Source organism: Streptomyces sp. NPDC017936, from assembly GCF_044328485.1.
Lineage (GTDB): Bacteria > Actinomycetota > Actinomycetes > Streptomycetales > Streptomycetaceae > Streptomyces.
In genome coordinates, this window is sequence record NZ_JBIRHK010000022.1 from 59146 (window position 1) to 115826 (window position 56681).

Sequence of the window (56681 nt, forward strand, 5' to 3'; positions counted from 1 at the left end):
GTGGCCCCCCCCCCCCCCGCCGCGGCGGGGGGGGGGGGGGGGGGGGGGGGGGGGGCGGGGGGGGGGGGGGGCCCCCCGCCGCGGGGGGGGGCCCGCCCCCCGGGGGGGGGCCGGGCCCGGGGCCGCACGCCTCCGTGTCCTTACGCCTTGCGCAGGCGGAAGGTCAGCGTCAGGCCCTCGTCCGTGAACGGGGCGCCGTAGGCGTCGTCGGCCTCGCCCCGGGCGAAGTCCGCGGCGAGGACCTCGTCGGCGATCAGGGCCGAGTGCGCGGTCAGGGCTTCGACGGTCGCCGGGTCGGTCGCGGTCCAGCGGAGCGCGATGCGGTCGGCGACGTCGAGGCCGCTGTTCTTGCGGGCCTCCTGGATCAGACGGATCGCGTCACGGGCCAGGCCGGCGCGGCGCAGCTCCTCGGTGATCTCCAGATCGAGGGCGACCGTCGCGCCCGCGTCGGACGCCACCGACCAGCCCTCGCGCGGGGTCTCCGTGATGATCACCTCGTCCGGGGCGAGGCTGATCGTCTCGCCGTCGACCTCCACCGACGCCGTGCCCTCGCGCAGGGCGAGGGAGAGCGCGGCCGCGTCGGCGTTCGCCACGGCCTTGGCCACGTCCTGGACCCGCTTGCCGAACCGCTTGCCCAGCGCGCGGAAGTTGGCCTTGGCGGTCGTGTCGACCAGCGAGCCGCCGACCTCGGAGAGGGAGGCGAGCGACTCGACGTTCAGCTCCTCGGTGATCTGCGTGTGCAGTTCGGGGGAGAGCGCGTCGAAGCCGGTGACCGCGACGAGCGCGCGCCGCAGCGGCTGCCGGGTCTTCACACCCGACTCGGCGCGCGTGGCGCGGCCCAGCTCGACCAGGCGGCGCACCAGCACCATCTGCTTCGACAGCTCCGGGTCGATCGCCGAGAGGTCAGCCTCCGGCCAGGACGCCAGGTGCACGGACTCCGGGGCGCCCGGGGTGACGGGCACGACCAGGTCCTGCCAGACCCGCTCGGTGATGAACGGGGTCAGCGGCGCCATCAGCTTGGTGACGGTCTCGACGACCTCGTGCAGGGTGCGCAGAGCCGCCTTGTCGCCCTGCCAGAAGCGGCGGCGCGAGCGGCGGACGTACCAGTTGGACAGGTCGTCGACGAACGCCGAGAGCAGCTTGCCGGCGCGCTGGGTGTCGTAGGCCTCCAGGGACCGGGTCACCTGGTCGGTGAGCGCGTGCAGTTCGGACAGCAGCCAGCGGTCCAGCAGCGGGCGGTCGGCCGGGGCCGGATCCGCCTCGGAGGGCGCCCAGCCCGACGTGCGGGCGTACAGGGCCTGGAAGGCGACCGTGTTCCAGTACGTGAGGAGCGTCTTGCGGACGACCTCCTGGATGGTGCCGTGGCCGACGCGGCGGGCCGCCCAGGGCGAGCCGCCGGCCGCCATGAACCAGCGGACCGCGTCCGCGCCGTGCTGGTCCATGAGCGGGATCGGCTGGAGGATGTTGCCCAGGTGCTTGGACATCTTGCGGCCGTCCTCGGCGAGGATGTGGCCGAGGCAGACGACGTTCTCGTACGAGGACCTGTCGAAGACCAGCGTGCCGACCGCCATCAGCGTGTAGAACCAGCCGCGCGTCTGGTCGATGGCCTCGCTGATGAACTGCGCCGGGTAGCGGCTCTCGAACAGTTCCTTGTTCTTGTACGGGTAGCCCCACTGCGCGAACGGCATCGAACCCGAGTCGTACCAGGCGTCGATGACCTCCGGGACGCGGGTGGACGTCTTCCCGCAGCCCTCGTGCGGGCAGGCGAAGGTGACCGCGTCGATGTACGGGCGGTGCGGGTCCAGCTCCGACTGGTCGGCGCCGGTCAGCTCGGTCAGCTCCGCGCGGGAGCCGACGACGGTGAGGTGGTCGTCCGCGCAGCGCCAGATCGGCAGCGGGGTGCCCCAGTAGCGGCTGCGGGAGAGCGCCCAGTCGATGTTGTTGTTCAGCCAGTCGCCGAAGCGGCCGTGCTTGACCGTGTCCGGGAACCAGTTGGTCTTCTCGTTCTCCGCCAGGAGGCGGTCCTTGACCGCCGTGGTGCGGATGTACCAGGACGGCTGCGCGTAGTACAGCAGCGCGGTGTGGCAGCGCCAGCAGTGCGGGTAGCTGTGCTCGTACGGGAGGTGCTTGAAGAGGAGCCCGCGCTCCTGCAGGTCCTCGGTGAGCTTTTCGTCGGCCTTCTTGAAGAAGACGCCGCCCACCATCGGGACGGACTCCTCGAAGGTGCCGTCCGGGCGGACCGGGTTCACCACGGGCAGGCCGTAGGAGCGGCAGACCTTGAGGTCGTCCTCACCGAAGGCGGGGGACTGGTGGACCAGACCCGTGCCGTCCTCGGTCGTGACGTACTCCGCGTTGACGACGAAATGCGCCGCCTCGGGGAACTCGACGAGCTCGAACGGACGCCGGTAGGTCCAGCGCTCCATCTCGGCGCCGGTGAAGGTCTGGCCGGTGGTCTCCCAGCCCTCGCCGAGCGCCTTGGCGACGAGCGGCTCGGCGACGACGAGCTTCTCCTCGCCGTCGGTCGCGACGACGTAGGTGACCTCGGGGTGCGCGGCGACGGCGGTGTTGGAGACCAGGGTCCAGGGGGTCGTCGTCCACACCAGGAGCGCGGCCTGGCCGGCGAGCGGACCGGAGGTGAGCGGGAAACGGACGTACACGGACGGGTCGACGACCGTCTCGTAGCCCTGGGCCAGCTCGTGGTCGGACAGGCCGGTGCCGCAGCGGGGGCACCAGGGGGCGACGCGGTGGTCCTGGACCAGCAGGCCCTTGTCGAAGATCTCCTTGAGCGACCACCAGACCGACTCGATGTACTCGGGGTCCATCGTGACGTAGGCGTCGTCGAGGTCGACCCAGTAGCCCATGCGGGTCGTCAGGTCGGTGAAGGCGTCGGTGTGGCGGAGCACGGACTCCCGGCACCTGGCGTTGAACTCGGCGATGCCGTACGCCTCGATGTCCTTCTTGCCGCTGAAGCCGAGCTCCTTCTCCACCGCCAGCTCCACCGGGAGGCCGTGGCAGTCCCAGCCGGCCTTGCGGGCCACGTGGTAGCCGCGCATGGTGCGGAAGCGGGGGAAGACGTCCTTGAAGACGCGCGCCTCGATGTGGTGGGCGCCGGGCATGCCGTTGGCGGTGGGCGGGCCCTCGTAGAACACCCACTCGGGGCGGCCCTCGGACTGCTGCAGGCTCTTGGCAAAGATCTTCTGCTCGCGCCAGAAGTCGAGCACGGCGTGCTCGAGGGCGGGCAGGTCGACCTGGGCGGGCACCTGGCGGTACTGCGTCATCGATCTTCCTCCGGCGGACGTGCTGCCTTCCGTCGGAGGGACGAGAGCCTTCTTTCCTGTCCACGCCGTGTGCGGCGCGCTCCCGCGGTACCACCCTCCTTGGCCCCCCGGCGCGCCGTACGCTCCGGTGAGCCCCCTCATTGGGGTCGCGATGCCGGTTCTACTCGCCCCTCACGGGCTTTCTTCCGGCGGCTCCGGGGTGATCTTCACGTCGCGCTCGCCCCCGGGCTCCCACCGTCCCCGGGTCGCTCTGGGCTGCGTACGCCGCTACTCGTCCCCATCCACGCTTTTCGCTCCGCCCAGTGTACGGCGCCGCGAGGACGGCGGCCGACCGGTTCACCGAGGCCGGGACGAAGGGCGGGGCGGACCCGGGATGACCCGAACGGGGGGTGCGCCTGTTCGGGTCCCGGGGCGGCGGACCGGGCGGATTACCCGGCGGGGAGCTGGGCACAACGCATGCAGGCTCGCCGGGTGACGCGCGCGAGGCGGGCGGATCGGGCGGTGTGCCCCGTTGCCGCGGGACTCAAGTCGATTTATCGTCCCAGCACGATTTGCGCGCAAGATCACACTGTGTGAAGGGGCCGCGGTCATGGTGGCGAAGAAGACCGCCGTACAGCAGCCGGCGTCGGACGGGCCCGCAGGCGCCTCCGGCGGTGCGGCCGAGGGTGCCGGCGGGAGGAAGCGCACGCGGGCCGGGGCCGCCGGCCGGGCGGCGGGCGCCGTGAACGCGGTGCGGGCGGCGGGGACGGCTGCCGCCGGTGGTGCGAAGAGGGCGGCCGGGGGGAAGAAGCCGGCGGTGGGGGCCGTGGGGGAACGGACGGGGGGATCGGGGGTTGGCGGGGCTCCGACGGGGAAGAAGGGGGGCGCCGAGGAGGCGGTGGGGAAGAAGGCGGTCGTCAAGGAGGCGGCGCACGCGAGGACGGCGGCCGGCGGGGGCAGGGGGGCGGCGCACGGAAGGGCGGCCGACGAGGAGAGGACCGTCGGGGAGCCCGCCGCCACGAGGACGAGAGCCGCCGCCGGGAGGACGGCTGCCGAGGAGAGGGCCGCTGCGGGGAAGAAGGCGTCCGCGAGGGCGGCGCCCGCCGGGAGGGCGCCCGGGAAGAAGGCCGTCGCGGAGCGGACGGCCGAGGGGAAGACGACTGCGAAGAAGGCCGGGGAGAAGGCGGCCGTGGTGAAGGAGGCCACGGTGAGGAAGGCCGCGGCCGGGAAGGCGGCGCGCGGGAAGGCGCCGGCCGGCGGGGCGGCGGCCGGGAAGGCGATCGGGGGGGCCGGGCGGACGGCCACGAAGCGGGCCGGTCCGAAGGGCGCCGGCAAGGCGGCTCCGGAGAACGCCGCGAAGGCCGCCCCGGAGAGTTCGAGGAGGACGGCCGCCGGGAAGAGGACGGCGGGCGGGAAGGCCGCGGTCGCCGGGACGGCCCGGACGGCGGAACACGCCGACGGCCGGGAGACGGCGGGCACGGTGGACGGGACGGACGCGGTGCGGGAAGGGACGGCCGGAAAGGCGGCCGCCGGTCCGGAGGGGGCCGGCGGCAAGGGCGGTGCGGCCGGCGGTGCGGCCGGCGAGGCGGCGGGCGGGAAGGCCGCCGCGAAGAAGGGCACCGCGAGGAAGAGCAGGGCCAAGACGGTGGGCGCGGCCTCGGCCGCGGAGCAGACGGGAGCCACGACGGTGGTTGCGAAGAAGACTCCTGGCACGGCCACGGCGGCGAAGACGGCCGTGCCCAAGGCACGGTTCGCCGCGGCGGAGCCCGGCGAGCTGGCGGTGCGCCCCGGGGAGGAGCCCTGGACCCCGGAGGAGGTCGCGGAGGCACGCGCCGAACTGCAGTCCGAGCAGGATCGGCTGCGCGCCGAGCTGGCCGCGTCCGAGGCGGCCCTGGCGGGGCTGATGCGGGACTCCGGGGACGGCGCGGGCGACGACCAGGCGGACACCGGGACCAAGAACATCACCCGCGAGCATGAACTGGCGCTGGCGGCCAACGCGCGCGAGATGCTGATCCAGACGGAACACGCCCTCGAGCGGCTCGACGCCGGTACGTACGGCCTGTGCGACAACTGCGGCGACCCCATCGGCAAGGCCCGCATGCAGGCCTTCCCCCGGGCCACGCTGTGCGTCGAGTGCAAGCAGAAGCAGGAGCGCCGGTACTGATCACCCGGCCGCCGCGGACCGTGCCGTACCCTCATCCTCAGTCAGGTACCTAGGTTGAGGGACTCACGTGGCAGAGGCGGAGCGCATCATCGGTACGCCGGACACCCCTGAGGCGCGGGGAGCCGAGCCGGAGCCGTCCGGGAAGAACGCCGGGCGGACGGCGCCGGGCGATGCGCCCGGCCAGGGCGATCCGGCGGTCGAGGGGGACGGGGACGGGTCCGGGCGGCCGCGCGGCAAGCGCCGTATCGCCGTGCTGTTCGCGGTCGCCGCGTTCGCGTACGCCCTCGACCTGATCAGCAAGATGATCGTGGTCGCGAAGCTGGAGCACCAGGAGCCGATCGAGATCGTCGGGGACTGGCTCAGGTTCGAGGCGATCCGCAACGCGGGCGCGGCCTTCGGCTTCGGCGAGGCCTTCACCGTGATCTTCACGGTGATCGCGGCGGCGGTGATCGTGGTGATCGCCCGGCTCGCCCGCAAGCTCTACAGCCTGCCCTGGGCGATCGCGCTGGGGCTGCTGCTGGGCGGTGCGCTCGGGAACCTCACCGACCGGATCTTCCGTTCGCCGGGCGTCTTCGAGGGCGCGGTCGTGGACTTCATCGCGCCGAAGCACTTCGCGGTCTTCAACCTCGCCGACTCGGCCATCGTGTGCGGCGGCATCCTGATCGTGCTGCTGTCGTTCCGGGGGCTCGACCCGGACGGCACCGTCCACAGGGACTGAGCCCGGGCCGGGGCCGTCCACAGGCTCCGTACGGGGTCGTCCCACCCGTCCGGCATACTCGACGGGTGAGCACGCTTCCCGAGATCCGTACCCTGCCCGTGCCCGACGGCCTGGAAGGCGAGCGCGTCGACGCCGCCATCTCCCGCATGTTCGGCTTCTCCCGCACCAAGGCGGCCGAACTCGCCGCGGGGGGGAAGGTCACCGTCGACGGGTCGGTGGTCGGGAAGTCCGAGCGGGTGCGCGGCGGGGCCTGGCTCGAGGTCGAGATGCCGCAGGCGCCCGCGCCGGTGCAGGTCGTGGCCGAGCCGGTCGAGGGCATGGAGATCGTGCACGACGACGACGACGTGGTCGTGATCGTCAAGCCGGTCGGGGTGGCCGCCCATCCGTCGCCCGGCTGGAGCGGGCCGACCGTCATCGGCGGTCTCGCCGCCGCCGGCTACCGCGTCTCCACCTCCGGCGCCGCCGAGCGCCAGGGCATCGTGCACCGCCTCGACGTGGGCACCTCCGGCCTGATGGTGGTCGCCAAGTCGGAGCGCGCGTACACCTCGCTCAAGCGCCAGTTCAAGGAGCGCACGGTCGACAAGCGGTACCACACGCTCGTCCAGGGGCACCCCGACCCGACCAGCGGCACCATCGACGCGCCCATCGGCCGGCACCCGAACCACGACTACAAGTGGGCGGTCACCGCCGACGGCAAGCCGTCCGTCACCCACTACGACCTGATCGAGGCGTTCCGCGCGGCCTCGCTGCTGGACGTCAAGCTGGAGACCGGCCGTACGCACCAGATCCGCGTGCACATGTCCGCCCACCGCCACCCGTGCGTCGGCGACCTGACGTACGGCGCCGACCCGACGCTGGCCAAGCGGCTGCGCCTGACCCGCCAGTGGCTGCACGCGGTGCGCCTCGGCTTCGAGCACCCCGGGGACGGCCGGTGGGCCGAGTTCTCCAGCGACTACCCGGACGACCTGCAGCGGGCCCTGGACCAGGTCCGTGAGGAGACCTACGGATGAGCACTCCCGCGTACGTGGTGCGCGTCGCCGAGGACCCCGCCGACCGCGAGGCCTGCTTCGCCCTGCGCAAGGAGGTCTTCGTCGGCGAGCAGGGGGTCCCCGAGGACATCGAGTACGACGCCTACGACGCCGTCGCGGTGCACGTGCTGGCGGTCCGGGAGGACGGCGTGCCCCTCGGGACCGGACGGCTGCTGTACGGCGAGGCGGCCGCGGCGAAGACCGACGGCGACCCGTCGGTCGGCTCGCTGGGCCGGCTGGCCGTCGCCGGGGAGGCCCGCGGTCTGGGGGTCGGGGCCGCGCTGGTGCGGGCCATCGAGGAGGCGGCCCGCGCGCGGGGTCTCACGGCCGTGGACCTGCACGCGCAGACCCACGCGCTCGGGTTCTACGAGCGGCTGGGCTACGAGGCGTACGGCCCCGAGTTCCCGGACGCCGGGATCCCGCACCGGGCGATGCGGCGGGTGGTGTAGCCGGCGGGTCCCGAGGGCCGGCGGCACCGCCGGGGGCGACGGCCCTCGGAGGGCCGCGACGGCCGCGAGGCAGGCAGCCGTGGTGGCGGGGCGGGCGGCGCGGCCGGCCCCCTCGTGGCGGCGCACGGCTGGTGACGGGGGTGTCGTGGCAGGCTGGAAAGCAGCCGTGTGACGTCGGATCCCCGGAGCACTGACCGTGAATCAGCTGGCCCTGCTGTTCGTCCTGTTGCTCGGGGCCGTGGTGAGCGTCCCGCTCGGAGACCGGTGGGGCGTGCCCGCGCCCGTGCTGATGACGCTGCTCGGGGTCGTGCTCGCGGTCCTCGACTTCGTGCCCAACGTGAACGTCCCGCCCGGCCTGATCCTGCCGCTGCTGCTGCCGCCCCTGCTGTACGCGGCCGTCCGGAGGACCTCCTGGCGGCAGTTCGCGGCGAACAAACGGCCGATCTTCCTGCTCGCCGTGGCGCTGGTCTTCGTCACGATGCTCTGCGTGGGCGCCGTCGCCCACGCCGTGGTGCCGGGGCTGCCGATCGCCGCCGCCCTCGCGCTCGGCGCGCTCGTCGCGCCGCCCGATCCCGTCGCCGCCACCGCCGTGGCCGGACAGCTCGGACTGCCCCGCCGCCTGGTGTCCATCCTGGAGGGCGAGGGCCTGTTCAACGACGTCACGGCGATCGTGCTGTACCACGTGGCGATCGCCGCGGTCGTGAGCGGCACCTTCTCGCCGTGGCGGGCGGGGCTGGACCTGGTGCTGTCGGCGGTGGTCGCGGTGGTGGTCGGGCTCGTGCTGGGATGGGGCGCCAACAAGCTCATGGACCTGCTCGGGGACGCGACCCTGCAGATCGGGCTGACGCTGCTGGTGCCGTACGCCTCGTACGTGATGGCGGAGGAGTTCCACGGGTCCGGGGTGCTCGCCGTGCTCACCACCGCGCTGTTCCTCGCCGAGTACGCCACCGATCCCGACGACGTGATGACGCGGCTCGCCGGGCACACCTTCTGGGACATCGTCGACACGCTGGTCACCGGGGTCGCGTTCGGGCTGATCGGGCTGGAGCTGCACAACGCCATCCGGACCGCGTCCGGGCGGTGGGGGGAGATGCTCTGGTGGGCGGCCGCGGTCGCCGGGGTGGTGGTCCTGGTGCGACTGGCCTGGCTGCTGCCGGCGACCTGGCTCACCAAGCGGCTGCACGCCAGGCGGGACCACGACGAGGACATCCCGATGACCTGGCGGGAGACCGTCGTCATGTGGTGGTCGGGGATGCGGGGAGTGGCCTCGGTGGCGCTGGCGCTCGCGATCCCGCTGGAGACCGAGGCGGGGACGCCCTTCCCGGACCGCGACGAGATCGTGTTCATCGCGTTCGGGGTGATCATGGCGACGCTGCTGGTGCAGGGGCTGACCCTGCCGTGGCTGGTGAGGCGGCTCGGCGTGCAGTCCGACACGGACCGGGAGAAGGCGTTCGAGCGGGACCTGGCCGTGCGGGCGGCGAAGGCGGCCAAGCGCAGGCTGCGGGAGATCGAGGCCGAGGAGGAGCTGTCGGAGGAGCTGTCCGAGCAGATGGTGCGGCGGGCCTTCGACATCGGCCTGCGGATCAGTCCGGACATCGGGGAGGACGAGCGGCGGGAGGCGCACGAGCAGCGGGTGCGGAGGCTGAAGCGGGTGCGGCGGATCCAGGGGGAGATGCTGAGCGCGGCGCGGCACGAGGTGATGGCGGCGCGCAGCGAGCCGGGCGCCGACCCGGAGATCGTGGACCGGGTGCTGCGGCACCTCGACGTGCGGAGCATGCGGTGACCGTCGCGCGGTGAACCCCGGCCCGCGGCCCCGGGGAGCGGCCGGCCGGTCCGACGGCGGTGATCCCCTGGAGCACGTCGCCCGCCGGGGGACCGCGAACGGCCGGACCGGCGTCCTCGTCGCGGCCCTGCTCACCGAGGCGCCGGAGGAGCGGCTCGCGCGGCCGGGCGGGGACGGGAGCCGGGGGAGGGACGGCGAACGGGCGTGCCGGGACGCCCGCGGAGGCCGCCACCGGGTGAGGGGCGGCCTCCGCGGGCGCCGGGCACATCACCCCGAGCGTCTCGCGGGCCGGCGCGGGCGCCGGGCGCGGGCGCCGACGGTCAGCGGTCCGCCCGCGGCGACTCGTGGACGCGGCGCTGGCGCGGGGGCATGCCGCCGCGGGAGGCCAGGCCGTCGCGGGACGGCACGCCGTTCGGCCGGCCCGGCGGCAGCATCGCGTCCGCGGTGTTGACCCGGGGCAGCGCGTACGGGTGCTCCTCGGACAGCCAGCGGATCATCCGCTCGCGGACCGTGACCCGGACCGTCCAGACGTCGTCGGCGTCCTTGGCGGTCACCAGCGCCCTAACCTGCAGGGTGCTCGGGGTGGTGTCCGTGACGTCGAGACCGTAGGCGCGGCCGTCCCAGGCCGGGCACTCGCGCAGGACGTCCCGCAGCTTGTCGCGCATCGCGTCCAGCGGCGCCGAGTGGTCGACGTGCCAGTAGACGGTGCCGGTCATCTGCGGCGTGCCGCGCGACCAGTTCTCGAACGGCTTGGACGTGAAGTACGAGACCGGCATCGTGATCCGGCGCTCGTCCCAGGTCCGCACGGTCAGGAAGGTCAGCGTGATGTCCTCGACCGTGCCCCACTCGCCGTCCACCACCACCGTGTCGCCGATGCGCACCATGTCGCCGAAGGCGATCTGGAACCCGGCGAACATGTTGCTCAGCGTCGACTGGGCGGCGACACCGGCGACGATGCCGATGATGCCCGCGGAGGCCAGCAGCGAGGCGCCGGCCGCGCGGAACGCCGGGAACGTCAGCAGCATCGCCGCCACCGCGACCACTCCGACGACCGCGGAGACCACCCGCATGATCAGCGACACCTGGGTGCGCACCCGCCGTACCCGGGCCGCGTCGCGGTGGACGCGCGCGTAGCGGCTGTACGAGGTCTCGACGACCGCCGCGGCGATCCTGATCGCCAGCCAGGCGGCCGCTCCGATCAGCACCAGCGTGAGCGTCCGGCCGAGCGCGACCTTGTGCTCCTGCAACAGGTCCGCCTGGTCGTACGACCCTCTCAGCAGCCCCGCGCACAGCACGAGCTGGTACGGGATGCGGCCGCGGCGCAGCAGCCCCCACAGGGGCGTCTCGGGGTGGCGGTGGTCGGCCTTGCACAGCAGACGGTCGGTGGCCCAGCCGATGAGCAATGTCAACACGACCGAACCGCCGACCACGATCAGTGGGCGGAGCAGGTTCTCCATGCCTTCGAACGTAACCGGCCCGGCAGGGTCCTGAACATGTGGTTTGTGTGAAGACGAGCACGTGCGGCGGTGCGGGACACGCCTCGTGGGGCGTTGCCGGTGCCGGCTGGCACCATGGCCTCATGAACATCATGCTCTTCCATTCGGCCTTCGGACTGCGCCCCGCGGTGCGCGCGGCCGCGGACCGGCTGCGCGCGGCCGGGCACGAGGTATGGACACCGGACCTCTTCGAGGGCCGCACGTTCGACACGGTCGAGGAGGGCATGGCGCACAAGGAGCTGACCGGCAAGGACGAGCTGCTGAGGAGAGCCGTCCTGGCCGCCGCCCCCTACTCGGAGAGAGGCCTGGTCTACGCGGGGTTCTCGCTGGGCGCGTCCATCGCGCAGACCCTCGCCCTCGGCGACGACAAGGCCCGCGGCCTGCTGCTCCTGCACGGCACCTCGGACCTCGCGCCGAACGTCTCGGCGGACGGGCTGCCGGTGCAGCTGCACGTGGCCGAGCCGGACCCGTTCGAGACGGACGACTGGCTGAGCGCCTGGTACCTGCAGATGGGCAGGGCGGGCGCCGACGTCGAGATCTACCGGTACGCCGGCGCCGGCCACCTCTACACCGACCCCGGCCTGCCCGACTACGACGAGGAGGCGGCCGAGGCCACCTGGCGGGTGGCGCTCGGCTTCCTCGAGACCCTCTGAGCCCTCCCGGTCCCCTGGTCCCTCAGGGGGCCCGGTGGACCCCCGGGGCGTCCGGAGCGTTCCGGACGCGTCCGGTCACACCGGGTCGTACGTCCGCTCCACCTTCTGCGTGCCGCTGCGGGTGCGGTAGGAACGCGACCAGGCCGAGGTCGCGTCGGCCCTCGTGCGGTCGGAGACGACGTAGTAGTCCATCTGCGCCCGGTCGGCGGTGATGTCCAGGACGCCGTAGCCGTGCCGGTCGGTGTCGACCCAGTGGACGTGCCGGTTGGCGGCCTTGATGACCGGCGCGGCGAGCGCGGAGACCGTGCCCTGCGGGACCTTCACGAGGTCGTCGAGGTTGTCGGAGGTGACCGAGGTGACCACGAACTCCGTGGCGGCCGAGGCCGACAGCGGGTAGGTGCCGGCGTCCACCGGCACGTCGTTGGCCCACGCCATGTGGATGTCACCGGTCAGGAACACGGTGTTGCGGACGGCGTTCGCGCGCAGGTGGGCCAGCAGCTCCCGGCGGTCGTCCGTGTAGCCGTCCCACTGGTCGGTGTTGAGGGCGAGGCCCTCCTGCGGCAGGCCGAGCAGCTTGGCGAGCGGCTTGAGCAGGTCCGCGGAGAGCGAGCCGATGGCGAACGGCGAGATCATCACCGGGTTGCCGACCAGCCGCCAGGTGGTGTCGGACGCCGTCAGCCCCGCCTTGAGCCAGTCGAACTGGGCGCGGCCGGTGAGCGTGCGGTCCGGGTCGTCCACGTCGCCGTTCCCGACGGAGACCTGCTGGGAGCGGAAGGAGCGCAGGTCCAGCAGGGAGAGGTCGGCGAGCTTGCCGAAGCGCAGGCGGCGGTAGGTGGTGCCGGCGAGTGCCGGGCGGACCGGCATCCACTCGAAGTAGGCCTGCTTGGCGGCCGCCTGCCGGGCCGTCCAGGCGCCCTCGGCGCCCTCGGTGTGGTTCTCGGCGCCGCCCGACCAGGTGTCGTTGGCGATCTCGTGGTCGTCCCAGATCGCGATGACCGGCGCCTGGGCGTGCAGGGCCTGGAGGTCGGCGTCCGTCTTGTACGTGCCGTGCCGGACGCGGTAGTCGGCGAGCGTGAGGATCTCGTGCGTGGGGGCGTGCTGCCGTACGACGGTCCCGCGCGTGCCGTACTCGCCGGTGCCGTACTCGTAGATGTAGTCCCCGAGGTGCAGCCAGGCGTCCAGGTCGCCGCGGCCGGCGAGATGGCGGTACGAGGAGAAGTAGCCGGCCTCCCAGTTGGCGCAGGAGACCACGCCGAAGCGCAGGTTGGCCACGGACGCGTCCGCCGCCGGCGCGGTGCGGGTGCGCGCCACCGGGGAGTCGGTGCCGCCGGCCGAGAAGCGGAACCAGTAGTCGGTGCCCGGCTCCAGGCCGCGCACGTCGGCCTTGACCGTGTGGTCGGAGGCGGCGGTGGCGGTGACGGACCCCTTGGCCACGATGGAGGTCAGCGCCTTGTCCCGGGCGACGACCCACTCGACCTCGGTGTCCGGGCCGAGCCCGGAACCGGGTATCGCCGCGGCGGTGGGCGTCACCCGGGTCCACAGCAGGACGCCGTCGGGCAGCGGGTCCCCGGAGGCGACACCGTGCAGGAAGGCCGGGACCTCCTCGACGGCCCCGGCGGGCAGTGCGGCGGCGAGCGGGGCGGCCAGCACGGCGGTGGCGGCGGCTGCCTTGACGACCGTACGGCGGCGCGGCGCAAGCGAGTTGGCGCGAGCGGACGACGCGTCGGTGCTCTGTGTTGATCTGTATCGACTGGTCACGGGCGATCAGATTACTGATCAGTACGGCGAAGGGCGGGCGAACCGGCAAAAGTTCGCCCGCCCTTCGGCTTCGCGTCGGGTCCGCCCGGGAACGGGTCCGGATCAGCCCTTGAGGGCCGCCTCGATCGCGGTGGTGAAGTCGGCCGCCGTCATCGGCGCGTTCTTGCCGTCGGAGCCGGTCAGCGCCTTGCCGTCCATCTTCAGCGTCGGGGTGCCCGACACGCCGCTGTCGTCGAACGTCGCGGACATCTCCAGGGCCCACTTGTCGAAGGTGCCGTCCTTCACCGCGGTCTGGAACTTCGTGTTCCCCTTCAGTGCGGCGACCGTGTCCGCCACCTTGATCAGGTAGCTGTCGTCCTTGAACTTGTCGTCGGTCTCCTCGGGGTGCCACTTCGCCGAGTACAGGGCGGTCTTGTACTCGAGGAACGCCTCGGGGCTGACGTCGAGCGCGGCGCCCAGGGCGCTCAGCGCGTTCTTGGAGCCCTCGCCGGTCAGGCTGTCGTCGAGGAAGGTGGCGCCGACGTACTGGAGCTTGTACTTGCCGGCGTCGTAGTCCGACTTCAGCGTCGCGCCGACGGACTGCTCGAACTGGGCGCAGACCGGGCAGCGCGGGTCCTCGTACATCACGAGGGTCTTCTTGGCGGTGCTCTTGCCCATGACGACGGTCGTGCCGTTCTCGCCGGTGGTGTTGGCCGGCTTGACCAGCTTGTCGTTCTTGGCCTCCTCCCAGTAGCTGGGCTTGTTGGCCTGGACGACGGCGTACCCTATGCCGCCCGCCGCCGCCAGCACGCCGACGACCGAGCAGGCGACGATGACCTGCCGCTTGATCTTGGCCTTCTTGGCCTGGCGCTCGCGCTCGAGGCGCAGCCGCTCCCGGGCCGCCGTCTTCGCCGCCTGGGTGTTCCGCTTGCTCATGTGGGTGTTCTCCCTGTGGGACGCGCACCAGGGTGCGCGGGAATGCGTGGGGGGGGGGGGGGACTGTCGTGCTCACCGGGGGCGCCGGCGCGCCACGGGTGTGCCGTTCGCCGTCCGGGTGCGCCGTTCGCCACCCGGGTGCCGCCGGACGCGGAGGTGCCGCTCAGACGAGGGCGGCCCGGCGCGGCGGTCCGCGGCGTCCCAGGGAGTGCACGAGGATCCGGTCGCGGACGGTGACCGCGCGGCGCGTGGGCCTCGGCAGGCGGCGGGCCGCCGGGGCGCGCCGTACGGTCACGGCGGCGACGGCGAGCAGCAGCGGCCGGAAGGTGGTCGCGGCGGCCGCCCCCAGCAGCTGGGCCAGCGCCCGCTCGCCCCGGCGCAGCCACGCGGCGGCGACGAGACCGACACCGACGTGGGCGCCGAGCAGCAGCCAGGCGGTGGCGGGGTGGGCGTGGGCGAGGAGACCGGCCAGCCGGTCGGTGTCGGTGCCGGTGACCTGGGCCAGCGGCGTCCCGACGGGGGTGCCGTCGCCGCACAGCACGTCCCAGCCGACGGAGGCCAGCGGACCGGCGACCGGGCCGCCGGCCCGGCCGTAGCAGACGTGCTGGCCGGTGGTGAAGACCGTGTCGGCCGCCAGCTCCAGGGGGACCAGCAGGGCGGCGATCCGCCCGAAGCCGCGCTCGCGGCCCGCCAGGGCGTACGCGAGGACGAACACGGCGGCCGCGACGGCGGCCACCGTGTTGAGCGGCAGCGGGGCCCGGGACAGCAGCACGTGCGACGCGGTGCTGAGCGTCACGACGAAGGCCGTGAACAGCGCCGCGCGTACGGCTCTGAGTCGGGTCCCGGATATGTCCATGGCGCAGGAAGTGTGACACGCGCTCCTGTAAGAGACCCCTAAAGGGTCCCTGTGCGAGCCCTATTCGTTACGGACGGCGGCGCCGTCACAGGCCCGGGATCCGGCCGTTGCGGAAGAGGTCGACGAAGAGCTGGTGGTCCGCGCGCGCCCGTGCGCCGTAGGTGTGCGCGAAGTCCACCAGCAGGGGCGCGAAGCCCTCCTCGTCGGCCGCGATGGCCGCGTCGATGGCCCGCTCCGTGGAGAACGGCACCAGGGACTCGCCCGAGGTGTCGTCCGCCGCCGCGTGCATGGTGGCCGTGGCCCGCCCCAGGTCGGCGACGACCGCCGCGATCTCCTCCGGGTCGTCGATGTCGCCCCAGTCGAGGTCGACGGCGTACGGCGAGACCTCGGCGACCAGCTGGCCCGCCCCGTCCAGCTCGGTCCAGCCCAGCCACGGGTCGGCGTGCGCCTGCAGGGCGCGCTGCGAGATCACCGTGCGGTGGCCCTCGTGCTGGAAGTAGTCGCGGATCGCCCGGTCGGTGACGTGCCGGGAGACGGCCGGGGTCTGGGCCTGCTTGATGTAGATCACGACGTCGTTCTCCAGGGCGTCGCTGTGGCCCTCCAGCAGGATGTTGTACGACGGCAGGCCGGCGGACCCGATGCCGATGCCCCGGCGGCCCACGACGTCCTTCACCCGGTAGGAGTCGGGGCGGGCCAGCGAGGTCTCCGGCAGGGTCTCCAGGTAGCCGTCGAAGGCCGCCAGCACCTTGTAGCGGGTGGCGGCGTCCAGCTCGACGGAGCCGCCGCCCGGTGCGAAGCGGCGCTCGAAGTCGCGGATCTCGGTCATGGAGTCCAGCAGCCCGAAGCGGGTCAGGGAGCGGGCGTCCCGCAGCGCGTCCAGCAGCGGGCCCTGCGCCGTGTCCAGCGTGAACGGCGGCACCTCGTCGCCCTTGGCGCCGGTGGCCAGGGCGTGGATCCGCTCGCGGTACGCGCCCGCGTACACCTCCACCAGGTCGGTGATCTGGTCGTCGCCGAGCGCCTTCGCGTACCCGATCAGGGCGATCGAGGCGGAGAAACGCTGCAGGTCCCAGGTGAAGGGGCCGACGTAGGCCTCGTCGAAGTCGTTGACGTTGAAGATCAGGCGGCCGGTGGAGTCCATGTAGGTGCCGAAGTTCTCCGCGTGCAGGTCGCCGTGGATCCACACGCGCGAGGTGCGGTCGTCCAGGTACGGCCCGCTCGCTGTGGTCCCGTCGCCCCGCCGGGTCTTCCCGCTGTCCAGGTCGTGGTAGAAGAGGCACGCCGTCCCCCGGTAGAAGGCGAACGCCGAGGCCGCCATCTTCCGGAACTTCACGCGGAACGCGGCCGGGTCGGCGGCCAGGAGCGCGCCGAAGGCGGTGTCGAAGACGGCGAGGATCTCCTCGCCGCGAGGCTCGTCGTCGAGCTGCGGAACCGACATCGCGGGGTGCCTCCTGGTGCATGACGTGTACGACAGCGTTTCTGCCGTCTCCAACGGGCGGGGGCGGGCGGAAGTGCCCGCGGCCCCGCTGCGAAGGTACGCGGGTGAGGCCGCCCGGTGTCAGCGCCGAGGCATAGACTTCGACGCTGACCCCCGGACTGTTCGCCAGCCTGTCGCCGTAAGCTCCCCTTGGAGGCCACGCCGTGTCGAAGCCGCCGTTCACGCACCTGCACGTCCACACCCAGTACTCGCTGCTGGACGGTGCCGCGCGGCTGAAGGACATGTTCGACGCCTGCAACGAGATGGGCATGACGCACATCGCCATGTCCGACCACGGCAACCTCCACGGGGCGTACGACTTCTTCCACTCCGCGAAGAAGGCCGGAATTACCCCGATCATCGGGATCGAGGCCTACGTCGCCCCCGAGTCCCGGCGCAACAAGCGCAAGATCCAGTGGGGCCAGCCGCACCAGAAGAGGGACGACGTCTCCGGTTCCGGCGGTTACACCCACAAGACGATCTGGGCGGCGAACGCGACGGGCCTGCACAACCTCTTCCGCCTCTCCTCGGACGCGTACGCCGAGGGCTGGCTCCAGAAGTGGCCGCGGATGGACAAGGAGACCATCGCCCAGTGGTCCGAGGGGCTCATCGCCTCCACCGGCTGCCCCTCCGGCGAGCTCCAGACCCGGCTGCGCCTCGGCCAGTACGACGAGGCCCTGAAGGCGGCCGCCGACTACCAGGACATCTTCGGCAAGGACCGCTACTTCCTGGAGCTGATGGACCACGGCATCGAGATCGAGCGCAGGGTCCGCGACGGCCTGCTCGACATCGGCAGGAAGCTCGGCATCCCGCCCCTGGTCACCAACGACTCGCACTACACGTACGCGCACGAGGCGGGGGCGCACGACGCGCTGCTGTGCATCCAGACCGGCAAGAACCTCTCCGACCCCGACCGCTTCAAGTTCGACGGCACCGGCTACTACCTGAAGTCCACGGACGAGATGTACGCCATCGACTCCTCGGACGCCTGGCAGGAGGGCTGCCGCAACACGCTCCTGGTGGCCGAGCAGATCGACACCACCGGGATGTTCGAGAAGCGCGACCTGATGCCGAAGTTCGACATCCCGGAGGGCTACACCGAGGTCACCTGGTTCAAGGAGGAGGTCCGCCGCGGCATGGAGCGCCGCTACCCGGGCGGCATCCCCGAGGACCGCCAGAAGCAGGCCGACTACGAGATGGACGTCATCATCTCGATGGGCTTCCCCGGCTACTTCCTCGTCGTCGCCGACTTCATCATGTGGGCCAAGAACAACGGCATCGCGGTCGGCCCCGGCCGAGGCTCCGCGGCCGGCTCGATCGTCGCGTACGCCATGGGCATCACCGACCTCGACCCCATCCCGCACGGCCTGATCTTCGAGCGGTTCCTCAACCCCGAGCGCATCTCGATGCCCGATGTCGACATCGACTTCGACGAGCGCCGGCGCGTCGAGGTGATCCGGTACGTGACCGAGAAGTACGGCGCCGACAAGGTCGCCATGATCGGCACGTACGGCACCATCAAGGCCAAGAACGCGATCAAGGACTCCGCGCGCGTGCTGGGCTACCCGTACGCGATGGGCGACCGCATCACCAAGGCCATGCCCGCCGACGTCCTCGGCAAGGGCATCCCGCTCTCCGGCATCACCGACCCCGGCCACCCCCGGTACTCGGAGGCGGGCGAGGTCCGGGCGATGTACGAGAACGAGCCGGACGTCAAGAAGGTCATCGACACCGCGCGCGGCGTGGAGGGACTGGTCCGGCAGATGGGCGTGCACGCGGCCGGCGTGATCATGTCCAGCGAGACCATCACCGAGCACGTCCCGGTCTGGGTGAGGCACACCGACGGGGTGACCATCACCCAGTGGGACTACCCGAGCTGTGAGTCGCTCGGCCTGCTGAAGATGGACTTCCTGGGCCTGCGCAACCTCACGATCATGGACGACGCCGTCAAGATGGTGAAGGCCAACAAGGGGATCGACATCGACCTCCTCGGCCTCCCGCTGGACGACCCCAAGACCTTCGAACTCCTCCAGCGCGGCGACACCCTCGGCGTCTTCCAGTTCGACGGCGGCCCCATGCGCTCCCTGCTGCGCCTGATGAAGCCGGACAACTTCGAAGACATCTCCGCCGTGTCGGCCCTGTACCGCCCGGGCCCGATGGGCATGAACTCCCACACGAACTACGCGCTGCGCAAGAACGGGCAGCAGGAGATCACGCCGATCCACCCCGAGCTGGAGGCGCCGCTCAAGGAGGTCCTGGACGTCACCTACGGCCTGATCGTCTACCAGGAGCAGGTGCAGAAGGCCGCCCAGATCATCGCCGGCTACTCGCTCGGCGAGGCCGACATCCTCCGCCGTGTGATGGGCAAGAAGAAGCCCGAGGAACTGGCCAAGAACTTCACCATCTTCCAGGCCGGCGCCCAGAAGAACGGCTACAGCGACGAGGCGATCCAGGCCCTGTGGGACGTCCTGGTCCCCTTCGCCGGCTACGCGTTCAACAAGGCGCACTCGGCCGCGTACGGCCTGGTCTCCTACTGGACGGCGTTCCTCAAGGCCAACCACCCCGCCGAGTACATGGCCGCGCTGCTGACGTCCGTCAAGGACGACAAGGACAAGTCGGCGATCTACCTCAACGAGTGCCGGCGCATGGGCATCCGCGTGCTCCCGCCGAACGTCAACGAGTCCGAGGCCAACTTCGCCGCCCAGGGCGACGACGTGATCCTCTTCGGCCTCTCCGCCGTCCGCAACGTCGGCACCAACGTCGTCGAGTCGATCATCAAGACCCGCAAGGCCAAGGGGAAGTACACCTCCTTCCCCGACTACCTCGACAAGGTCGAGGCGGTCGTCTGCAACAAGCGGACCACGGAGTCGCTGATCAAGGCCGGCGCCTTCGACTCGATGGGGCACACCCGCAAGGGACTGACGGCCCAGTACGAGCCGATGATCGACAACGTGGTCGCGGTCAAGCGCAAGGAGGCCGAGGGCCAGTTCGACCTCTTCGGCGGCATGGGCGAGGAGCAGACCAGCGAACCCGGCTTCGGCCTCGACGTCGAGTTCACGACCGACGAGTGGGAGAAGACGTACCTCCTCGCGCAGGAGCGCGAGATGCTCGGCCTGTACGTCTCCGACCACCCGCTGTTCGGCCTGGAACACGTGCTGTCCGACAAGGCCGACGCCGGCATCGCCCAGCTCACCGGGGGCGAGCACGCGGACGGCGCGGTGGTCACCATCGGCGGCATCATCTCGGGTCTCCAGCGCAAGATGACCAAGCAGGGAAACGCCTGGGCGATCGCCACCGTGGAGGACCTGGCCGGCTCCATCGAGTGCATGTTCTTCCCGGCGACCTACCAGCTGGTGTCCACCCAACTCGTCGAGGACGCCGTGGTGTTCGTCAAGGGCCGCCTCGACAAGCGGGAGGACGTCCCGCGCCTGGTCGCGATGGAGCTGATGGTCCCGGACCTGTCCGCCGCCGGCACCAACGCGCCCGTGGTCCTGACCATTCCGGCCGTGAAGGTCACCCCGCCGATGGTCAGCCGCCTCGGCGAGATCCTCACCCACCACAAGGGCGACAGCGAGGTCCGGATCAAGCTCCAGGGCCCCACCAAGACGACCGTGCTGCGCCTGGACCGGCACCGGGTCAAGCCCGACCCGGCGCTGTTCGGCGACCTCAAGGTGCTGCTCGGACCGTCCTGCCTGGCGGGCTGAGCGCGGGGAACACAGCAGGGGCGCACCCGACTGCGGGTGCGCCCCTCGGCATGCGCCGGGCTTCAAGGGCCCTTGAAGCAGATGCTAGTTGTGCCCGAAGCGCTTGCCGCGGCCCTTGCCGCGGGCGACCTCACCCGGCGTCGTCTGCGTCACGTGCTGCTCGTCCTGCGGTTCCATCGTGGACTGCTGGGCCGTTTGCGGGGAGCGCTCGGACTGCGACTGCTTACGGTCACGGTTCTTGTTCTTGGCCATGGGGATCTGCCTCCTGTCGGGGGTCTAGGGGCCAGGGCCGGGATCAGATTCACATAGGCTGACGCAGGGCGCATTTCGGATAATTACCGTGTGTGACAGGCTTGTCGGAGCACACGGCGCCGAAACGCCACGCCGAAGATCGAGTTCAGGCCGTTAACCCCCGCCCCGTCGGGCAGACTCGAAGGAAGCCCGAAGCAAACCTTCCAGGAAGAGGGTGAGTCGTGTGGACCGCTGCATCGTCCTGGTGGACGCCGGGTATCTGCTGGGGGCCGCCGCGAGTCTCCTCGCGGGAGAGCCGTCGCGGTCCCGGATCACCGTCGACCACCCCGCCCTCGTCCAGGGCCTGCGCGAACAGGCCGAGTCCGACACGGAACGGCCCCTGCTGCGCATCTACTGGTTCGACGGCGCCCCCGACCGCGTCCCGCAACCCGAGCACCGCAGACTGCGCGTGATGCCCCGGGTGACCGTCCGCCTGGGCGCCCTGACCCGCAGCGACGGCCGCTGGGCGCAGAAGGGCGTCGACGCCGCCATGCACGCCGAGCTGACCGAACTGGCCCGCAACCGCGCCTGCTCCGACGTCGTCCTCGTCACCGGCGACGGCGATCTGCTCCCCGGCATGATGGCCGCGAAGGAACACGGCGTCGCCGTCCACCTGTGGGCCGTGCAGGCCGCCGACGGCGACTACAACCAGTCCGAGGACCTGGTCGCCGAGGCCGACGAACGCCGTGTCCTGGACCGCACGTGGATCACCAAGGCCGTCCGCGCCAAGGACCTCGGCGGCGTCTGCGCGCCGCCGCCCGCGCCCCGGCCCGAGATCGCCGCGATCCTCTCCGCGCCGCTGCCCGACTCCGGGCTCGCCCCCGCCGCCGAGCGGGCCCCCGAGGAGTCCGAGCACTCCGGCGCGGCCGCCGCCTCCGGGAACGGCGCACGGGGGGCGCGCCTCCCCGCCCCCAAGGGCGTTCCCACCCCCAAGGACCTCGCCGCCCTGCGCGCGCCCGGCGCGCACGCCGTCCAGCACCCCGCGACCGCCACCCTGCGCTGGTCCTCCGACCGGGGCTGGGTCGACCGGCCCGGCGTCGCCGCCGAGCCCTCCGAGGCCGCCTCGATGCCCACCCTCGCGCAGCTCACCACCGCCGAGCAGCGGTGGGCCGACCGCGAGGAGGACATCACCGCCGTCAGCGGCGACCCGTTCGAGGTGGGGCAGGTCTTCGCCCGGCGGTGGATGGGCCGGCTCGGCGACCAGGGCCACCTGCAGAAGCTGTCCGGGATGTATCCGCGGATCCCGCACCGCATCGACGGCGAGCTGCTGCGGTACGCGGCCCGCTTCGGGCTGCTCGCCCACAAGGACGACCAGATCGACGAGCACGACCGCTACGCCATCCGGGCGGGTTTCTGGCGGGAGATCGACGTGCGCACGGCGGCGGAGCACGCGCCCGCGGGGGACTGAACCGGGCACTCGGGACGCCCCGACCGCGAGCGGGGGCCGCCGACCCCGTAGTCTCGTCCCTTGTGAGTACGCGCGCGGCACCGGCAGTTCGGCCCAGGGACGAGGCCGTCTGCGCCGTGCGCGGCCTGACCAAGACCTATCCGGCGGTGCGCGGCCGACGCGGCGTCCCCGCGACCCCCGAGGTGCGCGCCACCGACGACGTACGGCTGGACGTGCGGCGCGGTGAGATCTTCGGGCTCCTCGGACCGAACGGCGCCGGCAAGTCCACCCTGGTCCGGCAGATCACCGGGCTGATGCGGCCCGACGCGGGCAGCGTCGAGATCCTCGGGCACGACATCGTGCGCCACCCCGAGCGGGCCGCGCGCATCCTGGCCTACCTCGGCCAGGAGTCCACCGCCCTCGACGAGCTCACCGTCTCCCTCGCCGCCGAGACCACCGGACGCCTGCGCGGCCTCGACGTACGGCAGGCGCGCCGGGAGCGGGACGCGGTGCTGGACGAGCTCGGGCTGACCCCGATCGCCGGGCGGCCGCTCAGGAAGCTGTCCGGCGGCCAGCGGCGGCTGGCCTGCTTCGCGACCGCGCTGGTGGGGGAGCGGCCCCTGCTGGTGCTGGACGAGCCGACCACGGGCATGGACCCGGTGGCGCGCCGGGCCGTGTGGTCCGCGGTGGACCGGCGGCGGGCGGAGCGCGGCACGACCGTCCTGCTCGTCACCCACAACGTCATCGAGGCCGAGACCGTGCTCGACCGGGTCGCCGTCCTCGACAAGGGCCGGGTCATCGCCTGCGACACGCCCGCGGGCCTCAAGGAGCAGGTCGCGGGCGAGGTACGGGTGGAGCTGGTGTGGCGGGAGCGGGCACCGCTGGACGTGCCCGAGGTCGCCGCGCTGCGCGAGCGGGCCGCGGAGTCCGGGCGCCGCTGGACGCTGCGGCTGGCCCCCGAGGAGGCCCGCGCGGTCGTCGCCACCGTCACCGGCGGGGCCGCCTTCGCCGCCCTGGACGACTTCACCCTGGCCACGCCGAGCCTCGAGGACGTCTACCTGGCGCTCGGCGGCGCCGCACGGCAGGGGCTGGTGAAGGTTTGAGCACGGCAGCCGGCGCATCCGTACCGGACAGGACGACTGACGGAGTGAACTCCGAGAGGGAGAGCAGCGCGACGTGAGTGTGGTACCCGCGGAGGTGCTGCCGGGCGGCGTCCTGGCCGCGGACGAGGAGCCGGTCCGGGAGGCGGCCGAGCTGGGGCCGCGCGCGCGGCTGTGGCCGTCGCTGGTGGCCGTCTACCGGGCGCAGCTGTCCCGCGCGCGCGTGGCGCGCATCCCGCTGCTGTTCGTGGCGACCTTCCAGTCGGTCGGCATCCTGATCATGATGCGCGGGGTCGTGGACGGCGGCCGCGAGGCGGAGGCCGTGGTGGCCGGCTCGGCGGTGCTCGTCGTCGCCTTCGTCGCGCTGAACCTGCTCGCGCAGTACTTCGGACAGCTGCGGGCCAGCGGTGGCCTCGACCACTACGCGACGCTCCCGGTGCCGCCCGCCGCCGTGGTGCTGGGCGCGGCGGGCGCGTACGCGTCGTTCACCGTGCCCGGGACGCTGGTCACGGCGGTCTTCGGGTGCGTGCTGTTCGGGCTGCCGCTGACCCACCTGTGGGTGCTGGCGCTGGTGATCCCGCTGGCGGGTGCCGCGCTGTCCGGGCTCGGCGCGGCCTTCGGGCTGCTCGCGCCCCGGCCGGAGCTGGCCACCGTGCTGGGACAGCTGGGCATGTCGGCGGCGCTGCTGCTGGGCGTGCTGCCGCCCGACCGGATGCCGGAGCCGGTGCGCCTCGCCCGTGACCTGCTGCCGTCGACGTACGGCGTGGAGGCCTTCGCGCGGACCTTCCGGCCGAGCCCCGAGTGGGCGTTCGTCCTCGGTGACCTCGCGGTCTGCGCGGGAGTCGGCGTGGTGTCGCTGGCCGTCGCCGCCTGGGCCTACCGGCGGGCCGCCGTCCGATGAGGCACGGCACGGGCGGGCCTGGCACGATGTCAGGGTGACCGCACCGCTGACTCCCCCTCCGCCCCCGCACGAACCCTCTCCGCACGACGCCTGGCCGCCGGCGCCGGGCGGGTACGCGGGTGCGGCTCCCGCGCCCCACCCCGCCCACGGACAGGACGGGCCCGGGACGAAGGCCGAACTGCGGGAAGCCGCCGTGGTCACGGTGCTCGTCGCGGTCGCCGGAGCGGTGCTCGGCCTGCTGTGGGTGTGGCTCGCGCCGCGCGTGCCGCTCGTCGGGGACGTGCTGGACGGCAACTGGGTCGTGTACCTGAAGGACTCCGAGGGCGAGCAGGCCGTCGGCGTGGACGGAACGTTCACCCTGCTGGCGCTGGCTTGCGGCGCGGTGAGCGCGCTGGCGGTGTTCGCGTGGCGCCGGCGCGGCGGCGTGCCGCTGGTGGTGGCGCTGGCCCTGGGCGGCCTGCTCGGCTCGCTCCTGGCCTGGCGGCTCGGCCTCTGGCTGGGCCCCTCCGACGACGTCCTCGCCCGGGCGAAGGCGGCCGGCGAGGGCGTGACGTTCCCGGCGCCCCTGGAGCTGGGCGCGAAGGGCGCGCTGCTCGCCTGGCCCCTGGCCGCCCTGCTGGTGCACCTCGGCCTCACCGCCCTCTTCGGGCCCCGGGACCCGGAGGTGTACGGACACCACGGGCCCGCCGCGCAGCCGTACCAGAAGCCGTCGGCGTAGCCGGGCACCTCGGCCGGCCCGCGGGCGGGACCGCCGCCGCAGCACGCCGCCCCGCCGGCCACGCCGTGCGGCCGGATCGCAGAGGATCGCTTCGCCGGTGCCGCCGGTCTCCCCGACGGCGTCCGGCGCGCTCGGCCGTGAACCGCGGGAGGTCACCGGGCACGTCGGGCGGGCCACCGCCGTGACCGGGCTGCGGCGCCCCTGGGCCGGCCGGGCGCCGCGCCCGGGGCGGGTCGCCGGCGCCCGGGGGACGGTCGCCGCGCCCCCGTGCCGGTCGCCGTGATCCGTACCGGCGGTCTCGGCGTCGCCCCCGCGGCCGGGCGGACGCCGCGGCCCCGGTCGGCCGCCGTGACCCGGGCCGGCCCCGCCACCCGGGCCGGTCGGCGTCCGTGCTGCGAAGGGACCGACGTCGAGGGGTCACGCGCGCCCGATGGGCGCCAGCACCGCTTCCGTGAGGCGGGTGAGGTCGGTGGGGGAGAGTTCGACCTCCAGCCCGCGCCGGCCCGCCGAGACGCAGATGGTGGCGTGCGCGTTCGCGGAGTCGTCGAGGACCGTGGGCAGCTTCTTGCGCTGGCCCAGCGGGGAGATGCCGCCGCGGACGTAGCCCGTGGTGCGTTCCGCCAGGGCCGGGTCCGCCATGGCCGCGCGCTTGCCGCCCACCGCCGACGCGAGGGCCTTCAGGTCCAGGGTGCCGGCGACCGGGACCACGGCCACCGTGAGCGTGCCGTCGACGTCCGCGACCAGGGTCTTGAAGACCCGGTCGGGGGAGACGCCCATCGCCTCGGCCGCCTCCTCGCCGTAGGAGGGGTGACCGGGGTCGTGGTCGTAGGCGTGGACCGTGAAGTCCACCCCCGCCGAGGTCAGGGTCACCGTCGCGGGCGTGCCGCCGGACTGCTGCTGCTTCTTCGACTTCTTCGCCATTCGGGCCTTCTGGGTGACGTGGGTGGAACTCGTCAGTTGAGACTCGTCGGCCCGCGGGTCAGGTCCGCCGCGGGCAGCGAGGGCAGGCTACGGAGGATCGCCGTCTCCGCGCGCAGCAGTTTCAGCTCGTCGCGCAGCCGGGAGGCGGTGTCCGGCGCCTGGAGCAGCCGCTGCTTGGTGGGGGTGTCGAGCATCATCGCGGCCGCCACCAGGTACGACACCACGGACGGCTCGTCCGGCAGGTCCGCCCCGGTCGTCAGGGAGCGTTCCCGGGCGCCCGCGAGCCGCTTCTGGTACTGGCGGAAGGCCCGCAGCACGCCCTCCGCGAGCGCGCCCGCCTCGTCGCCCGGCTCCTCCGGCAGCTCCTGCAGCTCCGCCGTCAGGTACGGACCCGACGCGTCCACCGACAGCAGCCGCACCCGGGTCGTGCCGGTCGCCAGCACCTCGAAGGTGCCGTCGGCCCGCTCCCGGATCGTCGCCGCGTCGGCGATGCACCCGACCCCGTGGAAGGCCTTGGCCGGGTCGGTGCCGAACCCGGCCGCCGGCCCGCGCTCGGGCAGCGCCGTCGGGTCGGGCATGCCCGGTGCGCTGGGCGCCACCTCGTGGCCGTCGCGGATCGCCACGACGGCGAACCGGCGTGGTTCGTCCTCGGGGGTCTTGAGCAGATCGCGCATCAGGGCGCGATAGCGCTCCTCGAAGACGTTGAGCGGGAGCACGAGCCCCGGGAACAGCGCGGAGTTCAGGGGGAAGAGCGGCAGCCGGACGGTGGTCACGGCCCAAGAGCCTAGTGGTCCCGGGGGTGCGGGCGTCCCCCGTGCCCACTTCGCGGATGCTCCGCGGGCTGCGCGGCGAGTCCCGAGCACACGCTCTCGCGCACCGCCAGGAAGTGTCCCAGCGGGTCGTCCGACAGCCGTCCCCAGGGGAAGGAGGTGGCGTACGGGCCGATCAGCCGCAGCTGGGCGAGGGCGTCCTCGCGGCGGGCGAGGCGGACCAGGACGTACGTCAGCAGGTTGCGGATCTCGGCGGGCCACGGATCGGCCGCCGGGAAGCGGGCGGAGAGGCCGATCGCCCGGTCGGCGGCCGCGTCGAGCCGCTCGCGGGGCACCTCGGGTCCGCAGCCGTCGGTGAGGTAGGCGAAGGCCGCCCGCACCGGCAGCGCCTGCACGAGCGAACCCTCCGGGGCGTCCTGCGCGGCCCGGTCGGCGAAGTCGAAGCACTCGCGGTGGGAGCCGTGCCAGGACTCGGCGAGGTAGCGCTTGGCGGCGACGTGGCAGCCGTAGTGGTGCGGGGCGCGGCGGACCGCCGCCTCCCACAGCTCGCCGAAGTACTTGTGCCCGGCGCCGGCCCCGCGCGCGTGGTCCAGCGCGATCCGCCACGGCACCGGGTCGCGGACGTCGCTCTGCGCGGCGGCCGTGATCAGCGGGCTGACCTCGCGCAGCAGCTCGGTCCGGGCGGGCGAGCGCCAGGCCCGGTCCACCGCGAGCTGGGCGCCGACCAGCAGCACGTCCGGGTCGCGCGGCGCGGCGGCGCGCCACTCCTGGAACCACTCGGGTCTCGCGTCCGCAAAGGACGCCAGGCGGGTGGCGTACCGGTCGCGGTACTCCCATTCGGCCCGTTCGCGGGTGCCGGCCAGGAGTTCCGCGGCGGCCTCGTACGCGCCCCGCCCGGCCGCGACCAGCGCGGGTCCGAGGCGGTCGTCGGGCACGTCGAGGAGGACCTCGTCGTCGGCCGGGAGCCCTGCGACGGGGTGCGGGGCGGCGGTCCGCGCCCGCCGGGACGTGACCGTCCTGGGGGCCCGGATGAAGGGGGGCAGCAGAGCCATGGTTTTGCCATTGAAAAGGGGCGGGTCGGCGATGCGCCAGAGGGCGACGCCAACCCGTGGAAAGTTGTACGGCGCGAAGTCAAAGGAGAGTAAAAGGTGACTGTCGTTCATCTGTCGGCCGGCTGAGCGCCCCTCTCCGGCGCCGGCCGCGCGCGGTGGAACCGGGGCCTCCGGCACCGGCCGCGCCGCGGCAGCCGTCCGGCCCGGCACCGGCCGCGCCGCGGCAGCCGTCCGGCCCGGCACCGGCCGCGCCGCGGCAGCCGTCCGGCCCGGCACCGGCCGCGCCGCGGCAGCCGTTCGGCCCGGCACCGGCCGGGATCCGGCAGCCGCACCGGTCCCCGCCAGCCGTGCCGCGGCAGCGTGGCGGTCCCGTCGGCCGGGCCGGCCTCCGTCAGCCGCGCCGCAGCAGCCGTGTCGCCCCCGCCGCCACCGTCGTCGCCAGGATCCAGCCCAGCAGGATCATCGCCGCCTGCAGCCACTGCCAGCCCCCCTGCAGCCGCCACTGGCCGGCCTGCCCCAGGTCGATCACCGGCAGCAGGAGGTCCAGGGCGAAGAGGGCGGGGTTCCAGGGCGGATGCCCCTCACGGTCGACGGGCGGATGGTCGGCGTGCGCGAAGGCCAGCGAGCTCGCCGCCCACAGCACCGCCATCCACACCGCGGCCCGTCCCGGCCGGTACCCGTAGGCGACCGTCCAGTCCTGCGCGTACCCCCACAGCTTCGCGGCCGGCGGCAGGGTCTCGCGGCGCCGGCGCTGCTTGGCCAGCAGCACCTCGCGGGCGTCCTCGTCCTCCCCGCCCTCCCGCAGCACCGCCGCCAGCCGCTCGTACGGCTCCGGGTTGTACTCGGCGGTCGCGGCGGCCACCCACTCCAGCCGCTCCGCCAGCGAGAACGGTCCCTGCGGCACCAGGTTCTCGTACGTGAAGCCCCCCATGTGCAGGCTGCCGGGGCCCGGCCAGGCGCTCGCCCGGTCCACCAGGTTGACCACCCGCGCCCCCGACAGCACCACCCTGCCGCGCTGCGGCCTCTCCCCGAGGAAGCGCAGCTCCGGCGTCTGCACCCGGCGCAGCGAGAGCTCCTGCTCGTCGGTGAGGGCGAACCGGGCCCGCTCCAGGTCGACGGCGTCCCCGAACCGCCCGTCGTCCAGCCGCACCCCGCCCCGGCACTCGAAGCGCTGGATCCGCGTCCCGCGCGCGGGCGTCGTACCGCTGACCGCCTGGCCGCCGACGCCCGCCGGGGTCAGGTACAGGGAGCGCTCCACCGTGAGCTGGGGGGCGTTCAGCGCGAACCGCGTGTACGGGTTGGCCAGCCGGGCCCCGCGCAGGCTCAGCGAGACGCCGATCTTGGCGCTGCGCAGCCGCAGCTCGCCGTGCGACTCCAGCAGCTCGGCCTGGAGGTCCTGGCCGACGCTCAGTCCGTCGGCGGTGATCGAGCGCCCGGTGCGGTCCCGGTAGACGATCGCCTGGTTGAGCATCAGGTCGGTGCCGATGTGCGCGTCGGTGAGCCGGACGCCGTTGTGGAAGCGGCAGCGGGGCAGGTGCAGGTCGCCCTCCGTCTGGAGCCGGGCCGCCTCCAGGCGAGGCACCGAGCAGTCCACCATCCGCACGGTCGTCACCCGCGCCTCCGGCAGCAGCACCTCCCGCTCGAACCGGCAGCGCTGCAGCTCGACGTACGGCTCCACCGTGCCGCCCGCCAGGTCGAGCGTGCCGCTGATCTGCACGCCGACCAGTTTCAGCGAGGCCACCCGGCCCGCGAGCGCGGGCGGTCCGTGCAGCAGCAGCCGGGCCACGGTCCGCGCCCGCACGGTCCGCGCCTCGCCCCACGGATGCCCGCCGTGCGGATCGTCGACGACCGTGTCCCCGCTGCTCAGGTCGTACACGGTGCCGTTGCGGAAGGCCTGCCACATGCCGGCCTCGGCCGCGGTCAGGTCGTCCGGCAGGTCCCCGGCGTGCGAGCCGGCCCCGTCCGTCACGCTGTTCGGTCCTCCTCGTGCCCGTCGTGCCCAGGCGTTTCGCACACCCGTTCATGCCCGCTGAGTGACGCCCCGAACGCTAACGGTGAAGGGGATCTTCCGGATTCGGCCACGTTCTGTATCAGCCATTGATACGCGCGAACCGGCTTCGGCGCCGGTCTGCGAGAATTGGCCCTGTGATCTCCCGAATCGATCTGCGCGGCGACGCCCTTCCCGAGGGCCCCGCCCTGCGCGACCTGCTGCCCCGAGCCGACTTCGACGTCTCGGCCGCCCTGGAGAAGGTGCGTCCGATCTGCGAGGCCGTGCATCATCGGGGCGACGCGGCGCTGATCGACTTCGCCGAGAAGTTCGACGGCGTCCGGCTCGACCAGGTGCGGGTGCCCGCCGAGGCGCTCGACGAGGCCCTCGCGGAGCTCGACCCGGCCGTGCGCGCGGCCCTGGAGGAGTCCATCCGCCGCGCCCGTCTCGTCCACCGCGAGCAGCGCCGTACGACCCACACGACCCAGGTCGTCCCCGGCGGCTCGGTGACCGAGAAGTGGGTGCCGGTCGACCGGGTCGGCCTCTACGCGCCGGGCGGCCGGTCGGTCTACCCGTCCTCCGTCGTCATGAACGTCGTCCCGGCCCAGGAGGCCGGCGTCGAGTCGATCGCGCTCGCCTCCCCGGCCCAGGCCGAGTTCGGCGGCCTGCCGCACCCGACGATCCTCGCCGCGTGCGCCCTGCTCGGCGTCGACGAGGTGTACGCGGCCGGCGGCGCGACCGCCGTCGCGATGTTCGCGCACGGCACCGAGTCCTGCGCGCCCGCCGACATGGTCACCGGCCCCGGCAACATCTGGGTCGCCGCCGCCAAGCGCTACTACACCGGCAAGATCGGCATCGACGCCGAGGCCGGCCCCACCGAGATCGCGGTCCTCGCGGACTCCACGGCCGACCCGGTGCACGTCGCCTCCGACCTGATCAGCCAGGCCGAGCACGACCCGCTGGCCGCCGCGGTGCTGGTCACCGACTCCGTCGAGCTGGCGGACGCGGTCGAGAGGGAGCTGGAGCCGCAGGTCGCGGCCACCAAGCACATCGACGACCGGATCGTCCCCGCCCTCAAGGGCAGGCAGTCCGCGATCGTGCTCGTCGACGGCATCGACGAGGGCCTCAGGGTGGTCGACGCGTACGGCGCCGAACACCTGGAGATCCAGACGGCCGACGCCGCGGCCGTGGCCGACCGGGTGCGGAACGCCGGCGCCGTCTTCATCGGGCCCTGGGCGCCGGTGTCGCTGGGCGACTACGCGGCCGGGTCCAACCACGTCCTGCCCACCGGCGGCTGCGCCTGCCACTCCTCGGGCCTGTCGGTCCAGTCCTTCCTGCGCGGCATCCACATCGTCGACTACACGAAGGACGCGCTGGCCGAGGTGGCGCACCACGTGGTGACGCTGGCGGAGGCGGAGGACCTGCCCGCGCACGGCGCGGCGATCAAGGCAAGGTTCGGCTGGAAGGTACCGGCGAGCAAGTGAACTTCGGAATCGACGACCTCCCCGTACGGGACGAGCTGCGCGGCAAGTCCCCCTACGGAGCGCCCCAGCTGGACGTCCCCGTACGGCTGAACACCAACGAGAACCCCTACCCGCTGCCCGAGCCGCTGGTCGAGCGGATCACGCAGCGGGTGCGCGAGGCGGCCCGCGACCTCAACCGCTACCCGGACCGGGACGCGGTCGAGCTGCGCACCCGGCTCGCCCGGTACCTCACCGACACGTCCGGCCACGAGGTCGCCCTGGCCAACGTCTGGGCGGCGAACGGCTCCAACGAGGTCATCCAGCAGCTCCTGCAGACCTTCGGCGGCCCGGGCCGCACGGCGATCGGCTTCGAGCCGTCGTACTCGATGCACGGGCTCATCGCGCGGGGCACGGGCACCGGCTGGATCTCCGGCCCCCGCAACGACGACTTCACGATCGACCTCGCCGCCGCGAAGAAGGCGATCGCCGGGAACCGGCCGGACGTCGTCTTCATCACCACTCCCAACAACCCCACGGGCACCGCGGTGCCGCCCGAGACGGTCCTCGCGCTGTACGAGGCGGCGCAGGCGGCCAAGCCGTCGATGGTGATCGTGGACGAGGCCTACATCGAGTTCAGCCACGGCGACTCGCTGCTGCCCCTGCTCGAAGGTCGGCCGAATCTCGTCGTCTCGCGGACGATGTCGAAGGCCTTCGGCGCGGCGGGGCTCCGCCTCGGCTACCTCGCCGCGCACCCGGCGGTGGTGGACGCGGTGCAGCTCGTCCGGCTGCCGTACCACCTGTCGGCCGTGACGCAGGCGACCGCGCTCGCCGCCCTGGAGCACACCGACACGCTGCTGAAGTACGTCGAACAGCTGAAGGCGGAGCGGGACCGGCTGGTCGCCGAGCTGCTCGCGGCCGGCTACGAGGTGACCGCCTCGGACGCCAACTTCGTGCAGTTCGGGCGGTTCGCCGACGCCCACGCCGTGTGGCGGAAGATCCTCGACCGGGGCGTCCTGGTCCGGGACAACGGCGTGCCCGGATGGCTGCGGGTCACCGCCGGCACCCCCGAAGAGAACGACGCGTTCCTCGACGCGGTCCGTGAACTGAAGAAGGAGCAGAACGCATGAACCGCGTGGGACGCGTGGAGCGCGTGACCAAGGAGACCTCGGTCCTCGTCGAGATCGACCTCGACGGGTCCGGCAAGGTCGACGTGTCGACGGGCGTCGGCTTCTACGACCACATGCTCGACCAGCTCGGCCGGCACGGTCTGTTCGACCTCACCGTCAAGACCGAGGGCGACCTGCACATCGACTCGCACCACACCATCGAGGACACCGCCCTCGCCCTGGGCGCCGCCTTCAAGCAGGCCCTCGGCGACAAGATCGGCATCTACCGCTTCGGCAACTGCACGGTCCCGCTGGACGAGTCCCTCGCCCAGGTCACCGTCGACCTGTCCGGCCGCCCCTACCTCGTGCACACCGAGCCCGAGAACATGGCGCCGATGATCGGCGAGTACGACACCACGATGACGCGGCACATCCTGGAGTCCTTCGTCGCCCAGGCCCAGATCGCGCTGCACGTGCACGTGCCCTACGGGCGCAACGCGCACCACATCGTCGAGTGCCAGTTCAAGGCGCTGGCCCGGGCCCTGCGGTACGCCTCCGAGCGCGACCCGCGCGCGGCGGGCATCCTCCCGTCCACGAAGGGCGCGCTGTAAAGCCATGACCGGACTCTCGACCGTCCTGATCGTCGTCGGTCTCTTCCTGGTCGGCGGCATCATCTCCTTCGTCAAGCAGAAGATGCCGGCCAGCCTGATCGTCCTGCTCTCCATCGGCGCCGCGATGTGCCTCGTCGCGGGCGTCCTGCGGCTGGAGGTGTGGAATTGAGCACCGCATCCAAGAAGGTCGTGGTCTTCGACTACGGCTTCGGCAACGTCCGCTCCGCCGAGCGCGCCCTCGCGCGCACCGGGGCCGACGTCGAGATCACCCGTGACTTCGACAAGGCGATGAACGCCGACGGGCTGCTGGTGCCGGGCGTCGGCGCCTTCGCCGCCTGCATGAAGGGCCTGAGGGACGCGCGCGGGGACTGGATCATCGACCGCCGGCTGTCCGGCGGCCGTCCGGTGATGGGCATCTGCGTCGGCATGCAGATCCTGTTCGCGCGCGGCATCGAGCACGGCGTGGAGACCGAGGGGCTCGACGAGTGGCCCGGCGCGGTGGAGCCGCTCCAGGCCGAGATCGTCCCGCACATGGGCTGGAACACCGTCGACGCCCCGGCCGACTCCGAGCTCTTCGCCGGCCTGGAGCCGGACGCGCGCTTCTACTTCGTGCACTCCTACGCGGTCCACGACTGGTCCCTGGAAGTGCACAACCCGACGATGCACGCCCCCAAGGTGACGTGGTCGACGCACGGCAAGCCGTTCGTGGCCGCCGTGGAGAACGGCGCCCTGTGGGCGACGCAGTTCCACCCCGAGAAGTCCGGCGACGCCGGAGCCCAGCTCCTCACCAACTGGATCGGAAGCCTGTGAGCAAGCTCGAACTCCTCCCCGCCGTCGACGTCCGCGACGGCCAGGCCGTCCGTCTCGTGCACGGCGAGTCCGGCACCGAGACCTCCTACGGCTCCCCGCTGGAGGCCGCCCTCGCCTGGCAACGGGCGGGCGCCGAGTGGCTGCACCTGGTCGACCTGGACGCCGCGTTCGGCACCGGCGACAACCGCGCGCTGATCGCCGAGGTCGCCAAGGCGATGGACATCAAGGTGGAGCTGTCCGGCGGCATCCGCGACGACGACACCCTCGCCGCCGCGCTGGCCACCGGCTGCACCCGGGTCAACCTCGGCACGGCCGCCCTGGAGACCCCGGAGTGGGTCGCCGAGGTCATCGCCGAGCACGGCGACAAGATCGCCGTCGGCCTGGACGTGCGCGGCACGACCCTGCGCGGCCGCGGCTGGACCCGCGACGGCGGCGACCTCTACGAGACGCTGGAGCGTCTGGACAAGGAGGGGTGCGCCCGCTACGTGGTGACCGACATCGCCAAGGACGGCACCCTCCAGGGCCCCAACCTGGAGCTGCTGAGGAACGTCTGCGCGGCGACCGACCGCCCGGTCGTGGCCTCCGGCGGCGTGTCGTCCCTCGACGACCTGCGGGCCATCGCCGGACTGGTGCCCCTCGGTGTCGAGGGCGCCATCGTCGGGAAGGCCCTGTACGCGAAGGCGTTCACCCTGGAAGAGGCCCTGGAGGCTGTGTCGTCATGACGTCCGAAGCCGTACGGCGCGTACAGAGCGGGAATCCCTGGGAAGACACTCTCGGTTTCGCACGCGCCGTGGCGGCGGGCGACATGGTGCTGGTGGCGGGCACCACGGCCTTCAGGGGCCGGGTGCTGTACGGGGAGGGCGACCCGTACGAGCAGGCCAAGGTGGCCTTCGCCGGCGCCCTCGAGGCGATCGCCGAGTTCGGGCTGGGCCCCGAGTCGGTGGTCAGGACCCGGATGCACCTGGCGCATTCACGGGACGTCGACGCGGTGGGCCGGGCCCACAAGGAGCTGTTCGACGCCGTGCGCCCGGCCGCGACCCTGCTGGTCGTGGAGGGTTTCATCGACCCGCGCGTCCTGGTCTCAGTGGAATTGGAAGCATTCAGAGGAGCCGTGAAGCCATGACCCTGGCGGTCCGAGTCATCCCCTGCCTGGACGTGGACAACGGCCGGGTCGTCAAGGGCGTCAACTTCCAGAACCTGCGCGACGCGGGCGACCCCGTCGAGATGGCCAAGGTGTACGACGCCGAGGGCGCCGACGAGCTGACGTTCCTGGACATCACCGCCTCGTCCGGCGACCGCGAGACCACCTACGACGTGGTCCGCCGCACCGCCGAGCAGGTGTTCATCCCGCTGACCGTCGGCGGCGGGGTGCGCACCCCCGAGGACGTCGACAAGCTGCTGCGGGCCGGCGCCGACAAGGTGGGCGTCAACACGGCCGCCATCGCCCGCCCGGAGCTGATCAAGGAGATCGCCGAGCGCTTCGGCAGCCAGGTGCTGGTGCTCTCGGTGGACGCACGGCGCACGGAGTCGGGATCCTTCGAGGTGACCACCCACGGCGGCCGGCGCGGCACCGGCATCGACGCCGTCGAATGGGCGCACCGGGCGGCCGAACTGGGCGCCGGCGAGATCCTGCTGAACTCGATGGACGCCGACGGCACCAAGGACGGCTACGACCTGGAGATGATCAGGGCCGTCCGCAAACACGTGACGATCCCGGTGATCGCCTCCGGCGGCGCCGGCAGGCTCGTGGACTTCCCCCCGGCCGTCGAGGCGGGCGCGGACGCCGTCCTGGCCGCCTCCGTCTTCCACTTCGGGGACCTGCGGATCGACGAGGTCAAGCAGGAGCTCCGGGGGGCGGGCCACCCGGTGCGGTGAGCCGGACGGATCCTCCCGCCGCCTCCCGGGGCAGCGCTCCGGGAGGCGGCGCGACGGCGCGCGGCCCCAGCGGCGTCGTCGTCCTGGCCGCGCGCGACCCGCGCCGGGCCCGACCACCCCGGTGACCTACTTCTTCTCCTGCGCCAGCTGCACGTAGTTCCCGACCGTGTCGTCGAGGACCGCCGCGATCACCGGCCCCTGCTCCCGCGGGCTCCGGGGGAACTCCACCCCGAGCCCGCTCAGCCGTTCGTACTCGGCCGCGATGTCGTCGACGGAGAAGACGATGCAGGGCAGCCCCGCCACCCGCAGGGCCTTGCGGTACGACTCCGCGATCGGGCCGTGGCCCGGCTCCAGCAGCAGCTGGAGATCCGGCTGGGCCCCCTCGGGCGCGCCCACGGTCACGAACAGCGTGCCGTCCCCGAGATCCCTGTACATCCGCGTCTCGAAGCCCAGGACGTCGGTGTAGAAGGCGTGGGCCTTGGCGACGTCGTCGACGTACACGCTGGTCATGGCTACCTTGATCATGGTCTGTTCCCTCAGAACCCGAGCTGTTTGCCGGCGTGCAGCTTCTCGATCGCGTCCTCGTCGCCGGCCAGCTCCACCCGGGCGGCGTCCTGCCGGCCGTGGAGGAACAGCAGCAGCTCCGACGCCTCGCCGGTCGCCGTCACGACCGGGGTGCCGCGGTTGGCGACCACCGTACGGCCGTCCGGGCGGCGCAGCACCAGACCGGTCGGCGCGCCGCGGCCCATCAGGCGGGCGATGCGCTCCAGCCGGGACCACAGGGCGTCCTGGAACACCGGGTCCAGCTCGCGGGGCGTCCAGCCGGGCCGGGCGCGGCGCACGTCCTCGGTGTGCACGTAGAACTCGACCGTGTTCGACGCCTCGTCGATCTGCTTGAGCTGGAACGGCGAGAAACGTGGCGGACCGGTGCGGATCAGCTGGAGCAGCTCCTCGTACGGCTTGGCGGCGAACTCCTCCATCGCCTTGTCGAGGCGGGACGCGAGCTGCTTGATCAGAAGACCTCCCGCGGCGTCCGGCCGGCGCTCGCGCACCACCACGTGCGCGGCCAGGTCACGGGTCCGCCAGCCCTCGCAGAGGGTCGGGGCCTCGGGGCCGACGGCTTCCAAGAGGTCGGCGAGCAGGAGTCGTTCACGCCTGGCGAAAGTCGACATGGCGTCAGCCTACGGCCGTCCCGGAGGTCCGGACAGTGGACGGTCGGCCGGGCCGCCCCGGCCCGCGCGGCACAATGGCACCCATGACCAGCACGCCCCAGCCCGTCCGTCACCCCACCACCGTCCCCCGGGAGGCCGCCCCGCACCACGGTTCTCCCCCCGGTCGCCTCGACCCGGAGATCGCCGCGCGCCTCAAGCGCAGCCCCGACGGGCTCGTCCCCGCCATCGCCCAGCAGTACGACACCGGTGAGGTGCTCATGCTCGGCTGGATGGACGACGAGGCGCTGCACCGCACCCTCACCACCGGCCGCTGCACCTACTGGTCGCGCAGCCGCCGCGAGTACTGGGTCAAGGGCGACACCTCCGGCCACGTCCAGTGGGTCAAGTCCGTCGCCCTCGACTGCGACGCCGACACCGTGCTGGTCAAGGTCGACCAGGTCGGCGCCGCCTGCCACACCGGCGCCCGCACCTGCTTCGACGTCGACGTGCTCCTCGCGGACAACCCCGGCGGCGCCGATTCCGGTCCCACCGCCCCGGATCAGTAAGGTCAGCCGCCATGGACCTCGAGACGTTCCGCAAGCTGGCCACCGACCGCCGTGTCATCCCGGTCACCCGCAAACTCCTCGCCGACGGCGACACCCCGGTCGCGCTCTACCGCAAGCTCGCCGCCGAACGCCCCGGCACCTTCCTGCTGGAATCCGCGGAGAACGGCCGCTCGTGGTCCCGGTACTCCTTCGTCGGCGTGCGGTCGGCGGCGACCCTGACGGCCCGCGACGGCCGGGCGCACTGGCTCGGCGCCCCGCCCGTCGGCGTCCCCACGGACGGCGACCCGCTCGCCGCCCTGCGCGCCACCATCGAGGCCCTGCACACCCCCCACCAGGAGGGCCTGCCGCCCTTCACCGGCGGCATGGTCGGCTACCTCGGCTACGACATCGTGCGCCGCCTGGAGAAGATCGGCCCCGGCGAACGCGACGACCTGGGACTGCCCGAGCTGACCATGCTCCTCACCAGCGACCTCGCCGTCATGGACCACTGGGAGGGCTCCGTCCTGCTGATCGCCAACGCGATCAACCACAACGACCTCGACACCGGCGTCGACGAGGCGCACGCCGACGCGGTCGCCCGCCTCGACGCCATGGAGGCCGACCTCTCCCGCCCGGTGGCCCAGCCCCCGGCCGTCCTGCCGCCCTCCGAGCTGCCCGAGTACACCGCGCTGTGGGGCGGCCCCGACTTCCGGGCGGCCGTCGAGGACATCAAGGAGCGCATCCGCGCGGGCGAGGCCTTCCAGGTCGTCCCCTCCCAGCGCTTCGAGACGCCGTGCACCGCGAGCGCCCTGGACGTCTACCGGGTCCTCAGGGCCACCAACCCCTCCCCGTACATGTACCTGTTCCGCTTCGACGGCTTCGACGTCGTGGGCTCCTCCCCGGAGGCCCTGGTCAAGGTCGAGGACGGGCGGGCCATGGTCCACCCCATCGCCGGCACCCGGCACCGCGGCGCCACCCCGCAGGAGGACCAGGCCCTCGCCGACGAACTGCTCGCCGACCCCAAGGAGCGCGCCGAGCACCTCATGCTCGTCGACCTCGGCCGCAACGACCTCGGGCGGGTCTGCGAACCCGGCTCGGTCGAGGTCGTCGACTTCATGTCCGTCGAGCGGTACTCGCACGTCATGCACATCGTCTCGACCGTCACCGGCAGGGTCGCGCCGGGCCGCACGGCCTTCGACGTCCTCACCGCCTGCTTCCCCGCGGGCACCCTCTCCGGCGCCCCCAAGCCCCGCGCCCTGCAGATCATCGACGAACTCGAACCGTCCCGCCGCGGCCTGTACGGCGGCTGCGTCGGCTACCTCGACTTCGCCGGCGACTCCGACACCGCCATCGCCATCCGCACCGCCCTGCTGCGCGACGGCACCGCCTACGTCCAGGCCGGCGCCGGCATCGTCGCCGACTCCGACCCGGTCGCCGAGGACCAGGAGTGCCGCAACAAGGCGGCGGCCGTGCTGCGCGCGGTGCACACCGCCAACCGGCTGGGCGCGTAGGACGCTTCGCCGGCGAATGGGGCGCTTCTCACGGAACCCCGGGTGAGGGTTCGCCCGGGGTTCAGGCGATAGTGGAGTACGTGACTGCCGTACCTCACCCCCGTCCCGAAGCCGCCGCCCCCGCCCGGTCCGGCCGCCGCAGCCTCGCCCTCGCCCTGGTGTCCGGCGCGCTGGGCGCGGCCGTGGCCCTGCTCGCGACCCGGCAGCGCTGGTCGGAGGGCACGGCGACGGTGGCGGGCGGCGCCTTCCCCCTGACCGCCAAGGGAAGCGACGTCACCGGCGTCCCCGCGGCGCTCGCCATAGTGGGCCTCGCCGCGCTCGTCGCCGTCTTCGCCGTCCGCGGGGCGGGCCGCCTCGCGGTGTCCGCGCTGCTCGCGCTCTCCGGCGCCGGCATCGTCGTCGCCTCCCTGTCCGGCGCCTCCGACAGTTCCGCGCTCGACGAGAAGGCGGCCCAGGCCACCGGCGACACCTCCGCCGCCGTCGCCTCGCTCACCCACACCGCCTGGCCGTACGCCGCGGCGGCGGGCGGCGCCCTGATCCTCCTGGCGGGCCTGCTGGCCCTGCGCTACGGGCGCCTGTGGCCCGGCATGTCCGGCCGCTACGAGCGCGGCGGCGCCCCCCGCCCCCGGCGCAGGGCGCAGGCCGCCGACCCGGACCGGCCCGAGGAGATGTGGAAGGCCCTGGACCGGGGCGAGGACCCCACGGGCGCGGACCCCGCCTGACGGCGGTCACGGTCCGGTGCCGTGCCGTCACGGCCCGGACCCCGGGTGTGGTGAAACAGACGTCCCGGAAACCCACCCCCGCCCCCGGTGCGCGTGCGCGTACGGGACAATGGTGCGGAGCCTCCGGCTCGGACACGTGCAGCACGTGCGAAACACAGACAGCAACGAGGAGCAAGTCATGGCGGGCAGCAGCCACGGACACACCCCGGCCGCCTGGACCGGTGTCATCATCGCCTTCATCGGTTTCTGCGTCGCGGGCGCGTTCATGGTCATGGCCGAGCCGCTCGGCTTCTGGGCCGGCATGGTGATCGTGGCGCTCGGCGGTGTCGTCGGCCTGGTCATGCGGTCGATGGGCCTGGGTCAGCCGAAGAACGTCCACCCCGTGCACCGGGTGTCACCCTCGCCCCAGCCGGCGGGCGCCGAGGGCTGAGACCCGTACGCGCGCGTGAGGGGCGGCCGGTGACGCACCGGCCGCCCCTCACGCGCGCGCGGAGCCCCCGCGGGGCACAATGCGAGGCGTGAACCCCCACAGCAGCGGCGCGGCACCGCCCACCCCGGGGACCGCCCTGGGACGGCTGGCCGTGCCCGCGGGCCTCCTCGCGGCCGTCGCCGGGGCCTTCGCGTACGTCGGGGCCGTCGACCCCAACGAGCCCGGCCACTACCCGGTCTGCCCGCTCCTGCGGTACACCGGCCTGTACTGCCCCGGCTGCGGCGGCCTGCGCAGCGCGCACGCCTTCGCGCACGGGGACCTCGCCGCCGCCCTGCACGCCAACGCGCTCGCCGTCGCCGGCTACCTGGGCTTCGCCGTGCTGTGGACCGTCTGGGCGGTCCGCGCCGCCCGCGGCCGGCCGGCGCGCCCGGACCCGCCGCCGGCGCTCCTGTGGTCGCTGGGCGCGACGGCGCTGGTCTTCACGGTCGTCCGGAACCTGCCGTTCGGCGACTGGCTGCACCCCTGAGCCCCGCGCGGACGTCCGGGTGGTGGGACCGGCGTCCACCGGATGTGAGGCCTTCGCCGTCCTCCGGATACCATCGCAGTGACCCGGTTTCCACCGGTCTCCGCAACCGCCAACCGTCTGGAAGGGGGCCGCTCGCGTGAGTGTGCTCGACGAGATCATCGACGGAGTCCGTGCCGACCTCGCGGAGCGGCAGGCGCGCGTCAGCCTCGACGAGCTCAAGGAGCGCGCGGCGAAGGCTCCCGCCGCCAAGGACGGGGTCGCCGCGCTGAAGGGCTCCGGCGTCAAGGTGATCTGCGAGGTCAAGCGCTCGAGCCCCTCCAAGGGCGCGCTGGCCGCGATCGCCGACCCGGCCGGACTGGCCGCCGACTACGAGGCGGGCGGCGCGGCCGTCATCTCCGTCCTCACCGAACAGCGCCGCTTCGGCGGCTCCCTCGCCGACCTCGAGGCGGTCCGCGCGCGCGTGGACATCCCCGTGCTGCGCAAGGACTTCATCGTCACCTCCTACCAGCTGTGGGAGGCCCGCGCGTACGGCGCCGACCTCGCGCTGCTGATCGTCGCCGCCCTCGACCAGCCGGCCCTGGAGTCGCTGATCGAGCGCGCCGTCTCCATCGGGCTCACCCCGCTCGTCGAGGTGCACGACGAGGAGGAGGCCGAGCGCGCGGTGGACGCGGGCGCGAAGGTGATCGGCGTCAACGCGCGCAACCTCAAGACCCTGGAGGTCGACCGGGGCACCTTCGAGCGGGTCGCCCCCGAGATCCCCGCCCACCTCGTCAAGGTCGCCGAGTCCGGCGTCCGCGGCCCGCACGACCTCATCGCGTACGCCAACGCCGGCGCCGACGCGGTCCTGGTCGGCGAGTCCCTGGTGACGGGACGCGACCCCAAGACCGCGGTCGCCGACCTGGTGGCGGCGGGCGAGCACCCGGCACTCCGGCACGGCCGCGGCTGATCCTTCGCTAGGCTGACCCCGATGACTCCGACCACCCCCGTGACGACCACGGACCGGTACGCCCGCCTGGCGCGCGGCTGCCGTCCCCGTGGCTGCCGCGCGCCGGCCCGGCGCGTGCACGGCCGTCGGGTGCGGTACGTCATCGGGGACGAACCGGGGCAGGTGAACGGCATGCGATGGCAGGAGCCGGCCCGCCAGGGGTACGGGGCCCTGTCCGGCGTGCGGCTGCCGCCGCGCGAACGCGACCGGCCACGGACGGCCTGAGGCCGTCCGGCCACTCCCGTCCCCCACGGCGATTCGTGTTCCCTTCCACACACTCACCGTGAGGTATCCGCATGCCCAGCGAGTTCTTCATCCCCGACCCGGAGGGTCAGGTCCCCACAGCCGAGGGCTACTTCGGCGCCTTCGGCGGCAAGTTCATCCCGGAGGCCCTCGTCGCCGCCGTCGACGAGGTCGCCGTCGAGTACGACAAGGCCAAGCACGACCCCGAGTTCGCCCGCGAACTCGACGACCTGCTGGTCCACTACACCGGCCGCCCCAGCTCCCTCACCGAGGTCCCCCGCTTCGCCGAGCACGCCGGCGGCGCCCGCGTGTTCCTCAAGCGCGAGGACCTCAACCACACCGGCTCCCACAAGATCAACAACGTGCTGGGCCAGGCGCTGCTCACCCGGCGCATGGGCAAGACCCGCGTGATCGCCGAGACCGGCGCCGGCCAGCACGGCGTCGCCACGGCCACCGCCTGCGCCCTGTTCGGCCTGGACTGCACGATCTACATGGGCGAGATCGACACGCAGCGCCAGGCGCTCAACGTGGCCCGCATGCGCATGCTCGGCGCCGAGGTCGTCGCGGTGAAGTCCGGCAGCCGCACCCTGAAGGACGCCATCAACGAGGCCTTCCGCGACTGGGTGGCCAACGTCGACCACACCCACTACCTGTTCGGCACGGTCGCCGGCCCCCACCCCTTCCCGGCCATGGTCCGCGACTTCCACCGGGTGATCGGCGTCGAGGCCCGCCGCCAGCTCCTGGAGCGCGCCGGACGCCTGCCCGACGCCGCGATCGCCTGCGTCGGCGGCGGCTCCAACGCCATCGGCCTCTTCCACGCCTTCATCCCGGACGCCTCGGTCCGCCTGATCGGCTGCGAGCCGGCCGGGCACGGCGTCGAGACCGGCGAGCACGCGGCCACCCTGACCGCCGGCGAGCCCGGCATCCTGCACGGCTCCCGGTCCTACGTCCTGCAGGACGACGAGGGCCAGATCACCGAGCCCTACTCCATCTCGGCCGGTCTGGACTACCCGGGCATCGGCCCGGAGCACTCCTACCTCAAGGACTCCGGCCGCGGCGAGTACCGCGCCGTCACCGACGACGCGGCCATGCAGGCGCTGCGCCTGCTGTCGCGCACCGAGGGCATCATCCCGGCCATCGAGAGCGCCCACGCGCTGGCCGGCGCCCTGGAGGTCGGCAAGGAGCTGGGTCCGGACGGGCTGATCGTGGTCAACCTGTCCGGCCGCGGCGACAAGGACATGGACACGGCCGCCCGTTACTTCGGCCTGTACGACACCGACGCCGAGGTCGCCGCCGACGCGGCCGACACCGCCGAGATCGAGGGGGACGCCAAGTGAGCGGGAACGTGCAGCTGCTGTCGGACACCCTCGCCGCCGCCAGGGCCGAGGGGCGCGCCGCCCTCATCGCCTACCTCCCGGCCGGCTTCCCCACCGTGGACGGCGGGATCGAGGCGATCAAGGCCGTCCTGGACGGCGGCGCCGACGTCGTCGAGGTGGGCCTGCCGCACAGCGACCCCGTCCTCGACGGCCCGGTCATCCAGACCGCCGACGACATCGCCCTGCGCGGCGGTGTGCGGATCGCCGACGTCATGCGCACGGTCCGCGAGGCGCACGCGGCCACCGGCAAGCCGGTCCTCGTCATGACGTACTGGAACCCCATCGACCGCTACGGCGTCGAGCGGTTCACGGCCGAGCTCGCGGAGGCGGGCGGGGCCGGGGCGATCCTGCCCGACCTGCCGGTGCAGGAGTCGGCGCTGTGGAGGGAGCACGCCGAGAAGCACGGCCTGGCGACGATCTTCGTCGTGGCGCCCAGCAGCAAGGACGAGCGGCTCGCGCAGATCACCGCGGCGGGCAGCGGCTTCGTCTACGCCGCCTCGCTGATGGGTGTCACCGGCACCCGCGCGTCGGTGGGCGCGCAGGCCCAGGGCCTGGTCGAGCGCACCCGGGCCACCGGCACCGACCTGCCCGTCTGCGTCGGTCTCGGCGTCTCCGACGCCGGTCAGGCCGCCGAGGTCGCCGGCTTCGCCGACGGCGTGATCGTCGGCTCGGCCTTCGTGAAGCGGATGCTGGACGCGCCGGACGCCGCGGCCGGACTCGACGCGGTGCGCGCGCTCGCCGGCGAGCTGGCGGAGGGCGTGCGCCGGCAGGTGTGACGGGCCTGGCCGTACACGTTCCCTCACTCACCCGAACGGGTGGACCTGTGACCGGGGAGGCGCGCTGCGCCTCCCCGGTTCGTTCTGGGGGTGTGAGCGAGAAGAATCGTGATGGGAAGCGCACCGCCCGGGAGCGGCTGGCGGTCGAGCGCGAGAAGCAGAAGGCCGGGGAGCGGCGGCGCCGGACGCTGATCGTCGCCGCGAGCGTCGTGTGCGTGCTGGGCCTCGCGGCGGTCATCGGCGTCCTCGCGGCGAACGCCGGCAAGGACGACGGCAGCGACAACGCGGGCCCGGTCGTGGCGCCCTCCGGCGCCCAGGGCAAGGACGCCCTCGCCATCCCGGTCGGCAAGGACACCGCCGGGTCCACGCTCACGGTGTGGGAGGACTTCCGCTGCCCCGCCTGCAAGTCCTTCGAGGACCGCTACCGTTCGACGATCCACGAGCTGACCGACGCGGGGAAGCTGAGGGTGGAGTACCGCCTGGCCACCCTCATCGACGGCAACATGGGCGGCACCGGCTCCCGCAACGCGGCCAACGCGGCGGCCTGCGCCCAGGACGCCGGCAAGTTCACCGCGTACCACGACGTGCTGTACCGGAACCAGCCCCCCGAGACCGACGACGCCTTCGCGAAGAACAGCACCCTCCTCGACCTCGCCGCCAAGGTCGACGGCCTCGACACGCCCGCCTTCCGCACCTGTGTCGAGAAGGGCACGCACAACAGCTGGGTCGTGAAGTCCAACGAGGCCTTCCAGAAGGGCGGCTTCGGCGGCACACCGACCGTGCTGCTGGACGGCAAGAACATCTTCCAGGACCAGACGATGACACCGGAGAAGTTCCGGCAGATGGTGGAGGAGGCCGCGCAGGGGTGAGAGCCGTTCTCACCGGCCTGTTATGGAGCCGTAGCCGGGCTGCCCGCCGTGCGCCCGGCGCGGCAGGGTAGCGTCGACCTTGCCATGGAACTTGCCTACATTCCCAGTCCGTCGCGCGGAGTGCTGTACCTCGGCCCCGTCCCGCTGCGCGGCTACGCGTTCTGCATCATCATCGGTGTCTTCGTCGCGGTCTGGCTCGGCAACAGGCGCTGGGTCGCCCGGGGCGGGCGGGCCGGCACGGTGGCCGACATCGCGGTCTGGGCCGTCCCCTTCGGCCTGATCGGCGGCCGGCTCTACCACGTGATCACGGACTACGAGCTGTACTTCAGCGAGGGCCGTGACTGGGTGGACGCCTTCAAGATCTGGGAGGGCGGCCTCGGCATCTGGGGCGCGATCGCGCTCGGCGCGCTGGGCGCGTGGATCGGCTGCCGCCGCCGCGGCATCCCGCTGCCCGCGTACGCCGACGCCATCGCGCCCGGCATCGCCCTCGCGCAGGCGATCGGCCGCTGGGGCAACTGGTTCAACCAGGAGCTGTACGGCAAGGAGACCGACCTGCCCTGGGCCCTGCACATCACGTCGGCCGCGGACGGCCGGGTGCCGGGCTACTACCACCCGACCTTCCTGTACGAGTCGCTGTGGTGCGTCGCCGTCGCGCTGCTGGTGATCTGGGCGGACCGCCGCTTCACGCTGGGCCACGGCCGGGCGTTCGCGCTGTACGTCGCCGCGTACTGCGTGGGGCGCTTCTGGACCGAGTACCTGCGCGTCGACGACGCCCACCACATCCTGGGCATGCGGCTGAACAACTGGACCTCGGTGGTCGTGTTCCTGCTCGCCGCGGCGTACTTCGTGGCGTCGGCGAAGACGCGGCCGGGCCGCGAGGCGATCGTCGAGCCGGACACCGCGCCGGGCGGCGACGCGGCGGCCGACGGGGAGGCCGGGACCGGCACGAAGGACGAGGCCGGCTCCTCGGAGGCGAAGACGAAGGCGGACGTGGACGCCGGGGAAGACGCCGAGGGCGAGACGAAGGACGCGGCGGAGGACGCGGTGGCGGTGGAGGCCGGGGACGGGGCCGCGGCCGAGTCCGAGTCGGCGGCCAAGAAGAACTGACGTCCGGCTGGACGACGACGAGGGCGCCCGGGATCTTTCCGGGCGCCCTCGTCGTGTCCGGGCCCTCGTCGTGTCCGGACGGCGGACCGGGACGCGTCAGAGCCTGCGGCCCAGCGACAGGGTCCGCCGCGCGGCGGCCACCACCGCCGCGTCGACGAAGCGGCCGTCGGGCAGGGCCTGGGCGCCCGGTTCGGCCGCCGCCGCCTTGACGACCGCCTCCGCCTCCTCGATCTCCCGCTGCGTGGGCAGGTAGGCCCGTTCGATGATCGGGAGCTGGCGGGGGTGGATGGCGGCGCGGCCCAGGAAGCCGAGGGCGCGGCCGTGGGCGCAGGAGGCCACCAGGCCCTCCAGATCACGGATGTCGGGGTGGACGGACTGCGGGGGCGGCGCCAGGCCCGCCGCCCGGGCCGCGACGATCACCCGGGACCGGGACCAGTCGAGGCCCGCGTCCTCCCGGATGCCCAGGTCGGCGCGGAGATCGGACTCGCCCAGGGAGACTCCGCGCAGCGAGGGGTGCGCCGCGGCGATGGCGTAGGCGTGCTCGACGCCCAGGGCCGTCTCCAGCAGGGCGTAGAGCGGGCCGGGGGTGCGTTCCGCGATGCCCGCGACCTGCGCGGGTGACGTCACCTTGGGGAGACGGAGACCGGACACGCCGGGGAGCGCGGCGACGGCCCGCAGGTCTTCGGCGGCGAGGGGACCGTCCAGGGCGTTGATCCGGACGTGCACCGGGACGGGCTGTTCCTCGGCGAGCCGTTCGGCGGTGGCCGCGCGGGCGTACTCCTTGCGGTCGGGGGCGACCGCGTCCTCCAGGTCGATCACGACGACGTCCGCCCCGCACGCCAGGGCCTTGGCGACGACGTGCGGGCGGTCACCGGGGGCGTACAGCCAGGTCAGCGGGTGGATCACAGGGCGCCCTCGGTGCGCAGGGCGGCCAGGTCGGCCGGGGTCAGGCCCAGTTCGGTGAGGACCGCCTCGGTGTCCCGGCCGTGCGGGCGGCCGGCCCAGCGGATCGCACCGGGAGTCGAGGAGAGCCGGAAGAGGACGTTCTGCATGCGGATCGGGCCCAGCTCCGGGTCGTCGACGGTGGTGACCGTGTCGAGGGCCTGGTACTGGGGGTCGGCCAGCACGTCCCGGACGTCCTGGACCGGGGCGACGGCCGCCTCCGCCTTCTCGAACGCGGCGAGCACGTCGGCGCGGGTGTGGGCGGCGATCCAGCGGCCGACCGCCGCGTCGAGGACGTCGGCGTGCGCGGCCCGGTCGGCGCCCGTGGCGAACCAGGGCTCGTCGATCAGGTCGGGGCGGCCCACCAACCGCATGACGCGCTCCGCCACCGACTGGGCCGACGTCGACACGGCGACCCAGTCGCCGTCCGCCGTGCGGTAGGTGTTGCGCGGGGCGTTGTTGGCGGACCGGTTGCCGGTGCGCGCCTGCACGTAGCCCAGCTGGTCGTACCAGAGGGGCTGCGGGCCGAGGACCGTCAGGATGGGCTCGATGATCGCCATGTCCACGACCTGGCCCTCGCCCGTGCGGTCCCGGGCGGCCAGGGCGGTCATGACCGCGTACGCCGTGGCCAGAGCCGCGATCGAGTCGGCGAGGCCGAAGGGCGGGAGGGTCGGGGGCGCGTCCGGTTCGCCGGTGATCGCGGCGAAGCCGCTCATCGCCTCGGCGAGGGTGCCGAAGCCGGGGCGGTGGGCGTAGGGCCCGAACTGGCCGAAGGCGGTGACGCGGGTGAGGACCAGGCGCGGGTTGGCCGCCGACAGCTCCTCCCAGCCGAGGTCCCACTTCTCCAGGGTGCCGGGACGGAAGTTCTCGATGATCACGTCGGCGGTGGCGGCGAGGCGCAGCAGGGTGGCGCGTCCGCCGGGCCGGGAGAGGTTCAGGGTGATCGTGCGCTTGTTGCGGCCGAGGATCTTCCACCACAGGCCGACGCCGTCCTTGGCCGGGCCGTGGCCGCGGGACGGGTCGGGCTTCTCCGGGTGCTCGACCTTGACGACCTCCGCGCCGAAGTCGCCGAGCATGGTGGCGGCGAGGGGGCCGGCGAAGAGGGTGGCCAGGTCGAGGACGCGCAGACCGCTCAGCGGAGCCGCGGGGACCGCACCGGTCCTCCCGGTCGTCGCCCCGCTCATGACGCGTACTGCTTGTCGATCTCGGAGCGGCAGGGCATCGACGCCGACGCGCCCGGCCGCTGGACGGACAGCGCGGCGGCCGCGGCCGCCCAGGCCAGCGCCTGAGGGACGGGACGCCCCTCGCCGAGGGCCACCGCGAGCGCGCCGGCGAAGGTGTCGCCCGCGCCGGTCGAGTCCACGGCGGTGACGTGCGGGGCGGGGACGGTCAGCGGTTCGCCGCCGCGGGCCGCGTACAGGCTGCCGGCGGCGCCCAGGGTGACGACGACCTCCGGGACGCTGTCGAGGAGGGCGAGGGCCGCCTCGCGCGGGTCGGTGCGGCCGGTGAGCGTGGCGGCCTCGTGCTCGTTGGGCACCAACAGGTCGACGGCGTCGAGGAGTTCGGGTGGCAGCGGCCGGGCCGGGGCGGGCGTGAGGATCGTCCGGACGCCGTGGGCGCGGGCCGCCCGGGCGCCCGCGACGACCGCGGGCAGCGGGATCTCCAGCTGGAGCAGCAGGGCGTCGGCGCCGGCGATGAGGCCCTCGTCGCCGGGGGCGAGGTGGTCGACGGTGCCGTTCGCGCCCGGGACGACGACGATCGCGTTGCCGCCCTCGTCGTCCACGACGATGTGGGCGGTGCCGGACGGGCCCTCCACGGTGCGCAGGTGGTCGGTGTCGACCCCGCTGTGTTCGAGCGTGGAGCGCAGGCGGGTGCCGAAGGAGTCGTTGCCGACGGCGCCGATCAGCGAGACGGTGGCGCCCGCGTGGGCGGCGGCGATCGCCTGGTTGGCGCCCTTGCCGCCGGGGATCGTGCGGAACCGGTGTCCCGTCACGGTCTCCCCGCGCTGCGGGGCCTTCTCGACGTAGGCGACGAGGTCCATGTTCGTGCTGCCGAGCACGACGATGTCGGTCATGGGCGGAATGCCTCCCGGTGGGTCAGGTGGGCGAGCGTGTCGAAGCCGGTGCCGTCGAGGCCGGCGACGGAGGTGGCGAGGCGGTTCTTCAGGGGGGCCGTCCAGCGGTCGGGCAGGGCGGCGGGGTCGCCAGCCAGCAGGGCGGCGACGCTGCCGGCGGTGGCGCCGTTGGAGTCGGTGTCCCAACCGCCCGACACGGCACGGCAGACGGAGCCGGTGAAGTCGCCGTCGGCGTGGGTGAGGGCGGCGGCGACGAGCGCGGTGTTGGGAATCGCGTGGACCCAGTGGTGGGCCGCCCCGTGCAGGGCGTGGAGTTCGTCCACGACGGTGTCGAAGTCCTCGTGGGACCGGGCCAGCCGGACGGCGTGGGTGATCGCGCGGGCCAGCCGGGAGCGGGGCGGCACGACGGTGAGGCCGGTGCGCAGGCAGGCGTGGACGTCGTGGTCGCCGGTGGCCGCGGCGGCGATGACGGCCGCCGTGAACATCGCCGCGTAGACGCCGTTGGCGGTGTGGGAGAGGGTGGCGTCGCGGTGGGCCTGTGCGGCGGCCGCGGCCGGGTCGCCGGGGTTGGTCCAGCCGTGGACGTCGGCGCGGATGAGGGCGCCGATCCATTCGCGGAAGGGGTTGCGGTGGCGGGCGGTGTGCGGGGGTTCGATGCCGCACAGGAGGTTGCGGTAGGCGATGCGCTCCGCGGTGAAGGTGCGGCCCGCCGGCAGTTCCTCCAGCCACAGGCGGGCGACGTCGGCGGTGGTGAAGGCCCTGCCGTGGCGTTGCAGCAGGAGGACGTTGAGCAGGGGGTAGTTGAGGTCGTCGTCCTCGGGCATGCCGTCGATGTTCTCGGCGAGGGAGGTGGCCGCCGAGCGGCGGTTCCAGGGGTGCGCCGCGAGGACCTCCGGGGGGACCCCGCGCGCGGTGAAGTACGTGTGGAGGGGCCAGTTGCCGGTGGACCCGGCGAGGGCGCGGATGCCGTCCAGGGGGAGTTTCTCCACGGGCTTGCCGAGGAGGCAGCCCACCGCCCGGCCGAGCCAGGCCGCTTCCAGGCCGGCCGGGGCGGGCGCGCCGCGTCGGGGCGAGCGGGCGTCCGCCGGGTGCGCGGGGGACGCCGGCCAGTCGGGGCAGAGCGCTCGGATCCTCTCCAGTTCCGTCGGTTCGTCCTCCGCCAGCCGGCTCGGCAGGTCGGCCAGTTCGTCCAGGAGGTCCTCCGCCAGGAGACGGAGGTAGCGGGAGGCGCGGTGCGCGGAGGCGCCCGCCCGCTCCGGGGCCGTCCGGCCGCCCGCCGCCCGCCAGCGGGCCGCGACGGCCGAGGGCTCGCGGCCGTCCAGGGCCGCCTGGCGCAGCTCGTGGCCGAGGAGGTCCTCCGGCTGGATCCAGGTCAGTCGGAGCATCCCCGGCCCCCGATCGCGGTGAAGGCCCGCTCGTGGGCCCTGCGGCGGCGAAGGTCCTTCGCGAAGATCTCCCGGGTCACCTCGGTGAGCGTTCTCGCCGGCGCCCACAGGTCCAGGCGGCTGGCCTCCGCCACCTGCTTCGCCCAGTCGTCGGGGACGGGCGAGCCGAGCGCGCCGGCCAGCGCGCCCGCCATCGTCGCGATCGAGTCGCAGTCCCGGCCGTAGTTCACCGCGCCCAGGACCGCGTGGCGGTAGTCGCCGCCGGCGACCACCAGCATCCCGAGCGCGACGGGGAGTTCCTCGATCGCGTGCAGCCGGGAGGGGCGGCGGGCGGCGAGGGAGGGCCGCCGGTAGTCGGGGCCGACCGTGTCGTACGGGGTCACCGCCTCCCGCAGGGGGAGCAGCGCCGACTCGGCGTCCGTGTGGCGGGCCGCCTCCTCGCAGACCTTCTCGATCGCCGTGCGGGTCCCGTCCTTGGCCAGGGACAGACACGCCGCCACCACCGAGTCCGCCGTCGCTCCGGGTGCGCACGCGGCCGCCACCGCCGCCGCGAAGACCCCCGCCGCCTCGCGGCCGTACGACGACTGGTGGGCGCCGGCGAGGTCGATCGCCTCGGCGTAGGCGGCGGGCGGGTTGGCCGCGTTGACCAGTCCGACCGGGGCCATGTACATCGCCGCACCGCAGTTGACGATGTTGCCGGTGCCCGCCTCGCGGGGGTCGACATGGCCGTAGTGGATCCTCGTCACCAGCCACTTCTCGGCGAGGAACACACGGTGCAGGGGGAGTGCCTCGGCCTCCAGCTCCGGGATCCAGCGGGGGGTCGTCATCAGGTCGGGGACCAGGTGGTCGGCGAGGGCGTAGGCGTCCAGGTGGTCGCGGACCGCGGCGTAGACCCGGATCAGCGCGTGCGTCATCAAGGTGTCGTCGGTGACGTGGCCGTCGCCCTTGTGGTACGGGGCGAGGGGGCGGGCGGTGCGCCAGGCGTCGCCGTTCCAGGGGCCGACGACGCCGTGGACGCGCCCGCCGTGGCGCTGGAGGATCTGGTCGGGGGAGTAGCCCTCGACGGGGCCGCCGAGGGCGTCGCCGACGGCCGCGCCGACGAGGGAGGCGGTGAGGCGCTCCTCCAGCAGGGCCCCGGTGTCCCCGGACGCCGGGGCCGCCGCGTCTCCTCGGTGCTCGCCGCTTCCCCCGGCTCCTCCGGACGTTCCGGTGCTTCCGCGGCCTTCTTCTGTTTCGGGTGCCATGCCCCGAATCATCCTCCTGGTGGGGCCGGTTGTGCGGCTTCCAGGAGTTCGGCGAGTTCCACCAGGTCGGTGCCGGTGAGGCGGGGGAGGGCGCAGCCGGAGAGGGTGCGGCAGGTGTCGCGCCAGGTGGCGGGGATCGCGTCGCCGCCGCCCAGCGCGCCGGTCAGGGCGCCCGCGAGGGCGGGGGCGGAGTCCGCGACCCGGGACAGGCAGGCCGCCGCCGGTACGGCTTCGGCGATCCGGCCGCCGGACGCCAGGGCCAGCGCCAGGGCCACCGGGACCGTCTCGGCGGCCGCGATGCCGTAGCTGTAGACGTGGTCCACGATCTGGTGTTCCAGGAGCGGCACCAGCGCGAAGGCGCTCTCGACGGCACGGGCGAGGTCCAGCGCGTGGCGGGCGTTGCGGCCGATCTCCGTCTCCCCGGGGAGTTCGGCCAGGGCCGCCGCCACGCAGGCGCCGGCGCCTGCGCCGGCCAGGGCCAGCGCCAGGGCCGCCGCCATCGCCCGGGCGCCGTGCACGCCGTCGCCGTCCTGGGTGTAGCGGGCGTCGAACTCGGCGAGCGCGGCGGCGCGTTCGGGGTCGCCGGGGTGGGTCACCGCGAGGACGCAGGCGCGTACGCAGGCCGCGTCGTCGAAGTAGTGCGGGTTGTCGTGCCCGGTGGCGGGCGGGCGCAGGCCGGTGGCGAGGTTGCCGAGGCCGGCGCGGACGGAGATGCGGGCGCGCAGGGGGAGTACGGCCGACTCGACCTCGGGCGCGCGCTCGGCCGCCGCCGCGACCTCACTGGCGAGCGCGTTCCAGGTCAGGTCGATGGCGGCACGGGCACGGCGTTCGCGGCTCAGGTCGCCGAGGACGCTGTCGTCGCCCGCGCGGAGGAGCGCCTCCGCGGCGAAGGCCGCCCATTCCGCGTCGTCGGAGGGGCCGAGGCGGAGGGGTTCGGGGGGCTGGTTGAGGGCGATGGGGACGGGGAGGGTGGTCGTCGCGTTCTGTTCGGCGAAGGTGTCCAGCTCGCGGGTGAGGCGGCGGGTCCAGTCCGGCATGCGGGCGGCTCGGTGGCGGGCGGCGGGCCAGCCGGCGGCGTCGCCCGCGGCGAGGCCCAGCAGGAGACCCTCGACACGGGTCGCCTGCCGGGTTCCTCGCCGGGGGCGGGGCGCGGCCTCGCCTTCGCCTTCGGCTTCGGCTTCGGCCGGGCCGGTGTCGCCCCCCGCACCGCCCGCGCGGGCACCGCCGCCGGATGCGGGCGGTCCCGGCGGGGCCACCCCGCCGCCGACGGCCGCGGCTCCGCTCGGCCCCGCCGGAACGGCCCCGGCGTCGCTCGGCTCCGCCGCGCCCGGCCACGCTCCGTCCGGCCACGCTCCGTCCGGCTGCGCCGTGCCCGTTCCGCTGGGCCTCGCCGGAATCAGCACCGCTTCAGGCGGCCCCGCCGGGACGGCCGTCGCCTCGCTCGGCCCGGCCGTCACCAGGGCCTGGTCCGGATCCGGTCTCGCCGTGGCCGCCGTTGCTCCCGGCTCCTCCGCGACCGCGGCACGCGCCGACCCGAGCCGCGGCTCCTCCGGGGCCGGCCCGAGCCGCGGCTCTTCTGGGGCTGTGCCGAGTCCCGGCTCTTCTGGGGTCGGCTCGTGTCGTGGTTTCTCCGGGGCCGGCCCGTGCCGCGGCTCCTCCGGGGCCGGCCCGTGCCGCGGCTCCTCCGGGATCGGCCCGTGCCGCGGTTCCTCCGGGATCGGCCCGTGCCGCGGTTCCTCCGGGGCCGTGCCGAGCCCCACCTCCTCCGGAGTCGCCCCCGGCTCCGGTTCCGGCTCCGTCGCGACCGTGCGATCGCCGGCTCCCGGTGCCATCCCCTCCTCCCAGGGGCCCGGGGGCCTCATGACGGCACCTCCTGGGTCCGGTGGGCGCGGGTGGTCAGGAGGTCGGCCACGGCCAGGACGTGGTGGCCGGCCATCGACGGCAGGCAGCTGCCCCGTGCGGGGCCGATGGCCGCCGCCCACTCCGCGGGGACGGCGGACTCGCCCCGGGTCGCGCCGGCCAGGGCGCCGGCCACCGCCGCGGTGGTGTCGGCGTCGCGGCCCATGTTCACGGCGGTGAGGACGGCCTGGGCGAAGTCGCCGTCGGCCGCCGCGTACGCGCCGAAGGCGAGGGCCACCGCCTCGGGGGCCAGGTCGGTCCACGGGTAGCCGCCGATCACGACCGCGGAGCGCACCGCGCGTTCGCCGCGGTGGGCCACCGCGACCGCGCGCCGCAGGGAGCGGGCCGTCCAGGAGTCGTCGGGGACGACGGCGAGCGCCGAGGCCACGACCGCGACCGTCGGCGCGCCCGCCATCGCCGCCGCCACGCCCGCCGCGACCGCCTGGCCGCCGTAGATGCCCTCGCCGTCGTGGCTGACCGAGCCGTCGATCGCGACCAGGCGGGCGGCCTCGGCGGGGCGGCCCGCGGCGAAGACGCCGAAGGGGGCCGCCCGCATGGCGAGGCCGTCGCTCCAGGCGTGCCGGTGCTGGGCGGAGATGGGGGCGGCCAGGCCCCGGCGCAGGTTCTCCAGCGTGCCGCGCTCGCTGAAGCCGGCCCCGCGGAAGGGACCCTCGTCGCGGTCGGCGATCCACTCGTGCCAGGCCGCTTCCACGTGGGCGGGGGTGAGCGCGGAGCCGTGGCGGGCCAGCAGCAGGCCGGAGAAGATCGCGTACTCGGTGTCGTCCGTACCGGACGGCTTCTCGTCGACGTAGCCCGTGATGCGGCCCCAGCGGGCGCGGATCTGCGAGGGCTTCATGTTCTCGGCCGGCGCTCCGAGGGCGTCTCCGACGGCGAGGCCGAGCAGTGCGCCGCGGGCCCGTTCGCGCAGTTCGGCGGCGTCCCCCGGCGCCGGGACCGTGGGGATGCTGGCGGTCGATGCCATACGGGGCCTCTCCTGAGGGGCCCCGCACGGGCGCGGAGCCTTTGCGGATGTGTCCCACCGTCGGCGGTTGACCTGAGCCTGCGGCGCCCTCATGTCACCCGGACGACATCTGTGCAGCCCCTTGATCTTCTGAGCGCGAGAGGACAAAGGCGCAGGTTAGCCCAGCCTTTCCTTTCTGGCGGGCGGGAAGATCCCGGCGTAGTCTGTGCGTTGTTAAAAAGTAGAACGTGTCCAAAGTTAGCTTTGCCTTAGCTTTCCTGGGGGATCTTCATGGCCATCATCGACACCGAGGCCGCGCTGCACGAGGCGCACCGCGACAACCACACGCACCGGGACGTGAACGGCGGCTGGCTGCGCCCCGCCGTCTTCGGCGCCATGGACGGGCTGGTCTCCAACCTCGCCCTGATGACCGGCGTCGCCGGAAGCTCGGTGAGTCAGCAGACCCTCGTGCTCACCGGGCTCGCGGGCCTGGCCGCCGGCGCCTTCTCGATGGCCGCCGGCGAGTACACCTCCGTCGCCTCCCAGCGCGAGCTGGTCGAGGCGGAGCTGGACGTCGAGCGGCGGGAGCTGCGCAAGCACCCGCAGGACGAGGAGGCCGAGCTGGCCGCGCTGTACGTGGCGAGGGGCGTCGAGCCGGATCTCGCCCGGCAGGTCGCCCGGCAGCTGTCGCGCGACCCCGAGCAGGCGCTGGAGATCCACGCCCGCGAGGAACTGGGCATCGACCCCGGCGACCTGCCGTCGCCGCTCGTCGCCGCCCTGTCCAGCTTCGGATCCTTCGCGCTGGGCGCCCTGCTGCCCGTCCTGCCGTACCTGCTGGGGGCGACGGCGCTCTGGCCGGCCGTGCTGCTCGCGCTGCTCGGGCTGTTCCTGTGCGGCGCGGTCGTGGCACGGGTGACCGCGCGCACCTGGTGGTACAGCGGTCTGCGGCAGCTGCTCCTCGGTGGCGCCGCGGCCGGTGTGACGTACGCCCTGGGCAGTTTCTTCGGAACGGCCGTAGGATAGTGCGACTGGTACTTATGCGTCGGGCCGCATAAGTACCCGTTACTCGCTGGTTTCGACTGCTTGAACAGCGGGCAAGAGCCATAGGCGCTGCGGGCAATGACGCCTGCGGCGCACCCGCGGGGCGGGCTACCACGCCCTCCTCGCCGCTTCGGACCGACGGACACCGATCTGTCCCGCTCGGTTCCCCCACACTTCGAGCCGCCCCGCGCGGCACCCGTCGCCACCCCGCGGCGTCCGCATGTTGGAACGGAGTATCCGGTTCCCGAGAACCGCTCCATCATGTAACCTGCACGAAATTTTGCACCCACGCAGAGGGCCAACGTCGTCCCTCGGCAATCTGCATATGCCACTTGACGACGACGGGAGAGCCGATGCGTACGCCGCGCCAGCCGTCCCAGCATTCCGCGAACGGCCAGAACTGGTCGTTCATGGATGCTCGCCCTGCTGCGCAGGGTATGTACGACCCCCGCGACGAGCACGACGCCTGCGGCGTCGGCTTCGTGGCCACCCTGACGGGCGAGGCGAGCCACGCGCTGGTCGAGCAGGCGCTGACCGTTCTGCGCAACCTCGAGCACCGCGGCGCCACCGGCTCCGAGCCGGACTCCGGCGACGGCGCGGGCATCCTCAGCCAGGTCCCCGACGCCTTCTTCCGCGAGGTGGCCGGTTTCGAGCTGCCCGAGGCCGGCTCCTACGCGGTCGGCATCGCCTTCCTCCCCGAGGACGGCACCCAGGACGCCGTCTCCCGCATCGAGACGATCGCCGGCGAGGAAGGGCTCACCGTCCTCGGCTGGCGCGAGGTCCCCGTCGCCCCCGAACTGCTCGGCGCCACGGCCCGCTCCACCATGCCGGCCTTCCGCCAGGTGTTCGTCGCCGACGGCCAGAGCGAGGGCATCGCCCTCGACCGCAAGGCGTTCGTGCTGCGCAAGCGCGCCGAGCGCGAGGCCGGCGTCTACTTCCCGTCGCTGTCCGCCCGGACCATCGTCTACAAGGGCATGCTGACCACCGGCCAGCTGGAGCCCTTCTTCCCCGACCTGTCCGACCGCCGCTTCGCCTCGGCCGTCGCCCTGGTCCACTCGCGCTTCTCCACGAACACCTTCCCCTCGTGGCCGCTCGCGCACCCGTACCGCTTCATCGCGCACAACGGTGAGATCAACACCGTCAAGGGCAACCGCAACTGGATGCGCGCCCGCGAGTCGCAGCTCGTCTCCGACCTGTTCACGTCGGACCAGAAGGCCATCGAGCGCATCTTCCCGGTGTGTACGCCGGACGCCTCCGACTCGGCGTCCTTCGACGAGGTGCTCGAACTGCTGCACCTGGGCGGCCGCTCGCTGCCGCACTCCGTGCTGATGATGATCCCGGAGGCGTGGGAGAACCACGACTCCATGGACCCGGCCCGGCGCGCCTTCTACCAGTTCCACTCCACGATGATGGAGCCCTGGGACGGCCCCGCCTGCGTCACCTTCACCGACGGCACCCAGGTCGGCGCGGTCCTCGACCGCAACGGCCTGCGCCCCGGCCGCTACTGGGTCACCGACGAGGGCCTGGTCGTCCTCGGCTCCGAGGTCGGCGTCCTCGACATCGACCCCGCCAGGGTCGTCCGCAAGGGCCGCCTCCAGCCCGGCAAGATGTTCCTCGTCGACACCGCCGAGCACCGCATCATCGAGG

53 protein-coding genes (1 of these 53 running past the window's edge) are annotated in these 56681 nt (G+C 73.4%); 32 read left to right on the top strand and 21 right to left on the bottom strand.

The features are described from left to right. Nucleotides 1–140: 140 nt before the first annotated feature. Complete coding sequence (gene ileS, locus ACH4F6_RS34970; protein WP_397964407.1) at nt 141–3278, bottom strand: isoleucine--tRNA ligase; 3138 nt, start codon at nt 3276–3278, stop codon at nt 141–143. An 877-nt stretch (nt 3279–4155) separates the two neighbouring features. Between ileS and ACH4F6_RS34975 the strand changes: the two genes are divergently transcribed. From ACH4F6_RS34975 to ACH4F6_RS34995, 5 genes are all read left to right on the top strand, one after another. Continuing rightward, on the top strand, nt 4156–5421 hold the full coding sequence (locus ACH4F6_RS34975) for a TraR/DksA family transcriptional regulator (RefSeq protein WP_397964408.1): 1266 nt from the start codon (nt 4156–4158) through the stop codon (nt 5419–5421). 67 nt (nt 5422–5488) lie between these two features. Continuing rightward, nucleotides 5489–6139 (top strand): signal peptidase II, encoded by a 651-nt coding sequence (lspA, locus tag ACH4F6_RS34980; protein ID WP_397964409.1) that lies wholly within the window; start codon nt 5489–5491, stop codon nt 6137–6139. Nucleotides 6140–6204: 65 nt separating this feature from the next. Further along, on the top strand, nt 6205–7149 hold the full coding sequence (locus tag ACH4F6_RS34985; RefSeq protein WP_397964410.1) for an RluA family pseudouridine synthase: 945 nt from the start codon (nt 6205–6207) through the stop codon (nt 7147–7149). Next, the gene (locus ACH4F6_RS34990; RefSeq protein WP_397964411.1) at nt 7146–7616 is read left to right on the top strand and encodes a GNAT family N-acetyltransferase; all 471 of its coding nucleotides are present in this window, start codon (nt 7146–7148) and stop codon (nt 7614–7616) included. The genes ACH4F6_RS34985 and ACH4F6_RS34990 overlap by 4 nt, the downstream gene beginning before the upstream one ends. A 196-nt stretch (nt 7617–7812) precedes the next feature. Further along, entirely contained in the window at nt 7813–9399 is a 1587-nt protein-coding gene (locus ACH4F6_RS34995) for a Na+/H+ antiporter (protein ID WP_397964412.1), read from the top strand. A gap of 320 nt (nt 9400–9719) precedes the next feature. Here the strand turns inward: ACH4F6_RS34995 and ACH4F6_RS35000 are convergent, their stop codons facing one another. Next, entirely contained in the window at nt 9720–10856 is a 1137-nt protein-coding gene (locus ACH4F6_RS35000; protein ID WP_397964413.1) for a mechanosensitive ion channel family protein, read from the bottom strand. A 122-nt stretch (nt 10857–10978) separates the two neighbouring features. On the opposite strand from ACH4F6_RS35000, the gene ACH4F6_RS35005 reads away from it, so the two are divergent. Then, nucleotides 10979–11548 carry a dienelactone hydrolase family protein gene (locus ACH4F6_RS35005; protein WP_397964414.1) on the top strand — a complete coding sequence of 190 codons (570 nt, stop codon included), beginning with the start codon at nt 10979–10981 and terminating at the stop codon, nt 11546–11548. Between the two features lie 75 nt (nt 11549–11623). On the opposite strand, the gene ACH4F6_RS35010 is transcribed toward ACH4F6_RS35005, so the two are convergent. The 4 genes from ACH4F6_RS35010 to ACH4F6_RS35025 all read right to left on the bottom strand — a co-directional run bounded on the left by ACH4F6_RS35010 (nt 11624) and on the right by ACH4F6_RS35025 (nt 16512). Then, a complete protein-coding gene (locus tag ACH4F6_RS35010; protein ID WP_397964415.1) occupies nt 11624–13306 on the bottom strand; it encodes an alkaline phosphatase D family protein in 1683 nt (560 codons plus the stop codon). 102 nt (nt 13307–13408) lie between these two features. Continuing rightward, the gene (locus tag ACH4F6_RS35015; RefSeq protein WP_397964416.1) at nt 13409–14221 is read right to left on the bottom strand and encodes a DsbA family protein; all 813 of its coding nucleotides are present in this window, start codon (nt 14219–14221) and stop codon (nt 13409–13411) included. A gap of 163 nt (nt 14222–14384) precedes the next feature. Further along, entirely contained in the window at nt 14385–15077 is a 693-nt protein-coding gene (locus ACH4F6_RS35020; RefSeq protein WP_397964417.1) for a hypothetical protein, read from the bottom strand. 85 nt (nt 15078–15162) lie between these two features. Then, nucleotides 15163–16512 (bottom strand): DUF2252 domain-containing protein, encoded by a 1350-nt coding sequence (locus ACH4F6_RS35025; RefSeq protein WP_397964418.1) that lies wholly within the window; start codon nt 16510–16512, stop codon nt 15163–15165. Nucleotides 16513–16715: 203 nt separating this feature from the next. On the opposite strand from ACH4F6_RS35025, the gene dnaE reads away from it, so the two are divergent. After that, entirely contained in the window at nt 16716–20255 is a 3540-nt protein-coding gene (gene dnaE / locus ACH4F6_RS35030; RefSeq protein WP_397964419.1) for a DNA polymerase III subunit alpha, read from the top strand. Nucleotides 20256–20339: 84 nt separating this feature from the next. Here the strand turns inward: dnaE and ACH4F6_RS35035 are convergent, their stop codons facing one another. Next, nucleotides 20340–20507 carry a hypothetical protein gene (locus tag ACH4F6_RS35035; RefSeq protein ID WP_397964420.1) on the bottom strand — a complete coding sequence of 56 codons (168 nt, stop codon included), beginning with the start codon at nt 20505–20507 and terminating at the stop codon, nt 20340–20342. Between the two features lie 223 nt (nt 20508–20730). Here ACH4F6_RS35035 and ACH4F6_RS35040 point away from each other — a divergent pair, with 223 nt between their 5' ends. The 4 genes from ACH4F6_RS35040 to ACH4F6_RS35055 all read left to right on the top strand — a co-directional run bounded on the left by ACH4F6_RS35040 (nt 20731) and on the right by ACH4F6_RS35055 (nt 24652). After that, nucleotides 20731–21954 (top strand): NYN domain-containing protein, encoded by a 1224-nt coding sequence (locus ACH4F6_RS35040; protein ID WP_397964421.1) that lies wholly within the window; start codon nt 20731–20733, stop codon nt 21952–21954. Between the two features lie 62 nt (nt 21955–22016). Next, nucleotides 22017–23036: an ABC transporter ATP-binding protein gene (locus ACH4F6_RS35045; protein ID WP_397964422.1), complete on the top strand. Its 1020-nt coding sequence runs from the start codon at nt 22017–22019 to the stop codon at nt 23034–23036. Between the two features lie 73 nt (nt 23037–23109). Beyond that, nucleotides 23110–23934: an ABC transporter permease gene (locus ACH4F6_RS35050; protein WP_397964423.1), complete on the top strand. Its 825-nt coding sequence runs from the start codon at nt 23110–23112 to the stop codon at nt 23932–23934. A 34-nt stretch (nt 23935–23968) separates the two neighbouring features. Then, nucleotides 23969–24652, top strand: coding sequence for an AAA family ATPase (locus tag ACH4F6_RS35055; RefSeq protein WP_397964424.1), 684 nt, complete (start codon nt 23969–23971; stop codon nt 24650–24652). 417 nt (nt 24653–25069) lie between these two features. Here the strand turns inward: ACH4F6_RS35055 and ybaK are convergent, their stop codons facing one another. The 4 genes from ybaK to ACH4F6_RS35075 form a co-directional block, all read right to left on the bottom strand. Beyond that, nucleotides 25070–25573, bottom strand: a complete 504-nt coding sequence (gene ybaK / locus ACH4F6_RS35060; RefSeq protein WP_397964425.1) for a Cys-tRNA(Pro) deacylase — start codon at nt 25571–25573, stop codon at nt 25070–25072. A gap of 32 nt (nt 25574–25605) precedes the next feature. After that, the gene (locus tag ACH4F6_RS35065) at nt 25606–26346 is read right to left on the bottom strand and encodes an LON peptidase substrate-binding domain-containing protein (RefSeq protein ID WP_397964426.1); all 741 of its coding nucleotides are present in this window, start codon (nt 26344–26346) and stop codon (nt 25606–25608) included. Nucleotides 26347–26357: 11 nt separating this feature from the next. After that, the gene (locus ACH4F6_RS35070) at nt 26358–27395 is read right to left on the bottom strand and encodes a hypothetical protein (RefSeq protein WP_397964427.1); all 1038 of its coding nucleotides are present in this window, start codon (nt 27393–27395) and stop codon (nt 26358–26360) included. 391 nt (nt 27396–27786) lie between these two features. Further along, on the bottom strand, nt 27787–29364 hold the full coding sequence (locus tag ACH4F6_RS35075; RefSeq protein ID WP_397964428.1) for an oxidoreductase: 1578 nt from the start codon (nt 29362–29364) through the stop codon (nt 27787–27789). 176 nt (nt 29365–29540) lie between these two features. Here ACH4F6_RS35075 and hisD point away from each other — a divergent pair, with 176 nt between their 5' ends. From hisD to hisF, 8 genes are read left to right on the top strand one after another with little or no spacing between them, the layout of a single operon-like run. Next, nucleotides 29541–30866, top strand: a complete 1326-nt coding sequence (gene hisD / locus ACH4F6_RS35080) for a histidinol dehydrogenase (protein ID WP_397964429.1) — start codon at nt 29541–29543, stop codon at nt 30864–30866. Further along, nucleotides 30863–31972, top strand: coding sequence for a histidinol-phosphate transaminase (locus ACH4F6_RS35085; RefSeq protein WP_397964430.1), 1110 nt, complete (start codon nt 30863–30865; stop codon nt 31970–31972). The genes hisD and ACH4F6_RS35085 overlap by 4 nt, the downstream gene beginning before the upstream one ends. Continuing rightward, nucleotides 31969–32562: an imidazoleglycerol-phosphate dehydratase HisB gene (gene hisB / locus ACH4F6_RS35090; protein WP_397964431.1), complete on the top strand. Its 594-nt coding sequence runs from the start codon at nt 31969–31971 to the stop codon at nt 32560–32562. Before ACH4F6_RS35085 ends, hisB begins: the two co-directional genes overlap by 4 nt. 4 nt (nt 32563–32566) lie before the next feature. Beyond that, the gene (locus ACH4F6_RS35095) at nt 32567–32731 is read left to right on the top strand and encodes a hypothetical protein (protein ID WP_397964432.1); all 165 of its coding nucleotides are present in this window, start codon (nt 32567–32569) and stop codon (nt 32729–32731) included. Continuing rightward, the gene (gene hisH / locus ACH4F6_RS35100; RefSeq protein ID WP_397964433.1) at nt 32722–33372 is read left to right on the top strand and encodes an imidazole glycerol phosphate synthase subunit HisH; all 651 of its coding nucleotides are present in this window, start codon (nt 32722–32724) and stop codon (nt 33370–33372) included. Before ACH4F6_RS35095 ends, hisH begins: the two co-directional genes overlap by 10 nt. Next, on the top strand, nt 33369–34094 hold the full coding sequence (gene priA / locus ACH4F6_RS35105; RefSeq protein WP_397964434.1) for a bifunctional 1-(5-phosphoribosyl)-5-((5-phosphoribosylamino)methylideneamino)imidazole-4-carboxamide isomerase/phosphoribosylanthranilate isomerase PriA: 726 nt from the start codon (nt 33369–33371) through the stop codon (nt 34092–34094). The genes hisH and priA overlap by 4 nt, the downstream gene beginning before the upstream one ends. Further along, complete coding sequence (locus tag ACH4F6_RS35110; protein WP_397964435.1) at nt 34091–34495, top strand: RidA family protein; 405 nt, start codon at nt 34091–34093, stop codon at nt 34493–34495. The genes priA and ACH4F6_RS35110 overlap by 4 nt, the downstream gene beginning before the upstream one ends. Further along, nucleotides 34492–35247, top strand: a complete 756-nt coding sequence (hisF, locus tag ACH4F6_RS35115; RefSeq protein ID WP_397964436.1) for an imidazole glycerol phosphate synthase subunit HisF — start codon at nt 34492–34494, stop codon at nt 35245–35247. Before ACH4F6_RS35110 ends, hisF begins: the two co-directional genes overlap by 4 nt. Nucleotides 35248–35373: 126 nt before the next feature. Here hisF and ACH4F6_RS35120 read toward each other — a convergent pair whose 3' ends face one another. Then, nucleotides 35374–35772, bottom strand: a complete 399-nt coding sequence (locus tag ACH4F6_RS35120; RefSeq protein WP_397964437.1) for a VOC family protein — start codon at nt 35770–35772, stop codon at nt 35374–35376. 11 nt (nt 35773–35783) lie between these two features. Continuing rightward, a complete protein-coding gene (locus ACH4F6_RS35125; RefSeq protein ID WP_397964438.1) occupies nt 35784–36419 on the bottom strand; it encodes a TIGR03085 family metal-binding protein in 636 nt (211 codons plus the stop codon). A gap of 83 nt (nt 36420–36502) precedes the next feature. Between ACH4F6_RS35125 and hisI the strand changes: the two genes are divergently transcribed. The 11 genes from hisI to lgt all read left to right on the top strand — a co-directional run bounded on the left by hisI (nt 36503) and on the right by lgt (nt 45488). Continuing rightward, on the top strand, nt 36503–36964 hold the full coding sequence (gene hisI / locus ACH4F6_RS35130) for a phosphoribosyl-AMP cyclohydrolase (RefSeq protein WP_397964439.1): 462 nt from the start codon (nt 36503–36505) through the stop codon (nt 36962–36964). A gap of 11 nt (nt 36965–36975) precedes the next feature. Further along, nucleotides 36976–38454 carry an anthranilate synthase component I gene (locus ACH4F6_RS35135; protein WP_397964440.1) on the top strand — a complete coding sequence of 493 codons (1479 nt, stop codon included), beginning with the start codon at nt 36976–36978 and terminating at the stop codon, nt 38452–38454. Nucleotides 38455–38525: 71 nt separating this feature from the next. Further along, nucleotides 38526–39176: a TIGR02234 family membrane protein gene (locus tag ACH4F6_RS35140; protein WP_397964441.1), complete on the top strand. Its 651-nt coding sequence runs from the start codon at nt 38526–38528 to the stop codon at nt 39174–39176. 178 nt (nt 39177–39354) lie between these two features. After that, nucleotides 39355–39606: an HGxxPAAW family protein gene (locus tag ACH4F6_RS35145; protein ID WP_397964442.1), complete on the top strand. Its 252-nt coding sequence runs from the start codon at nt 39355–39357 to the stop codon at nt 39604–39606. 79 nt (nt 39607–39685) lie between these two features. Then, nucleotides 39686–40132: a DUF2752 domain-containing protein gene (locus ACH4F6_RS35150; protein ID WP_397964443.1), complete on the top strand. Its 447-nt coding sequence runs from the start codon at nt 39686–39688 to the stop codon at nt 40130–40132. A 136-nt stretch (nt 40133–40268) separates the two neighbouring features. After that, on the top strand, nt 40269–41078 hold the full coding sequence (trpC, locus tag ACH4F6_RS35155) for an indole-3-glycerol phosphate synthase TrpC (RefSeq protein ID WP_397964444.1): 810 nt from the start codon (nt 40269–40271) through the stop codon (nt 41076–41078). 21 nt (nt 41079–41099) lie between these two features. Beyond that, on the top strand, nt 41100–41342 hold the full coding sequence (gene trpM / locus ACH4F6_RS35160) for a tryptophan biosynthesis modulator TrpM (RefSeq protein WP_397964445.1): 243 nt from the start codon (nt 41100–41102) through the stop codon (nt 41340–41342). A 71-nt stretch (nt 41343–41413) separates the two neighbouring features. Continuing rightward, nucleotides 41414–42697 carry a tryptophan synthase subunit beta gene (trpB, locus tag ACH4F6_RS35165; RefSeq protein ID WP_397964446.1) on the top strand — a complete coding sequence of 428 codons (1284 nt, stop codon included), beginning with the start codon at nt 41414–41416 and terminating at the stop codon, nt 42695–42697. Then, nucleotides 42694–43512 carry a tryptophan synthase subunit alpha gene (gene trpA / locus ACH4F6_RS35170; RefSeq protein ID WP_397964447.1) on the top strand — a complete coding sequence of 273 codons (819 nt, stop codon included), beginning with the start codon at nt 42694–42696 and terminating at the stop codon, nt 43510–43512. Before trpB ends, trpA begins: the two co-directional genes overlap by 4 nt. 92 nt (nt 43513–43604) lie before the next feature. Continuing rightward, nucleotides 43605–44381: a DsbA family protein gene (locus tag ACH4F6_RS35175; protein ID WP_397964448.1), complete on the top strand. Its 777-nt coding sequence runs from the start codon at nt 43605–43607 to the stop codon at nt 44379–44381. Nucleotides 44382–44465: 84 nt separating this feature from the next. After that, a complete protein-coding gene (lgt, locus tag ACH4F6_RS35180; RefSeq protein ID WP_397964449.1) occupies nt 44466–45488 on the top strand; it encodes a prolipoprotein diacylglyceryl transferase in 1023 nt (340 codons plus the stop codon). A 96-nt stretch (nt 45489–45584) separates the two neighbouring features. Here lgt and ACH4F6_RS35185 read toward each other — a convergent pair whose 3' ends face one another. From ACH4F6_RS35185 to ACH4F6_RS35215, 7 genes are all read right to left on the bottom strand, one after another. After that, entirely contained in the window at nt 45585–46394 is an 810-nt protein-coding gene (locus tag ACH4F6_RS35185; RefSeq protein WP_397964450.1) for an HpcH/HpaI aldolase/citrate lyase family protein, read from the bottom strand. Beyond that, the gene (locus ACH4F6_RS35190; protein WP_397964451.1) at nt 46391–47614 is read right to left on the bottom strand and encodes a CaiB/BaiF CoA transferase family protein; all 1224 of its coding nucleotides are present in this window, start codon (nt 47612–47614) and stop codon (nt 46391–46393) included. The genes ACH4F6_RS35185 and ACH4F6_RS35190 overlap by 4 nt, the downstream gene beginning before the upstream one ends. Further along, nucleotides 47611–48504: a ribokinase gene (rbsK, locus tag ACH4F6_RS35195; protein WP_397964452.1), complete on the bottom strand. Its 894-nt coding sequence runs from the start codon at nt 48502–48504 to the stop codon at nt 47611–47613. The genes ACH4F6_RS35190 and rbsK overlap by 4 nt, the downstream gene beginning before the upstream one ends. Then, nucleotides 48501–49889 carry an ADP-ribosylglycohydrolase family protein gene (locus ACH4F6_RS35200; RefSeq protein ID WP_397964453.1) on the bottom strand — a complete coding sequence of 463 codons (1389 nt, stop codon included), beginning with the start codon at nt 49887–49889 and terminating at the stop codon, nt 48501–48503. Before ACH4F6_RS35200 ends, rbsK begins: the two co-directional genes overlap by 4 nt. Beyond that, entirely contained in the window at nt 49877–51133 is a 1257-nt protein-coding gene (locus tag ACH4F6_RS35205) for an ADP-ribosylglycohydrolase family protein (RefSeq protein WP_397964454.1), read from the bottom strand. Before ACH4F6_RS35205 ends, ACH4F6_RS35200 begins: the two co-directional genes overlap by 13 nt. A gap of 8 nt (nt 51134–51141) precedes the next feature. Next, nucleotides 51142–52389 (bottom strand): ADP-ribosylglycohydrolase family protein, encoded by a 1248-nt coding sequence (locus ACH4F6_RS35210; RefSeq protein WP_397964455.1) that lies wholly within the window; start codon nt 52387–52389, stop codon nt 51142–51144. A gap of 602 nt (nt 52390–52991) precedes the next feature. Then, a complete protein-coding gene (locus tag ACH4F6_RS35215; RefSeq protein ID WP_397964456.1) occupies nt 52992–54014 on the bottom strand; it encodes an ADP-ribosylglycohydrolase family protein in 1023 nt (340 codons plus the stop codon). 270 nt (nt 54015–54284) lie between these two features. On the opposite strand from ACH4F6_RS35215, the gene ACH4F6_RS35220 reads away from it, so the two are divergent. Beyond that, nucleotides 54285–55016, top strand: coding sequence for a VIT1/CCC1 transporter family protein (locus ACH4F6_RS35220; RefSeq protein WP_397964457.1), 732 nt, complete (start codon nt 54285–54287; stop codon nt 55014–55016). 277 nt (nt 55017–55293) lie between these two features. Here ACH4F6_RS35220 and ACH4F6_RS35225 read toward each other — a convergent pair whose 3' ends face one another. After that, nucleotides 55294–55446: a hypothetical protein gene (locus ACH4F6_RS35225; RefSeq protein ID WP_397964463.1), complete on the bottom strand. Its 153-nt coding sequence runs from the start codon at nt 55444–55446 to the stop codon at nt 55294–55296. On the opposite strand from ACH4F6_RS35225, the gene gltB reads away from it, so the two are divergent. Then, nucleotides 55388–56681: the 5' portion of a glutamate synthase large subunit gene (gene gltB / locus ACH4F6_RS35230; protein WP_397964458.1), read on the top strand. The gene runs 3305 nt beyond the window's last position; the window shows 1294 of its 4599 coding nt (coding positions 1–1294); its start codon is at nt 55388–55390; the stop codon falls past the right edge of the window. The genes ACH4F6_RS35225 and gltB overlap by 59 nt on opposite strands.

What these genes read in the sequence shown, in the direction of transcription:
- ileS (WP_397964407.1), bottom strand. Translation starts at nt 3,278, where the DNA reads ATGACGCAGTACCGCCAGGTGCCCGCCCAGGTCGACCTGCCCGCCCTC.
- ACH4F6_RS34990 (WP_397964411.1), top strand. Translation starts at nt 7,146, where the DNA reads ATGAGCACTCCCGCGTACGTGGTGCGCGTCGCCGAGGACCCCGCCGAC.
- ACH4F6_RS35000 (WP_397964413.1), bottom strand. Translation starts at nt 10,856, where the DNA reads ATGGAGAACCTGCTCCGCCCACTGATCGTGGTCGGCGGTTCGGTCGTG.
- ACH4F6_RS35005 (WP_397964414.1), top strand. Translation starts at nt 10,979, where the DNA reads ATGAACATCATGCTCTTCCATTCGGCCTTCGGACTGCGCCCCGCGGTG.
- ACH4F6_RS35015 (WP_397964416.1), bottom strand. Translation starts at nt 14,221, where the DNA reads ATGAGCAAGCGGAACACCCAGGCGGCGAAGACGGCGGCCCGGGAGCGG.
- ACH4F6_RS35020 (WP_397964417.1), bottom strand. Translation starts at nt 15,077, where the DNA reads ATGGACATATCCGGGACCCGACTCAGAGCCGTACGCGCGGCGCTGTTC.
- ACH4F6_RS35025 (WP_397964418.1), bottom strand. Translation starts at nt 16,512, where the DNA reads ATGTCGGTTCCGCAGCTCGACGACGAGCCTCGCGGCGAGGAGATCCTC.
- ACH4F6_RS35035 (WP_397964420.1), bottom strand. Translation starts at nt 20,507, where the DNA reads ATGGCCAAGAACAAGAACCGTGACCGTAAGCAGTCGCAGTCCGAGCGC.
- ybaK (WP_397964425.1), bottom strand. Translation starts at nt 25,573, where the DNA reads ATGGCGAAGAAGTCGAAGAAGCAGCAGCAGTCCGGCGGCACGCCCGCG.
- ACH4F6_RS35070 (WP_397964427.1), bottom strand. Translation starts at nt 27,395, where the DNA reads ATGGCTCTGCTGCCCCCCTTCATCCGGGCCCCCAGGACGGTCACGTCC.
- hisB (WP_397964431.1), top strand. Translation starts at nt 31,969, where the DNA reads ATGAACCGCGTGGGACGCGTGGAGCGCGTGACCAAGGAGACCTCGGTC.
- ACH4F6_RS35095 (WP_397964432.1), top strand. Translation starts at nt 32,567, where the DNA reads ATGACCGGACTCTCGACCGTCCTGATCGTCGTCGGTCTCTTCCTGGTC.
- ACH4F6_RS35110 (WP_397964435.1), top strand. Translation starts at nt 34,091, where the DNA reads ATGACGTCCGAAGCCGTACGGCGCGTACAGAGCGGGAATCCCTGGGAA.
- hisF (WP_397964436.1), top strand. Translation starts at nt 34,492, where the DNA reads ATGACCCTGGCGGTCCGAGTCATCCCCTGCCTGGACGTGGACAACGGC.
- ACH4F6_RS35120 (WP_397964437.1), bottom strand. Translation starts at nt 35,772, where the DNA reads ATGATCAAGGTAGCCATGACCAGCGTGTACGTCGACGACGTCGCCAAG.
- ACH4F6_RS35125 (WP_397964438.1), bottom strand. Translation starts at nt 36,419, where the DNA reads ATGTCGACTTTCGCCAGGCGTGAACGACTCCTGCTCGCCGACCTCTTG.
- hisI (WP_397964439.1), top strand. Translation starts at nt 36,503, where the DNA reads ATGACCAGCACGCCCCAGCCCGTCCGTCACCCCACCACCGTCCCCCGG.
- ACH4F6_RS35135 (WP_397964440.1), top strand. Translation starts at nt 36,976, where the DNA reads ATGGACCTCGAGACGTTCCGCAAGCTGGCCACCGACCGCCGTGTCATC.
- ACH4F6_RS35145 (WP_397964442.1), top strand. Translation starts at nt 39,355, where the DNA reads ATGGCGGGCAGCAGCCACGGACACACCCCGGCCGCCTGGACCGGTGTC.
- ACH4F6_RS35150 (WP_397964443.1), top strand. Translation starts at nt 39,686, where the DNA reads ATGCGAGGCGTGAACCCCCACAGCAGCGGCGCGGCACCGCCCACCCCG.
- trpM (WP_397964445.1), top strand. Translation starts at nt 41,100, where the DNA reads ATGACTCCGACCACCCCCGTGACGACCACGGACCGGTACGCCCGCCTG.
- trpB (WP_397964446.1), top strand. Translation starts at nt 41,414, where the DNA reads ATGCCCAGCGAGTTCTTCATCCCCGACCCGGAGGGTCAGGTCCCCACA.
- lgt (WP_397964449.1), top strand. Translation starts at nt 44,466, where the DNA reads ATGGAACTTGCCTACATTCCCAGTCCGTCGCGCGGAGTGCTGTACCTC.
- ACH4F6_RS35190 (WP_397964451.1), bottom strand. Translation starts at nt 47,614, where the DNA reads ATGAGCGGGGCGACGACCGGGAGGACCGGTGCGGTCCCCGCGGCTCCG.
- rbsK (WP_397964452.1), bottom strand. Translation starts at nt 48,504, where the DNA reads ATGACCGACATCGTCGTGCTCGGCAGCACGAACATGGACCTCGTCGCC.
- ACH4F6_RS35200 (WP_397964453.1), bottom strand. Translation starts at nt 49,889, where the DNA reads ATGCTCCGACTGACCTGGATCCAGCCGGAGGACCTCCTCGGCCACGAG.
- ACH4F6_RS35205 (WP_397964454.1), bottom strand. Translation starts at nt 51,133, where the DNA reads ATGGCACCCGAAACAGAAGAAGGCCGCGGAAGCACCGGAACGTCCGGA.
- ACH4F6_RS35215 (WP_397964456.1), bottom strand. Translation starts at nt 54,014, where the DNA reads ATGGCATCGACCGCCAGCATCCCCACGGTCCCGGCGCCGGGGGACGCC.
- ACH4F6_RS35220 (WP_397964457.1), top strand. Translation starts at nt 54,285, where the DNA reads ATGGCCATCATCGACACCGAGGCCGCGCTGCACGAGGCGCACCGCGAC.
- ACH4F6_RS35225 (WP_397964463.1), bottom strand. Translation starts at nt 55,446, where the DNA reads ATGAACGACCAGTTCTGGCCGTTCGCGGAATGCTGGGACGGCTGGCGC.